The 57,174-nt window shown below is 38.4% G+C and carries 68 protein-coding genes, 1 pseudogene and 1 riboswitch (1 of these 70 only partly in view); of the genes and pseudogenes, 62 read left to right on the top strand and 7 right to left on the bottom strand.

Annotated features, from left to right (window positions below):
• From GVV22_RS10390 to GVV22_RS10360, 8 genes are all read left to right on the top strand, one after another.
• Window positions 1-499, top strand: partial view of a formate/nitrite transporter family protein gene (locus GVV22_RS10390; RefSeq protein WP_159638538.1) — the 3' portion only. 257 nt of this gene lie to the left of the window's left edge; the window shows 499 of its 756 coding nt (coding positions 258-756); the start codon falls outside the window, past its left edge; it ends in the stop codon at window positions 497-499.
• Window positions 500-594: 95 nt separating this feature from the next.
• Complete coding sequence (locus tag GVV22_RS10385) at window positions 595-1,857, top strand: UDP-N-acetylglucosamine 1-carboxyvinyltransferase (protein WP_159649983.1); 1,263 nt, start codon at window positions 595-597, stop codon at window positions 1,855-1,857.
• Between the two features lie 169 nt (window positions 1,858-2,026).
• Window positions 2,027-2,422, top strand: a complete 396-nt coding sequence (locus tag GVV22_RS10380; RefSeq protein ID WP_159649982.1) for a hypothetical protein — start codon at window positions 2,027-2,029, stop codon at window positions 2,420-2,422.
• Between the two features lie 18 nt (window positions 2,423-2,440).
• Window positions 2,441-3,256, top strand: coding sequence for a hypothetical protein (locus GVV22_RS10375; RefSeq protein WP_159649981.1), 816 nt, complete (start codon window positions 2,441-2,443; stop codon window positions 3,254-3,256).
• Entirely contained in the window at window positions 3,249-3,815 is a 567-nt protein-coding gene (locus GVV22_RS10370) for a hypothetical protein (RefSeq protein ID WP_159649980.1), read from the top strand. The genes GVV22_RS10375 and GVV22_RS10370 overlap by 8 nt, the downstream gene beginning before the upstream one ends.
• A gap of 39 nt (window positions 3,816-3,854) precedes the next feature.
• The gene (locus tag GVV22_RS11140; RefSeq protein WP_268890724.1) at window positions 3,855-4,043 is read left to right on the top strand and encodes an ATP-binding cassette domain-containing protein; all 189 of its coding nucleotides are present in this window, start codon (window positions 3,855-3,857) and stop codon (window positions 4,041-4,043) included.
• A complete protein-coding gene (locus tag GVV22_RS10365) occupies window positions 4,040-4,435 on the top strand; it encodes an ATP-binding cassette domain-containing protein (RefSeq protein WP_268890723.1) in 396 nt (131 codons plus the stop codon). The genes GVV22_RS11140 and GVV22_RS10365 overlap by 4 nt, the downstream gene beginning before the upstream one ends.
• Window positions 4,425-4,919, top strand: coding sequence for a hypothetical protein (locus GVV22_RS10360; protein WP_159649979.1), 495 nt, complete (start codon window positions 4,425-4,427; stop codon window positions 4,917-4,919). The genes GVV22_RS10365 and GVV22_RS10360 overlap by 11 nt, the downstream gene beginning before the upstream one ends.
• Before the next feature lie 31 nt (window positions 4,920-4,950).
• On the opposite strand, the gene GVV22_RS10355 is transcribed toward GVV22_RS10360, so the two are convergent.
• Window positions 4,951-5,628: a helix-turn-helix transcriptional regulator gene (locus tag GVV22_RS10355; protein WP_159649978.1), complete on the bottom strand. Its 678-nt coding sequence runs from the start codon at window positions 5,626-5,628 to the stop codon at window positions 4,951-4,953.
• A 319-nt stretch (window positions 5,629-5,947) separates the two neighbouring features.
• On the opposite strand from GVV22_RS10355, the gene pflB reads away from it, so the two are divergent.
• From pflB to GVV22_RS10295, 12 genes are all read left to right on the top strand, one after another.
• Window positions 5,948-8,173, top strand: a complete 2,226-nt coding sequence (pflB, locus tag GVV22_RS10350; RefSeq protein ID WP_159649977.1) for a formate C-acetyltransferase — start codon at window positions 5,948-5,950, stop codon at window positions 8,171-8,173.
• On the top strand, window positions 8,160-8,906 hold the full coding sequence (gene pflA, locus GVV22_RS10345; protein WP_159649976.1) for a pyruvate formate-lyase-activating protein: 747 nt from the start codon (window positions 8,160-8,162) through the stop codon (window positions 8,904-8,906). Before pflB ends, pflA begins: the two co-directional genes overlap by 14 nt.
• 133 nt (window positions 8,907-9,039) lie before the next feature.
• Complete coding sequence (locus tag GVV22_RS10340; protein WP_159649975.1) at window positions 9,040-9,420, top strand: GntR family transcriptional regulator; 381 nt, start codon at window positions 9,040-9,042, stop codon at window positions 9,418-9,420.
• Between the two features lie 2 nt (window positions 9,421-9,422).
• Window positions 9,423-9,974, top strand: coding sequence for a hypothetical protein (locus GVV22_RS10335; protein ID WP_159649974.1), 552 nt, complete (start codon window positions 9,423-9,425; stop codon window positions 9,972-9,974).
• Window positions 9,975-9,987: 13 nt separating this feature from the next.
• Window positions 9,988-10,602, top strand: a complete 615-nt coding sequence (locus GVV22_RS10330) for a hypothetical protein (protein ID WP_159649973.1) — start codon at window positions 9,988-9,990, stop codon at window positions 10,600-10,602.
• The gene (locus GVV22_RS10325) at window positions 10,595-11,341 is read left to right on the top strand and encodes an ATP-binding cassette domain-containing protein (RefSeq protein WP_159649972.1); all 747 of its coding nucleotides are present in this window, start codon (window positions 10,595-10,597) and stop codon (window positions 11,339-11,341) included. The genes GVV22_RS10330 and GVV22_RS10325 overlap by 8 nt, the downstream gene beginning before the upstream one ends.
• On the top strand, window positions 11,325-12,164 hold the full coding sequence (locus tag GVV22_RS10320; RefSeq protein ID WP_159649971.1) for an ATP-binding cassette domain-containing protein: 840 nt from the start codon (window positions 11,325-11,327) through the stop codon (window positions 12,162-12,164). Before GVV22_RS10325 ends, GVV22_RS10320 begins: the two co-directional genes overlap by 17 nt.
• A gap of 15 nt (window positions 12,165-12,179) precedes the next feature.
• The gene (locus GVV22_RS10315; RefSeq protein WP_159649970.1) at window positions 12,180-12,857 is read left to right on the top strand and encodes a hypothetical protein; all 678 of its coding nucleotides are present in this window, start codon (window positions 12,180-12,182) and stop codon (window positions 12,855-12,857) included.
• 17 nt (window positions 12,858-12,874) lie between these two features.
• Complete coding sequence (locus GVV22_RS10310) at window positions 12,875-13,555, top strand: hypothetical protein (RefSeq protein WP_159649969.1); 681 nt, start codon at window positions 12,875-12,877, stop codon at window positions 13,553-13,555.
• Between the two features lie 17 nt (window positions 13,556-13,572).
• Window positions 13,573-14,283 (top strand): hypothetical protein, encoded by a 711-nt coding sequence (locus GVV22_RS10305; protein ID WP_159649968.1) that lies wholly within the window; start codon window positions 13,573-13,575, stop codon window positions 14,281-14,283.
• 9 nt (window positions 14,284-14,292) lie between these two features.
• Window positions 14,293-14,967 carry a hypothetical protein gene (locus tag GVV22_RS10300; protein WP_159649967.1) on the top strand — a complete coding sequence of 225 codons (675 nt, stop codon included), beginning with the start codon at window positions 14,293-14,295 and terminating at the stop codon, window positions 14,965-14,967.
• 25 nt (window positions 14,968-14,992) lie between these two features.
• Window positions 14,993-15,667 carry a hypothetical protein gene (locus tag GVV22_RS10295; RefSeq protein WP_159649966.1) on the top strand — a complete coding sequence of 225 codons (675 nt, stop codon included), beginning with the start codon at window positions 14,993-14,995 and terminating at the stop codon, window positions 15,665-15,667.
• 33 nt (window positions 15,668-15,700) lie between these two features.
• Here GVV22_RS10295 and GVV22_RS10290 read toward each other — a convergent pair whose 3' ends face one another.
• The 3 genes from GVV22_RS10290 to GVV22_RS10280 are packed head-to-tail and all read right to left on the bottom strand — an operon-like array spanning window position 15,701 to window position 17,454.
• Window positions 15,701-16,567, bottom strand: a complete 867-nt coding sequence (locus GVV22_RS10290; RefSeq protein ID WP_159649965.1) for a hypothetical protein — start codon at window positions 16,565-16,567, stop codon at window positions 15,701-15,703.
• On the bottom strand, window positions 16,568-17,140 hold the full coding sequence (locus GVV22_RS10285; protein WP_159649964.1) for a DUF1700 domain-containing protein: 573 nt from the start codon (window positions 17,138-17,140) through the stop codon (window positions 16,568-16,570).
• Entirely contained in the window at window positions 17,137-17,454 is a 318-nt protein-coding gene (locus GVV22_RS10280; protein WP_159649963.1) for a PadR family transcriptional regulator, read from the bottom strand. Before GVV22_RS10280 ends, GVV22_RS10285 begins: the two co-directional genes overlap by 4 nt.
• Before the next feature lie 108 nt (window positions 17,455-17,562).
• On the opposite strand from GVV22_RS10280, the gene GVV22_RS10275 reads away from it, so the two are divergent.
• The 11 genes from GVV22_RS10275 (at window position 17,563) to upp (ending at window position 25,099) form a co-directional block, all read left to right on the top strand.
• The gene (locus tag GVV22_RS10275) at window positions 17,563-18,312 is read left to right on the top strand and encodes a threonine/serine exporter family protein (RefSeq protein ID WP_159649962.1); all 750 of its coding nucleotides are present in this window, start codon (window positions 17,563-17,565) and stop codon (window positions 18,310-18,312) included.
• Window positions 18,312-18,767: a threonine/serine exporter family protein gene (locus GVV22_RS10270; protein ID WP_159649961.1), complete on the top strand. Its 456-nt coding sequence runs from the start codon at window positions 18,312-18,314 to the stop codon at window positions 18,765-18,767. Before GVV22_RS10275 ends, GVV22_RS10270 begins: the two co-directional genes overlap by 1 nt.
• 3 nt (window positions 18,768-18,770) lie before the next feature.
• Window positions 18,771-19,217 (top strand): MepB family protein, encoded by a 447-nt coding sequence (locus GVV22_RS10265; RefSeq protein WP_159649960.1) that lies wholly within the window; start codon window positions 18,771-18,773, stop codon window positions 19,215-19,217.
• Window positions 19,218-19,318: 101 nt separating this feature from the next.
• A complete protein-coding gene (gene rpmE / locus GVV22_RS10260) occupies window positions 19,319-19,522 on the top strand; it encodes a 50S ribosomal protein L31 (protein ID WP_159638490.1) in 204 nt (67 codons plus the stop codon).
• Between the two features lie 66 nt (window positions 19,523-19,588).
• The gene (locus GVV22_RS10255) at window positions 19,589-20,200 is read left to right on the top strand and encodes a thymidine kinase (RefSeq protein ID WP_159650001.1); all 612 of its coding nucleotides are present in this window, start codon (window positions 19,589-19,591) and stop codon (window positions 20,198-20,200) included.
• A complete protein-coding gene (gene prfA, locus GVV22_RS10250) occupies window positions 20,200-21,282 on the top strand; it encodes a peptide chain release factor 1 (RefSeq protein ID WP_159649959.1) in 1,083 nt (360 codons plus the stop codon). Before GVV22_RS10255 ends, prfA begins: the two co-directional genes overlap by 1 nt.
• A 4-nt stretch (window positions 21,283-21,286) precedes the next feature.
• Window positions 21,287-22,141, top strand: coding sequence for a peptide chain release factor N(5)-glutamine methyltransferase (gene prmC, locus GVV22_RS10245; RefSeq protein ID WP_159649958.1), 855 nt, complete (start codon window positions 21,287-21,289; stop codon window positions 22,139-22,141).
• Window positions 22,142-22,186: 45 nt separating this feature from the next.
• Window positions 22,187-22,804: an L-threonylcarbamoyladenylate synthase gene (locus GVV22_RS10240; protein ID WP_159649957.1), complete on the top strand. Its 618-nt coding sequence runs from the start codon at window positions 22,187-22,189 to the stop codon at window positions 22,802-22,804.
• Complete coding sequence (locus tag GVV22_RS10235; protein ID WP_159638482.1) at window positions 22,792-23,247, top strand: RpiB/LacA/LacB family sugar-phosphate isomerase; 456 nt, start codon at window positions 22,792-22,794, stop codon at window positions 23,245-23,247. The genes GVV22_RS10240 and GVV22_RS10235 overlap by 13 nt, the downstream gene beginning before the upstream one ends.
• Entirely contained in the window at window positions 23,247-24,479 is a 1,233-nt protein-coding gene (glyA, locus tag GVV22_RS10230) for a serine hydroxymethyltransferase (RefSeq protein ID WP_159649956.1), read from the top strand. The genes GVV22_RS10235 and glyA overlap by 1 nt, the downstream gene beginning before the upstream one ends.
• Window positions 24,479-25,099: a uracil phosphoribosyltransferase gene (gene upp / locus GVV22_RS10225; protein WP_159638478.1), complete on the top strand. Its 621-nt coding sequence runs from the start codon at window positions 24,479-24,481 to the stop codon at window positions 25,097-25,099. The genes glyA and upp overlap by 1 nt, the downstream gene beginning before the upstream one ends.
• Before the next feature lie 24 nt (window positions 25,100-25,123).
• Here upp and GVV22_RS10220 read toward each other — a convergent pair whose 3' ends face one another.
• Window positions 25,124-25,729: an HAD family hydrolase gene (locus GVV22_RS10220; RefSeq protein ID WP_159649955.1), complete on the bottom strand. Its 606-nt coding sequence runs from the start codon at window positions 25,727-25,729 to the stop codon at window positions 25,124-25,126.
• Window positions 25,730-25,930: 201 nt separating this feature from the next.
• Here GVV22_RS10220 and GVV22_RS10215 point away from each other — a divergent pair, with 201 nt between their 5' ends.
• From GVV22_RS10215 to tkt, 30 genes and pseudogenes are all read left to right on the top strand, one after another.
• Window positions 25,931-27,106, top strand: coding sequence for an NAD(P)-dependent malic enzyme (locus GVV22_RS10215; protein WP_159649954.1), 1,176 nt, complete (start codon window positions 25,931-25,933; stop codon window positions 27,104-27,106).
• A 30-nt stretch (window positions 27,107-27,136) separates the two neighbouring features.
• Window positions 27,137-28,207, top strand: a complete 1,071-nt coding sequence (locus GVV22_RS10210; RefSeq protein ID WP_159649953.1) for a hypothetical protein — start codon at window positions 27,137-27,139, stop codon at window positions 28,205-28,207.
• Window positions 28,208-28,218: 11 nt separating this feature from the next.
• Entirely contained in the window at window positions 28,219-28,965 is a 747-nt protein-coding gene (locus GVV22_RS10205; protein ID WP_236261956.1) for a copper homeostasis protein CutC, read from the top strand.
• A gap of 4 nt (window positions 28,966-28,969) precedes the next feature.
• Window positions 28,970-29,299, top strand: coding sequence for a MazG nucleotide pyrophosphohydrolase domain-containing protein (locus tag GVV22_RS10200; protein ID WP_159649952.1), 330 nt, complete (start codon window positions 28,970-28,972; stop codon window positions 29,297-29,299).
• A 31-nt stretch (window positions 29,300-29,330) separates the two neighbouring features.
• Window positions 29,331-29,392: riboswitch (Fluoride riboswitch) on the top strand.
• A 38-nt stretch (window positions 29,393-29,430) separates the two neighbouring features.
• Window positions 29,431-30,531 (top strand): cation:proton antiporter, encoded by a 1,101-nt coding sequence (locus tag GVV22_RS10195; RefSeq protein WP_159649951.1) that lies wholly within the window; start codon window positions 29,431-29,433, stop codon window positions 30,529-30,531.
• Between the two features lie 84 nt (window positions 30,532-30,615).
• Complete coding sequence (locus tag GVV22_RS10190) at window positions 30,616-30,816, top strand: DUF1146 domain-containing protein (protein ID WP_159638468.1); 201 nt, start codon at window positions 30,616-30,618, stop codon at window positions 30,814-30,816.
• A gap of 21 nt (window positions 30,817-30,837) precedes the next feature.
• Window positions 30,838-31,839 carry a rod shape-determining protein gene (locus tag GVV22_RS10185; protein WP_159638466.1) on the top strand — a complete coding sequence of 334 codons (1,002 nt, stop codon included), beginning with the start codon at window positions 30,838-30,840 and terminating at the stop codon, window positions 31,837-31,839.
• Between the two features lie 175 nt (window positions 31,840-32,014).
• Complete coding sequence (locus GVV22_RS10180) at window positions 32,015-32,578, top strand: hypothetical protein (RefSeq protein WP_159649950.1); 564 nt, start codon at window positions 32,015-32,017, stop codon at window positions 32,576-32,578.
• 16 nt (window positions 32,579-32,594) lie between these two features.
• Window positions 32,595-33,797, top strand: coding sequence for a tRNA lysidine(34) synthetase TilS (tilS, locus tag GVV22_RS10175; RefSeq protein ID WP_159649949.1), 1,203 nt, complete (start codon window positions 32,595-32,597; stop codon window positions 33,795-33,797).
• A gap of 25 nt (window positions 33,798-33,822) precedes the next feature.
• On the top strand, window positions 33,823-34,362 hold the full coding sequence (gene hpt, locus GVV22_RS10170) for a hypoxanthine phosphoribosyltransferase (protein WP_159638462.1): 540 nt from the start codon (window positions 33,823-33,825) through the stop codon (window positions 34,360-34,362).
• Between the two features lie 14 nt (window positions 34,363-34,376).
• On the top strand, window positions 34,377-36,245 hold the full coding sequence (gene ftsH / locus GVV22_RS10165) for an ATP-dependent zinc metalloprotease FtsH (RefSeq protein WP_201288180.1): 1,869 nt from the start codon (window positions 34,377-34,379) through the stop codon (window positions 36,243-36,245).
• 48 nt (window positions 36,246-36,293) lie between these two features.
• On the top strand, window positions 36,294-37,163 hold the full coding sequence (hslO, locus tag GVV22_RS10160; RefSeq protein WP_159649948.1) for an Hsp33 family molecular chaperone HslO: 870 nt from the start codon (window positions 36,294-36,296) through the stop codon (window positions 37,161-37,163).
• A 134-nt stretch (window positions 37,164-37,297) separates the two neighbouring features.
• On the top strand, window positions 37,298-38,782 hold the full coding sequence (lysS, locus tag GVV22_RS10155) for a lysine--tRNA ligase (RefSeq protein WP_159649947.1): 1,485 nt from the start codon (window positions 37,298-37,300) through the stop codon (window positions 38,780-38,782).
• 126 nt (window positions 38,783-38,908) lie between these two features.
• Window positions 38,909-39,013: pseudogene (locus GVV22_RS11235) on the top strand (TetR family transcriptional regulator); the annotation flags it as partial.
• Between the two features lie 571 nt (window positions 39,014-39,584).
• Window positions 39,585-40,223, top strand: a complete 639-nt coding sequence (locus tag GVV22_RS10145; RefSeq protein ID WP_159649946.1) for an IspD/TarI family cytidylyltransferase — start codon at window positions 39,585-39,587, stop codon at window positions 40,221-40,223.
• 143 nt (window positions 40,224-40,366) lie between these two features.
• Complete coding sequence (rpsF, locus tag GVV22_RS10140) at window positions 40,367-40,654, top strand: 30S ribosomal protein S6 (RefSeq protein WP_159638452.1); 288 nt, start codon at window positions 40,367-40,369, stop codon at window positions 40,652-40,654.
• Between the two features lie 20 nt (window positions 40,655-40,674).
• Window positions 40,675-41,133, top strand: coding sequence for a single-stranded DNA-binding protein (locus GVV22_RS10135; protein ID WP_159641578.1), 459 nt, complete (start codon window positions 40,675-40,677; stop codon window positions 41,131-41,133).
• Window positions 41,134-41,151: 18 nt separating this feature from the next.
• Complete coding sequence (gene rpsR / locus GVV22_RS10130) at window positions 41,152-41,385, top strand: 30S ribosomal protein S18 (RefSeq protein WP_159638448.1); 234 nt, start codon at window positions 41,152-41,154, stop codon at window positions 41,383-41,385.
• A gap of 57 nt (window positions 41,386-41,442) precedes the next feature.
• Complete coding sequence (locus GVV22_RS10125) at window positions 41,443-41,988, top strand: DUF2232 domain-containing protein (RefSeq protein ID WP_159649945.1); 546 nt, start codon at window positions 41,443-41,445, stop codon at window positions 41,986-41,988.
• 61 nt (window positions 41,989-42,049) lie between these two features.
• Entirely contained in the window at window positions 42,050-43,993 is a 1,944-nt protein-coding gene (locus GVV22_RS10120; protein WP_159649944.1) for a DHH family phosphoesterase, read from the top strand.
• 1 nt (window position 43,994) lies between these two features.
• A complete protein-coding gene (rplI, locus tag GVV22_RS10115; RefSeq protein ID WP_159641581.1) occupies window positions 43,995-44,444 on the top strand; it encodes a 50S ribosomal protein L9 in 450 nt (149 codons plus the stop codon).
• Window positions 44,445-44,447: 3 nt separating this feature from the next.
• A complete protein-coding gene (gene dnaB / locus GVV22_RS10110) occupies window positions 44,448-45,806 on the top strand; it encodes a replicative DNA helicase (RefSeq protein ID WP_159641582.1) in 1,359 nt (452 codons plus the stop codon).
• Window positions 45,807-45,816: 10 nt separating this feature from the next.
• A complete protein-coding gene (locus GVV22_RS10105) occupies window positions 45,817-47,334 on the top strand; it encodes a M23 family metallopeptidase (RefSeq protein ID WP_159649943.1) in 1,518 nt (505 codons plus the stop codon).
• Between the two features lie 14 nt (window positions 47,335-47,348).
• On the top strand, window positions 47,349-48,860 hold the full coding sequence (locus GVV22_RS10100) for a M23 family metallopeptidase (protein WP_236261955.1): 1,512 nt from the start codon (window positions 47,349-47,351) through the stop codon (window positions 48,858-48,860).
• Window positions 48,861-48,879: 19 nt separating this feature from the next.
• A complete protein-coding gene (locus GVV22_RS10095; RefSeq protein ID WP_159649941.1) occupies window positions 48,880-49,617 on the top strand; it encodes an MBL fold metallo-hydrolase in 738 nt (245 codons plus the stop codon).
• Window positions 49,604-50,704, top strand: coding sequence for a S1C family serine protease (locus GVV22_RS10090; RefSeq protein ID WP_159649940.1), 1,101 nt, complete (start codon window positions 49,604-49,606; stop codon window positions 50,702-50,704). Before GVV22_RS10095 ends, GVV22_RS10090 begins: the two co-directional genes overlap by 14 nt.
• A complete protein-coding gene (gene rlmH, locus GVV22_RS10085) occupies window positions 50,701-51,162 on the top strand; it encodes a 23S rRNA (pseudouridine(1915)-N(3))-methyltransferase RlmH (RefSeq protein WP_159649939.1) in 462 nt (153 codons plus the stop codon). Before GVV22_RS10090 ends, rlmH begins: the two co-directional genes overlap by 4 nt.
• A gap of 91 nt (window positions 51,163-51,253) precedes the next feature.
• Window positions 51,254-51,520, top strand: coding sequence for a phosphocarrier protein HPr (locus tag GVV22_RS10080; RefSeq protein ID WP_159638428.1), 267 nt, complete (start codon window positions 51,254-51,256; stop codon window positions 51,518-51,520).
• A 68-nt stretch (window positions 51,521-51,588) separates the two neighbouring features.
• Window positions 51,589-53,253, top strand: coding sequence for a phospho-sugar mutase (locus GVV22_RS10075; protein WP_159649938.1), 1,665 nt, complete (start codon window positions 51,589-51,591; stop codon window positions 53,251-53,253).
• 147 nt (window positions 53,254-53,400) lie between these two features.
• A complete protein-coding gene (gene tkt, locus GVV22_RS10070) occupies window positions 53,401-55,380 on the top strand; it encodes a transketolase (RefSeq protein WP_159649937.1) in 1,980 nt (659 codons plus the stop codon).
• On the opposite strand, the gene GVV22_RS11230 is transcribed toward tkt, so the two are convergent.
• Window positions 55,361-55,741, bottom strand: coding sequence for a transposase (locus GVV22_RS11230; RefSeq protein WP_159649936.1), 381 nt, complete (start codon window positions 55,739-55,741; stop codon window positions 55,361-55,363). The genes tkt and GVV22_RS11230 overlap by 20 nt on opposite strands.
• A 200-nt stretch (window positions 55,742-55,941) precedes the next feature.
• Complete coding sequence (locus GVV22_RS11225; protein WP_419178511.1) at window positions 55,942-56,313, bottom strand: transposase; 372 nt, start codon at window positions 56,311-56,313, stop codon at window positions 55,942-55,944.
• A gap of 207 nt (window positions 56,314-56,520) precedes the next feature.
• Between GVV22_RS11225 and GVV22_RS10055 the strand changes: the two genes are divergently transcribed.
• The gene (locus tag GVV22_RS10055) at window positions 56,521-56,946 is read left to right on the top strand and encodes a GNAT family N-acetyltransferase (RefSeq protein ID WP_159649934.1); all 426 of its coding nucleotides are present in this window, start codon (window positions 56,521-56,523) and stop codon (window positions 56,944-56,946) included.
• Window positions 56,947-57,174: the final 228 nt, after the last annotated feature.

Below are 57,174 nucleotides of genomic sequence, written 5' to 3'. Positions count from 1 at the left end.
TTCTACTGCACTCTTTAACAAAGAAGTGTCAATCAAAGAACTCTTAGGAAACTGGGCAGTTGTAACGCTTGGTAACTTCTTGGGTTCACTGTTTGTTGTTTTAGTTGGCGTACAAATTCTAGGTATGCTTAACCCGTATGTGGATCAGCTGCATACGATTGCGGAAGGGAAAATGCATTATACGGCATTTCAAATCTTTGTCTCAGGCGTGATGTGTAACTGGTTTGTTGGGTTTGCATCGTGGATGAGTGTTGGGGTTAAAGATATGAGTGCTAAAATCTTCTGTATTTGGTTCCCGGTTATGTTGTTTGCATTACTTGGATTCCAACATAGTGTTGCGAATATTTTCTTGCTCCTTGCAAGCAATGTAATGGGTGGTGTATCAATTGGAGGATTTATCTTCAACTTTACATTCGCATATCTTGGTAATATTATCGGTGGTGGTGTCTTAGTGGGTCTCGCTTACACACTTGCGGCCCGCCATAAGCCAGTAAAATAGGAGTCTTCACAAAAGACTCTTTTTATATGCGGTGCTTAGACTATAATTGTTTGACCATTTGGGGTATAATTACTATGACTAAAGGAGTTGTACAAATGGTAGAAATTATTAAAATTGAAGGTGGAAAACGTCTAAACGGAAAAGTAACAATTGGTGGGGCAAAGAATGCAACGGTCGCTTTAATACCTGCAGCAATCTTAGCGGATAACAGTGATGTCAATATCTATGGGGTTCCAAACATTTCAGATGTTGAATCATTGACTGAAATTCTTGAATCATTGGGAGTATCAGTTGAATCTCCGGAGTCTGGCCATTATAAAATTAACACTTCTAATATGAAAAATGTCGACTTGGACATTGATGCAGTCACACGTTTACGTGCATCGTATTACTTTATGGGGGCATTGCTTGGTAAGTTTAAATCAGTGCGTATGATTATGCCAGGGGGATGCTATTTAGGTCCGCGTCCATTTGACTTACATTTAAAAGGATTTGAGGCTTTGGGAGCAACGGTTGAGTATTCTCAAGGATACTACACGATTAAAGCGGACCATCTTGTTGGTGCTAAAATCTATCTTGATTTTGCATCAGTGGGAGCAACAATTAATATTATGCTTGCGGCTGTATTAGCGGAAGGTCGAACCGTGATTGAAAATGCTGCGAAAGAACCAGAAATTATTGACCTCGCAAACTTCTTGACTAAAATGGGCGCGAACATTCGTGGTGCTGGAACAAATGAGATCACAATTGAAGGTGTTACATCATTGAGTGGAAAACCTCATGATATTATCCCTGATCGTATTGAAGCTGGGACTTACATTATTATGGCAGCTGCAATGGCTGATGATGTGACCATTGAAAACATTATCCCATTACATGTCGAAGCGTTGACGTCTAAATTAATTGAGATGGGAGTCAATATGGAAATTGGTGTTGATTCGATTCGCATCTTGAAATCAGAAGCGTTGAAGGCTGTAGATTTTACGACGCAAACGTATCCCGGCTTTGCTACAGATCTTCAACAACCAATGACAACGCTGCTGACGCGTGCGGAAGGGGCTTCAACCGTTAAAGAAACAATCTATGCGGAACGTTTCAAACATACGGCAGAACTCCAACGTATGGGTGCTACAATTAGCGTAGGGACTGCACAGGCAACCATTACAGGTGTTACACCATTATTTGGTAACAAAGTAACGGCGACTGACTTACGTGCTGGAGCATCATTGGTAATTGCCGGTCTGATGGCAGATGGTATTACTGAAATTCATGATATTTATCACATTGACCGTGGTTACGATGAAATTGATAGTAAACTCAAAGCATTGGGCGCTAAATTCTGGCGAGAAACAATCTAAAACTAATTTTAAACCCTACATTCAAGGATGAATGTGGGGTTTTTTTATGCTTGAATGGAAAGAACAATACCGATAAGGCGTGTAGTACGACCACTAAACCGTAGAAGATTGAAGACTAAAAAAACTATGCAAGGATGGTGATGTCATAATTCGGCTAGGAGGTAAAATAATGAAACGTTCTCCAAATAAGTTGTTGTTGTTTTTAATCTTACTGATACTCTGCACAAGTTCTATATGTGCGGCATGGAGTCCACTGATATGGGTTAGTGTACCACGTTTTGGGAAATGGTCGAAGACATCCCGCAGCGTACAAAAAGATAATTATGCGCGTACTGCGTGGATTCAAAAAAATACCCAATCAATTGCCATGAATATTTATGCAGACCTAGTTAGTCCTGTAACGGGAACGCGTTCGGTAACAGACTACATATTGTTAGATGGAACTAGACAAACTCTGCACTATAAAGAATCATTTGGAGGGTTGGGAAGTTACCATATGGGAAGAATATCGTCGGAAAATTGGGAGCCACTTCCAAACCAAGTTAGTTATTGCTTCTACCCTTAGATTACAAGGAGTATATAAATGAAAATGGAGATTAAGCCAATGAGATTCAAACTCATCAAGATTGGATGTATCCTTGTTCTTATAAATGCTGTTAGTTTTAATGTAAGTTTTTGGACGTCTTCGCTGAGTCCGCAACCAGGAAATGGTCCATTTCAATACGTTGTGCTGCAGGAAAGTGCGACAACTGTTTTGTACCCCTTAATTATGTGGGTCACGATTGGTATTGCTCTGTATCCTATCTATGGAATATTTCATTCTCAAGCGGTATCGAGTATGGCAATACGAATGGGGTGGGAGCATCTGTATCGACGTAGTATCGTAAAGATATTTATGAGTGCATGTATCATTCGTTTTTTAACCGAACTTCTAAACATCGCGGCAGTACATTGTTGGAACCCATTTACAGTGGAACCGTTTCAGATTGAATCCCTATGGACGATGTCAGAATTGATTAATCATGCAAATTTAGGTATTGTTTTGGCACACTGGATACTTGCGTCGGTAGGGACTGGGATTTACGCTGTATTTGTATTCCTAATGGCAGATTACATTCGCAATGCGTATATGTATATATTTGTACCAATAATCCAGAAATTCTTGAGTATATTTATATACATTGCAGCTGTTACATCTATGACTACGATTATCCCTAATATCGGTGAGAAAACACCGACGAAAGCAATATTATCGAGCATTATGCCATCTTCAATCTTATCACCAGGGACACACTATGGGTATGTGCTTCAAAGTTTCCTTTCAGCTGCGGTACTCTATGGTGTTTTGTCGTACATTCTCTATCACTTTACATTGAAACGGAGAAGCTTCTATGGGTAAATCATGGATTAAAATAAAAAAATCACGATACCTTGTTATCTACATGTGTGCAGTGTCCTATTCGATGTATACCCTCTACCCCCACATTAGTGCAATTGCGAAAGTGGAAGAAAAACTAAAAGTAGAAAGCTTTATTATGAGTTCCAATATTATTCCTATGTTAGTGACAACAACGTTTTTCATTTATCTCACCCACAACGCACGTCTGATTAAACGAATGCGAGATTCAATTCAAATTCGAATCGGTGAGGACGCGCTAAATCGGTCGTTACGGGTACAAGCAGGTGTAGATACGATGGTATATTGCGTCGTTGGATTTGGTCCACTTATCATAATTGGTTGGGATGGAATATATGAGAAAAGGCTTGTATTTATATTCTTAGGCTGGATTGCGATCAGTATGTTTTTATGGTGCCTTATCATTAACGTTTCTATATTTTTCAAAGGGATTGTATCAGGGATAGTGATTGCAATTCCTATTGTGATGAGTCTAATGCTTCATTATTCGAATATTAATGTAAAAGTTGTTGAGTTTTTGTCCGGAATAAGGTTGACATAAGGAAGGATATTCAATGAAAAAAGCGTGGCAGTTAGGTCTTTGAGAAAATCATTTAAAGGAATGATCGTATTAGATGGGTTAAGTTTAGAAGTAAAAAAAGGAGCACTGATTCATATTCGAGGTGGTAATGGGTCCGGAAAATCCACCCTTTTGAAGCTCATTGCCAAACTCAATGAGCCCGATTCAGGAAGTGTTTATGTAGATGAGACGCAAAAATTGGTGGTTTGATTGAAAATCCAATGTTCATTGAACATGAGACTGCTTTATTCAACTTACAGTTTTTGGCTGAATTAACGGGGACGTTTGATTGGGAAAAAACTAGGGATCTTATGCAACAATTCGATCTCGAAATAACAAACAAAAAACCCGTCAAGACTTACAGTTTGGGAATGCGTCAAAAACTTGGAATCATACAAGCAATCATGGAAAATCAAGACTTGATACTGTTGGATGAGCCTACTCGCGGTTTGGATCGAAAAAGCGTAGCGGTGTTTAATGAAATCATTGAGTCGCTACGAGATGCGAAAAAGACTTGTATAATTTGTGCCCATGATGGCGTATCAAATATTCATTTTGATGCCGTGTATGAGTTAGAATATGGGGAAATTCGTGAGATATAAGTTTGGTAAATATAAATCATATTTGCTCGTTCTTTCAATTAGTCTCTATACGCTATTCACGTCTGAAGTTGCACGCCAATTTCAGTTGCTTAATTTTGGTATTTCCGAATTACCAATTGACACATTTGTGATACTTTGTGCAATTTTGTTCGTAGGATTATGCTATGCGGATACGGTGTATCAGTATGTCCAAATGGAACTATCCCTAAAGATTAGATTGAATGAAGAGGCGTATTTAGCGCTAATCTTTCGAAGAAGTATAAAAACCATGGCCGTCTTAATCGTTCTCCAACTAATCTTAAATGAATTGGTGATGACAACATTAATGTTAGTGAGGACTGTTTTAATGCATACTTTGTACTACGCAACTTTCATGATATTAATACGCATGCGTAAGTATTTGGCGAATTCAATAAGTGTTATCCTGATGGTTTTTACATGCATTGTGTACATTTTTCGAATTGTAATCGTGATGATTGGATAAATGAAAAGGCACTCATTGAGTGCCTTTGTGCTTACTGGTCTTTAGCCTTAACGTTTTGTAGGTAACGATAGACTGTGGGCTCAGATATTTTAAGTATGCGTGCAATTTCTGGAACCGCACCTTTTAACAAGAAGAAGCCACTATCGTAAAGAACCTCAATAGTTTCAAATTTATCATCTTGTTTAAATTTATCAACGGGAATACCTTTTGCTACTGATAACTCAAGAACTGTGTTCTCGGCCATTTCTTCAATTGAGCGGGAGAATGATTCGGGGATTGCGGATTGTTCTTCCGGTTGGTGTTGCTTGTATGTACGAAGCAGTAACTCAATAGCGTCCATACTCTGATTTAATTGTTTGAACACAGCTTCATCAGTATTTACACATATCATACCAAACAACTCACCATCTTTACGCAAGTAATAAGATGCAGACCGTAATTGTTTGTGTTCACGGTTGCTGACTTCACGATAGTGGATCGTGTAGTCGACAGTATCATTAATACCTGCCTTCAGGGCACGCAACACATAATCTGTTGCTGGAGCACCAATTTCGCGTTTTGTAATGTAATTATTGCGAATAGCAACAACCGATGAGTCGAGGTTGGTAAGATCGTGTAATACGATTTCTGAATTTTTTCCTAATAACTCAGCTAAAAAATCGATCATTGGAATAAAAGTTTCTAAATATTTTCGGGCGTCAACAGACATCGACACTACCTCCATTCATGTGCTCTTATTATATAAGAAAACGCTATCTGTGACAACACAACCCAATATGCAGAAGTTTGTGATTTAGATATACAAGTGAATTGCATATAGGAGACAATATCCAGTTTTAAAGCGGTATTAGCGCCATTCAAAGTAAAGATTGTGAAAATATAAACCTTATTATCAAATGTGTGTAAATCGAACATAGATTTGATGTCTGATTATCAAAAATACGGAAATGATAAAAAATAATCATCAACATATAAAAAAACCATTATTCCTTTGGTAAGATAGGGGTAGAAACAGAGGAGATGTTACTATGACAAAAGCATGGAACGGATTTAAGCCAGGTTCATGGCAAGAGGAAATTAATGTTAGAGACTTCATTCAACAAAACGTTACACCGTATGAAGGCGATGACAAATTCTTAGCACCAATTAGCGATAATACAGATCGTTTATGGAATAAGAGTTTAGAACTGTTAAAAGAAGAGGTTAAAGTTCGCGTACTTGACATCGAAATGAACGAAATGTCAGGAATCGACAACTTTGGTCCTGGTTACATCATCAAAGAAGACGAAGAAATTGTCGGACTTCAAACAGATGCTCCTTTAAAACGTATTATCAACCCTTATGGTGGAATCCGTTTGGTGGACAATATCCTAGATATCTATGGCCGAAAACTTGATGATCAAACAAGCCATTTCTGGCATAATTATACCAAAACACATAATGCGGGTGTATTTGATGCATATACTCCTGAAATTCGTAAATACCGTACTACAGGATTACTTACAGGTCTTCCTGATGCATACGGACGTGGTCGTATCATTGGTGACTACCGCCGTGTAGCACTTTATGGTATTGACTTCTTAATTGCTGAGAAGAAAAAAGACTTAGCTAAGATTCGTAAAATTAATGCAGAAGGCATTCAATTACGTGAGGAAGTAAACGAACAAATTCGTGCATTAGCAGAAATCAAATCAATGGCTTCAAAATATGGTTTCGATATTAGCCAACCAGCTGTCAACGCAAAAGAAGCGATTCAATGGACTTACTTTGCATACTTAGCAGCAATCAAAGAAAACAATGGTGCTGCGATGTCACTTGGCCGTACTTCTTCATTCTTAGATATCTATATCGAACGTGATATCGCTGCAGGCGAAATTACAGAAAAGGAAGCACAAGCTTACATTGACCAGTTTATTATGAAACTACGTTTGGCTCGACACTTACGTACACCAGAATATGATGATTTATTTGCGGGTGATCCAACATGGGTTACTGAATCAATTGGTGGTATGGGTCAAGATGGGCGCACACTTGTAACTAAAAACTCATTCCGCTACTTACACACACTTACAAACTTAGGACCAGCACCTGAGCCAAATATGACTGTGCTTTGGTCAGAAGACTTACCAATCGGATTCAAACGTTACTGTGCAAAAATGTCAATCGAAACTGGAGCAATCCAATATGAAAATGATGACATTATGCGTCCAAACTTTGGCGATGATTACGGAATTGCATGCTGTGTTTCAGCAATGAAAATTGGAAAACAAATGCAATACTTTGGGGCACGAACAAACTTAGCAAAAGCTTTACTCTACTCAATGAACGGTGGACGTGACGAAGTTAAGGGCATTAAAGTTATTGATGATGTTCCTGAAATGAATGATGAAATCTTAGATTATGACAAAGTGATGGCAGTTTATGATGATGTCTTAAAAGAAGTAGCTGCTGTATATGTTGATACAATGAATATTATTCACTACATGCATGATAAATATGCATATGAAAAAGGTCAAATGGCACTTCACGATACAAACGTTGAACGCCTCATGGCATTTGGTATTGCAGGACTTTCAGTTGCAGTTGACTCACTTTCAGCAATCAAGTATGCAAGTGTTAAGCCAATCCGTAACGAAGAAGGAATTGCGGTAGACTTTGAAGTTGAGGGTGATTATCCAAAATACGGAAATGATGACGATGCAGTTGACGCAATTGCAGTCGACCTCGTTGAGCGTTTCTCAGGATACCTCAAAGAACATGCGTTAATTCGCAATGCAAAACATACACTATCAATTCTTACAATTACATCAAATGTTGTTTATGGTAAGAAAACAGGATCAACACCTGACGGACGTCAAGCTGGAGAACCATTTGCACCAGGTGCAAACCCAATGCATGGACGTGATAGTTCAGGAGCACTTGCTTCATTGAACTCTGTTGCGAAAATTCCGTATGCAGATGTTTGTGAAGATGGTGTTTCAAACACATTCTCAATCGTTCCTCAAGTATTAGGTAAGAGTGAAGACGAACGTGTAAATAACCTTGTTGGTGTTATGAACGGTTACTTTAACCAAAAAGCACACCACTTAAATGTAAACGTATTGAATCGTGAGTTATTGGAAGACGCAATGCAAAATCCAGAAAAATACCCACAATTAACAATCCGTGTCTCAGGATACGCAGTCAACTTCAACCGTCTATCGACAGAACAACAACGTGAAGTTATCAGCCGTACCTTCCATGAAACAATCTAGTCGCACAGGCTACATTCGTAAATTTGAAACAATGGGGATGGTGGATGGCCCTGGAATAAGAACGATTGCGTTCTTATCCGGCTGTCCCCTTCGTTGTCTGTTCTGCCACAACCCAGATATGTGGAAGACAGATCCGAAAGATGCAATCACAGTCGATGAGTTAGTCGATAAGCTCAAGCGTTATAAACCTTACTACGGAGAAGAAGGGGGCGTAACATTCTGTGGTGGAGAACCTCTCAATCAACCGGAGTTTCTATACGAAGCCATGAAAGCATGCAAAGCTGAAGGTATTAGCACATGCTTAGATACATCAGGATTTGGAAGACCAGATACATTTGATGATATCTTAAGTGTTACCGATACTATTCTCTATGACATAAAGGGTTTGGAAGAAAAAAAATATCGAGAAATGACGGGTGCGCCACTTCGGGTAACCCAACAATTTTTGGAAAAAGCACAGGCACACAATGTTCCTATTTGGATTCGGGTTGTGATTGTGCCAGGTTTCCATGATACCTATAAATACATGGACGAACTTGCTGATTACATTGCACCGTTGAATAATATTGAGCGTATTGAATTATTGCCATATCATACAATGGGTGTTAATAAATATGAATTGATTGATAAAGAGTACCCGCTTGATGGTGTACCTGCAATGAACAAAGATACTGCAATGGAGTTACAAGAATACTTAATTCAGAAAGTAGCGACAATTCGTAGTAATGCATAAGAAATCGAAGAACTTACAACATATGGGCTCGTCCAATGCTGTAAGTTTTTTTATTTTTGTTTCAAAGCTGTATATAGCGTGTATTGACAGTGTGTATATACTGTGTATATAATGTATATACAAGGAGGGCATCATGCAAATATATATTAAGAATAATGATAGCAGACCAATATATGAGCAAATTGTGATTCAAATTCGTGACCAGATTGCGAACGGATCGTTGACTCCAGGAACGCTGATGCCTTCAATACGGCATTTAGCGAAAGAGTTAAAAGTAAGTGTGATTACGACAAAGCGCGTATATGAAGAGTTAGAACGCGAAGGGCTAATCCGAACAGTTCCTGGAAAAGGAAGCTATGTTGCTGAACAAAACAAGGATTTTATCCAAGAAAAGTACCTATCAGAAATTCAACAAAAGTTAGAGGAAGCATTAATTCTTGCGAAGACGGCAGCGATAGATTATAAGGAAGTTTATGAAATGTTGCGGATTTTAGAGGAAGAGATAGGAGAATAGCTATGGTAGGAGAACTCAGTATTCAAATAAGAGAACGATGGGGAACAATCCTCATTCGTATCACCCTTTCAATTTTTATCTTTCTACGTACAATGAGCGGAAATAATGATGCGAGTTATTTTCCATTCTATATTGCATTCTCTGGGCTAACAACGCGTCTGTTTAGAAAAGAAGGACAACTATCCTATTTTGCACTTCCAATAACGGCACGTGATCGGACGCTGGTAACCTTGGGAATAGCGCTTGTAGAAGGCTTGTTTGTATTTTTAATACTATCCTTTACAGGAAATAGCTCAACAAGCACATTCTTTATGACCGGAATAATCTTTGCCTGGTCCTTAGTTGAAAGTTCATACATTAGTATCAAAGGTGTTAAGAAAAAGAGTAGTGAAAATGAAGTGGCATTTGGATTCGTTGCATTCTTCGTGCTTGCCTTTCTAGGAATGATTTTCAACAGTATTGAAATCTTTGGGGCAGGACTTATTATCACTGTGATACTATACGGATTCTATTACATCTATAAAAGAAATAATTTTACGAAGTTTATGCAATAGAGAGGAGACGATAATGAGCGGGCAAATACAGTATTTACTTCAAAGTAAGCATAAGTGGCGAAAAATAGTTATCATTGTGTTAGTAATCAATGTATTGCACCTAGTGCCCTTGTTCTTTAAGCAGGAAAAATCATTAATAGACTATTATACAAGTGCAGGAGAATGGTTGATCTTGTATGGAATATATATGACTCCACCGAGTGACGATTTTTATGCAGTCATGCCACTTTCACTTTGTGATCGCTTCCTAGGCACGGTTGTTTTTTCAGCGGTAATTGCATTCATAATGACATCTCTAATTGCACTACCGTGGATTTACTTCGGATTTACTTACTACTTCAATTTTTTCAATCAATTATTCATTTTCTTTGGCTATTTCTTCTTATCGATGTGTTTATATCGAACACCCGTTAAAAAGAATGATACATTAGGAAAAATATTAGAGGGAACATTTGCAATCGTAGCTATTATTGTGATTACTATGTATCTCTTCAATATGAAGACCATGAATCTCCAGATGACACGTAATTATGTAATTGGGACTTTGGCACTAATTGCTGGAGTTTATATGCAATGGAAAGAAAATCGATATCAGGTTTGGAACAAAGGGGGAACCAAATATGAATAAAGGGCTTGTAGTTCACGACATAAAAAAAGAATACCAATTTAGTCAAATTGGACCGGTATCTTTTACATTACCGCAAGGAATCCTTGGTCTCTTTGGTGGTAACGGATCTGGAAAAACTACAATCATCAAGATGCTTATGGGCAATCGAGATAATAAACAAGGTAGTGTGACGTTTGAAAGGGTCGTAGACTTTAGAGAGACCTTATCCTATATACCAGATTCGTTTCCATTTAACGATAGCTTGACGGGTAATGCAGTTCTAAAAATTATGAAATCTGTTTATAAAAATACGTGGAACGAAACAGCTTTTGAGTTTTACTCGCAGAAATATGAATTGCGATTGGACAAGAAAATTAAAACGTTGTCATATGGATTACAACAACGTTTCTTGATGGCACTTGCACTATCTCACAATGCGAAATTACTCGTATTCGATGAACCCACGACCGGGATTGATCCCGCTACACGGTTAGAAATCTTGGAGGATCTCTATGATTACGTATTCGAACATAATGCCACCGCAATTATTTCAACACACCTAGTTCGGGAATTGAGTTCAATGATTGATTTTGTTTCATATGTAGAACAAGGTCAAATGCTTATGTTTACTGATATTGAGTCATTTCAAGACCAAGCAAAAAATATCTTGGGACTAAGAAAGGTGACGTACGACAAGATAACTGTAGAAGGTTTTGTTGAACTTATGCAAGGAGGAATTCAACGTGATCAAGCTGAATGAACTAATTAAAGAAAGAGATGCCATTACAATTGGCCCACTTAACCTTGAGATACATCAGGGTGAACTTGTGTTACTTGCAGGAAAAAATGGTAAAGGAAAGTCTACGACACTGAAAGTCATGGCAGGGATACTTGAGCCAAATGGTGGAAGCATTACATATGAAGGTCTCGCTTATTCAGAATATATAAGAAATCACACCGTGGCATATATGCCGGATAAAACACCATTTCCAAGTGAATCAAATTCCTATACAATTCACGATATGTTAAGCGTGATCTATCGAACATACGATAAAAAAACTTGGTATGAGAAGTTAGCTAACTATAAGATACCAATCAGCATCAAAGTAAACGATTTATCAAAAGGTCAGTCTCGCATGCTAATGTTTGCGACTGTTCAAGCAGTCAATGCAGATGTTTGGCTTTTAGACGAACCAACGCTTGGGTTGGACACTACGTCCTTAAATGACACTATTACCGGAATTCAGGATTACCTCATTGATGAATCAAAAACAGTGGTGGTTGCTACCAATAATGTTGAAGATTTTGAGCGGATTGCAGATCGTATCATCTACTTCAAAGAAGGCCAGATTCAATTTGATGCAGCTCCAATCGAAATTATGGAGCGATTCAAGCTTTGGCAAGGAGATGCTGATGACGTACCTTCGGAAGGTGTTATTAATGTATGGCGCCAAGAATTTGGAACTCAAGCCTTAATCGATACACATATAAATAATTCTCTTGAGAACCTTGAACTTTTATCTCTAGAGAAAATAATGTACTATCTAGAACGGAAACCAACACGTCGATTTACGACGCAGTGACAGGGGTGATTTTCTATGTACTCTTATATCCGAAATCGTCATCCCTATAGTGTCTTGATCATCATCCCATTTACAGTTGTGGTTGCGATGATGACACAACTTTTGCTTTTGACAAGTATACCTTCAAGTTATGCGGGAGAACATGGCGTTTATTTTGAAATGTTTGGACAAGTTTTGGTCGCACCGTTTATTGTTTATGCGATGTGCGAAAATATACGTAAACGATCACTGACGCTAGATATGCAGAATTACATAGTAGGGGCAGGACTTTCAAAAAAAGAAATTGTAGATGAGTTTCGCAAATACATGTACGTGCTTGCAATGATATCGAGTGGATTTAACAGTATGCTCCTTTTATTCTCCTATGGCGGACCGGTGAATTTTGTGCGAATCATGCTTGCGGTGACAATGTTAATTGTGCAAGGTGCGTTTCATCTATTATTGGCGAATACAGTAATAGGTAATCTTATCAGTGCACCAAGCGATGACCAACAGAATCAGCGATATTCAGTCGTTACACTTCTAATGCTGGGTTTGATTGCAATAATTTTCCGCTATGCAAACATAGGATACCAAGACACGCTGATGATTATTTGGTTTGTAGCGATGGTATATCTCATTTACTGCATATTAAAAGGCATCAGAAGAGGAATGAGTGCAGAGCAGAACTATCTAGATACCGATATTGGTTAAGGGAAGGAGAGTACAATATGAAGAAATATTTGAGTATAATGCATCCATTCTTACTCTTTGGAAGTAGTATCGGAATAGTGGTAATAATGATGGTTTTAAGATTAGGTTCGAGTATGCCTCGTGATGGAAATTCGTTCGTAATGTTGTACATGGCGATTGTAATACCAGCGATTATTCTTATGATAACAAATGCACATGTTCTAACAAAAAGTCTAACACTAGATTTACAGGCTTATCTTATCAGTGCGGGACACTCTAAAGATGATATTTTTTCTGCACATCAGTGGCAAATGGGCCGATTAATGGGGATATCAATTGTGACTGTGGGAGTGTGTTTTGGATTACTCTATGATGTAGAACCACTGCTCAGAGTTATGGGGACGATTATTGTTGTTATCCTTTCATCACTATTGGGGTTTGCGTATCGATATTACGGCAGCAATGACTTATCTAATGGAAAGATAGCTAAAGATACAATTTCTGGTCAAGACCGATGGTCTGTGGTCGTCGCATATATTGTAACTATGTTGGTAATCTATGGCATAACATTTCTGATTGAAACATATAACCTTGATCGAAATGTGTTGGCAATTTCCATGATAATCATCATGTTGGTAGTCCTACTTGGAACAATTATTAAAAGAATGAAACGAAGTTTAAACCCGAAAGAATTATATCTTAAGTGCGATATTTCTTAACAGAAAGGAAGATTGATATGAAACAATATTTAAAGAAATACCACATTGTTTTGTTTGGTTTCACAGTAATCATGTCTGTGGTGATGTCCTTCCTATTGGGATTGGTATCATCGTTTAAAGACTATGAAATTGTCGGAAATCAAGTGGTTGAAGTCAAAGGGAACAATTTAATCATGTTTCTATCAATTGGAATTCCATTTCTATTAGTGCAAAGAGCAGCGGGTATGATTTTCTCTTCAAGTCTTCAACCCAAAATGCAAGCATACCTGTTAAGTGTTGGGATGAAAAAAGAAGATATGTACCACGCAGCCGAGGTATATTTAAAAAAACTTGCTTTAGCACTAATTCCGGCAACTTGTTTGGGTTTTCTACTATTTTACAATGTACCGATTCAACAACGGCTATTTTCAGGGGTGGTAGTCATTGTTTTATCAACGCTTTTAGTGTTTATGTCCATTCCTTACTTTATGTTTGGAATAAAAGATGGGACTAAATCTGAAGATGACAAATCACCCTTTGAAAAAATACTGCAAGCAGGGGCGGTAGTAATCCTATTCTTTGGATATGAGGTTTTGAACAATCTTGGCAAGTTTCTAAAACTGACGGATGTTCAACGACACATCATGATACCTTTAATTTATGGGGCTATTATTCTCACAATTACCGTGAAGTTAGCAATTCGAGGAAAAGTGTCGAAGGATGCGTTTGTTAGAATGGATGTAGATTAGGAGGAGATTATGGGAAAGGAATTAAGGCTATCTCATTACTTTAACACTGGAAGAATTGGTCGTACATCACTTGTTATGGGCATCATGTTTATACTTTCGTTAGTGTTTGTTGCTTCCTTTCAAGTTATAGCTCTGAATGTACCTGCGTTTCCGTCTCTGAGTATCGCGATAATTTGTGTCTTTGCGGTGGGATATAGTGTTGTTTCGTCTTCTGTTGTGAATTTTGGTAAAATACGACTGACTGAGGGCATGCAAGAGTTGCTCATCAATCAGGGGTTCACAAAAACTGAAATTTACAGACAACTAAAATTAACGATATATTGGCTTGAATGGGCGCAATTGCTCTCTTTTATCATAACTACGTTGTTATTCTATCCCGGAATAGTCACAATCATCGACATTAAAATGATTGTGATTACAGTAGGCGGCATTCTATTACTACGGTTACTGGTGTTGCGTTGGATTCTCTTGTCGGTGTTAGTGGAGGAGAAACTCATCCGTATATCCCCATTACATGTGTTGATAGTTATTTCAGGAGTACAATATATCTTAAAGTTCATAATGGTGCGACAACAAATTCTGATAGTCATGTTCTTAATTATGTTTGCATATCTTCTTTATATAATTTCAAAATTACGACTTCAATACGATATTGAAGCAAACTATATCTCTGAAAATAATTAGCTAATAAGGAGAGTGTATTGCGTCTATGGAGAAACATTTTAATCGGTACATAAAAATACATCCAGTTCGTTTTGGAGTAGGGTTCTTACTGCTCCCAGCAGTGTTCACCTCAATCTTGATCTGGCCATTTCAAATTTTTTATGATGATTTTGCACGGTTTCAGTATTCTGTGCCATATTTAGTGCTGATTGTGGTAATGATTATGTACTTTATGTTAGTGCGGGTAATGAAGAATCTCGTCGGTCCAAGGTTATCCCGCGAAATGCAGGCACTGTGGTTAAATCAGGGACTATCGAAGAAATCAATGCTCTCATTGACGATGCGCTACGTGACGCAGATAGAAACGACAGTTGCCATAAGCATCGCTGGAATAGTATGGTTTGTATTTCCTAAGAGTTTTAACCAAATCACGATTTCGTCGGTGATTGTAAGTTTGATGCTTCTGATAATTGTGAGAGGGTTCTTTCGAGGACAAATACAAATAAGATTATTTTCAGATAAGCATGCTGTCTCAGTTATCCCATTGTATTTTATATTAATTGCTGCAACAAATGTTCTAAGAGTAGAAAATGCAACAATTCGCAATAGTGTGATTGCAATGATAGGTGTTGCGTCTGTGATGTATGCAATATATATAGTGAATAACATAGAAAGCCCACAAAAAACTAAAACAAATTATTTAAATCGAGACCAACACTAAAAAAGAACGCCATATTCAAGGCGTTCTTTATTTTTAACGTACAACGACAGATTGGTTGAGTCCATCGAGTTCAAGCGTTAACAAGTTATTCGAAGTGTTTTTAATAATTGGTTGTCCTGAACTGAAGAATCGATCACGTTCTATTCTTGCTTGCTTATCTGAGAAAGAAGTCGCTAAACTCTCGAACGAGACATGATAGCCCAATTCACCGGTTGGATCAGCGATTGTTACCGTAGAGTTCATTCCATTCACGTCCATAAAGAGTGGTCGTTGAAGTTCCCTAATTTGGTTTTTGCTGTTGATACTATTTACTTCGGTACGACCAGAAACATTAGATAAAGAAACATCTAGGTTCATGGCGTTTAATTCAGTTTTAACATCAATATTTTGAAGTTCGACACGCGTGTTGAGTGTATTTATATCAAGACTTCTTAATGTCGTTAATGATTGTGAGTGGACAGACACATTCTGTGCAAGACCATTTACAGTAATTGAACCAGAATATGATTCTGGAAGATTTAATGTAATCTGATCAAAATTGGATTTGAAACATCCGGAGACAGTAATTGCGCAAATATCACGCGCGGTTTGAATCGTTGTCGTATTTGAAGATTCTGCAACCTTAAATTCGCTCAAATCACCAATCGCTTCACCACCATATGGTTTCGAATCATCGAATGTTACTCGGACATTATTGATATTATTAGTTTTTATAATAAAGTTTGAGTCTAGTGAACTAAGTTGAAATGTTTCAGTTTGGAAATTGGTATCTACAATTTCGGGTTTGAACGTAGTGTTCACGACACCAGTAATTAGTGATGTCATCCCGATTCCTGTAAATATCAGTCCAACAATAACCATGACCACAGGAATCCAAAGACGTTTCGCAGAACGTTTCATCTATAACGCCTCCAAACTAAGAGAGAGACTTGCGTATCCTTTTCGGATTAGGGCCGTAAAGCCACGGAAGGCAAACACCGAAAGCCAAGCGGTTCCGATTCCTAATAATGAGAATCCTAAAACTAGTAAAACCACATTAGCAAAAGATAATGGCATTGAGACAAATGCAGGTGCAAGAGGTGCCAAGAGAGGTGCAAGTAAGAGTAAGACTGAGGCTATAATTAAGCAAATCCCCACGAGAATAAAAGATAAAATCAAGAGATAGATGCTTAAGACCAGTGGTGCAAGAAATAAAACTGCGAAAACAGTTATTAATGTCTTCAACCAAACTGGAATCGAACTTTTTGATGGTTGGGTATAAGTGTCAGATTGTTGTTTCGGAGTTACCCCAATGAATTGGCGCGCCATATCAACCGGATCACCTAGTTGCTTTGCGACTTCCTCTTCACGCTTTCCTTCCTCCACCCCAAAGTCAAAATGACTGGCGACATCATTAATAATGTCATCAATTTCATCAATTGGGAGTGATTGTAGATTCTTTCTTAATATATATAAGTATTCATTTCGTGTCATACAATGTCTCCTTCTAATATTTCGTTAACGTGGCCCGTAAATGAAAGCCATTCGTTGATCATTGTTTCCGTATATGCTTGACCTTGCAATGTTAGTGTGTAGTATTTTCGAGAAGGTCCTTGTGTTGATTCAACAAGACGTGTCGTTACGTAACCATCATTACGTAAGCGACGCAACAAAGGATAGATTGTACCTTCTGAAACTTCAATTGTTTCCGAAACGCGACTTACGATTTCATAACCGTAATGTTCCTTTTTCGATAATAAAGCAAGGACGCATAATTCAAGAACACCCTTTTTGAACTGTGTGTTCATATCATCACCGCCTTAACAACAATGTATCACACAGTACTGTGTAACGCAAGGTAGTTATTTAAAAATAATCAAAAAGTGTTAGAATAGCGGTAAGAAGAGGTGGATAGGATGAACGCAAATGAAGAAAAAATGCTACTAGATACATGTGTCCTTGCTGGTAAGATTCTCATGGAGAATGGCGCCGAAATGCACCGTGTTGAAGATACAATGAATCGCATTCTATCTGTAGAGTATGGTACAAATGAAGCGATGAGTTTTGTAATTCCAACCGGTATTTTTGTGACGACACATAAAGGTGAAAGCACAAAAATGAAACGAATTAGTAGTCGAAAACAAGACGTCGAGAAAATTGCCCAAGTCAACGAAGCCTCCCGCCAATTCAGTAGCGGTATTTATGATGTGCCTCAGTTCTATAATCGGATGCAAGAAATAAGTACTTCTGTTACCGATTTTCCGTTGTGGCTACGGGTAATCGTTTCTGGTGTAATAAGCGCGTGCATGATGATTATTTTCCAAGGATCTGCGAAAGATTTCGGATTAACATTTCTGATTGGTGCTATTGGCTACGCTTTTTACTACGTGGCAAACCGTTACCTCAAAGTACGATTCTTACAAGAGTTTTTAGCAGCATTTTTGGTTGCAACCGTTGCGAATGTATGTGCGAAGATAGGAATAATTCATAATGTAGACACAGTAATAATTGGAAGTATCATCATTTTTGTACCGGGAATCCAAATTATGAACTCGATTCGTGACTTCCTTGTTGGAAACACAATTTCTGGAACAATTTTCTTGGTTGAAGCGATGATGATCGCTGCGATGATTGGTGCGGGTGTTATGAGTGGGGTGGTGTTCTAATGGCTTTCCTAATTCAAGTAGTAACAAGTTTCGTAAGTTCGTTGGGTTTTGGAATAATTGTAAATGCACCACGTCGTGTCCTTATCCACTGTGGGGTTACAGGAATGGTAGGGTGGATGGTGAACTGGTATTTGCTCCTTATAGGCTATAATACCTATATTTCCGTATTTGCAGGCTCTGTTGCGGTTTCAATTTGTGCGATTATGTTCGCAAGAAAATTGAGAATGCCAACAACCGTGTTTAATCTGCCAGGTATTTTTCCATTAGTTCCAGGTATTTCAGCTTACCAAGCAATCCAAAGCTTTGTAAGTGCTGAGTACATCCGCGGCGTTGAATTGCTGATGAAGACCTTCACAATCTCAATGACCATGGCCTTTGCGATCGTTATGATTGAGGTGTTCTACCGTCTTGTGATGAGAATTCTCAATGGCGAACTCAATAAGAAAGCGTCATAAATCATGATAAATCAATCGATTGACTACTTAACCAACGAAGCATTAATTCCAGGAATTAGCAATATCGAACTAGAAGCTCAAAATGCAGATTATGAAGGTTTTTGTTTCGAGGCAGATGGAGTTAGCTACCGGAGTCGTTTCGCGAAAAAGACGCCCAAAAAGAACGGTTACTTTGTAGTGTTCTGGGAGAAAAATGAATCAAACACCAATCAGGCATATGCCTATGAAACGAGTCCAGCGTTTCTTATTATAATCGTTAAAGACAAGCATCAATGTGGATACTTCAAAATCCCTAAAGATGTGTTGTTTAAACAAGGCATTCTCCGTAGTCAAGAGAAAGCCGGTAAAATGGGAATTCGTATTTACCCGGCATGGGAAAAAGAACTGAATTCTAGCGCACAGAAGACACAAAAATGGCAGGCGCCATACTTTAAACAAACATCAATATAAAGACAAGCACCAATGCTTGCGTATTTACATGCTTTATGATATTATTACTACGCACTTATCTAAGATGAGCCAATCGTCTTAGGCGGAAGGAGACAAACCAAATGAAAAAAGGAATTCATCCAGAATACCATCAAACTAAAATTGTCTGTACTTCTTGTAATACAGAAATCGAAGTCGGTTCAACAGTAGCAGATCTACGTGTAGATACATGCTCAAACTGCCATCCTTTCTATACAGGAAAACAACGTTTTGCTAACGCAGCTGGACGTATTGACAAGTTCAACAAAAAATATGGTATGAAATAAGGGGCTCTCCCCTTATTTTTTTTGGGAAAATGCGATAGAATTAGAAGCAAGAGGTGACGGAATATGATGTATCATCAATATCAAGAGGGGTATATAGAAGTAATCGTAGGATGCATGTTTGCAGGGAAAACTGAAGAACTCATTCGACGTATTAACACGTTAAAATTTGCAAATAAGAATATCGCAGTATTTAAACCGGAAATAGATAATCGCTATAGTGATAATGAAGTAGTTTCCCACGCAGGAACACGCGTTCATTCTTATGTAATTAAAGATGCACGAGAAATTTTGGACATTGTGACACCAGAGATTGATGTCGTAGCAATTGATGAAGTTCAATTCTTTGATGATGAAATACTCAAAGTGTGTGAATATCTTGCACTCAGTGGGAAGCGAGTCATGGCAGCAGGTTTAGATATGGACTTCCGAGGTGAAGCATTCGGAGTTATTCCCAAACTTATGACTACAGCAGAGTTTGTAACAAAACTAACAGCGGTCTGTACTGTATGTGGTGGTCCGGCGACACGTTCACAAAGACTTGTTAATGGAGAACCTGCGTCGTATGATGACCCAATTGTAATGGTCGGAGCAAGTGAAGCCTATGAGGCTCGTTGCCGCCACGACCATATCGTCTACAATAAACCAGGGATTAATGGATATAGTAAAGGTGGTAAATAATGATTGATAGCGCGATGCGTGAAAGGCTTGAACGGATTAAAGCCCGAGACGCTGAAATAACAGAACTTATGATGTCTCCTGAAGTATTAGGGGATCATAAATTGATGGCTAAGTATGGAAAAGAACAATCTGGACTACAACAAACAGTTCAAGCGTTTGCACAATACGAAGCTGCAGAACGTTTCTATGCAGAAGCAAAAGAAATGTATGAAACAGAATCCGAATCTGAATTAAAAGAAATGGCCGAAATGGAAATGGCCGAAAACAGTGAAAAAATTGAAAAACTAACGGAAGACCTCCGTGTACTTCTAATTCCACGCGATCCATCAGATGATTTCGATGCTATTATTGAAATTCGTGGTGCCGCAGGTGGTGACGAAGGAAATATTTTCGCAGGAGACCTCTACCGTATGTATACACGATATGCAGAAAGTCTTGGTTACAAATGTGAAGTTGTGGAAGCATCTCAATCTGAAAATGGTGGTTATACTTTGATTTCATTTATCGTTAAAGGACAAGAGCCATTCCGTCACTTTAAATTTGAATCTGGGGCACACCGTGTTCAACGGGTACCAAAAACAGAAACGCAAGGCCGTATTCATACATCAACAGCAACAGTACTTGTCCTAGCGGATGTTGAAGAAGAAGAAATTGATATTGATCCAAACGATCTTGAAATCGATACAATGCGTTCATCTGGAGCCGGTGGACAACACGTTAATAAGACGGACTCTGCTGTTCGTATTGTTCACAAGCCAACAGGAATTGCCGTTAAGGTCCAAGATGGTCGTTCTCAACATGCGAACCGTGATCAAGCGATGCGTATTATCCGTGCGCGAGTATTCGAGCACCATCAGCAACAACTTCAAGCAGAACGAAACGAAAACCGTCAATCAAAAATTGGTCGAGGCGATCGTTCAGAAAAAATTAGAACGTATAACTATCCACAAAACCGTGTGAGTGATCACCGCATTGGATTAACTTTACAAAAACTAGATATTATTATGGAAGGTAAAATGGATGAAATTATCGCTGCACTTCTCGCAGAAGAGCAACGTGAAATCCTTGAACAAGGCGTATAATTAAATGACGTATAGAGACTTAGTCAATGAAGGTATTGATATATTAGAAAAAGCAGACATTTACGCGGGATTTTCTCGCGTTTTAATGCTTGAACTCCTACGTGAACAAGATATAGATATGTACGCAGAATATGAACATGAAGCTCGAGAAGCTGTTGCTACTGACTTCAAACAAAAAATTCAAGAACTTGCAAAAGATATACCGTTAGGCTATGTTCTGGGTTATGAATGGTTCTATGGTTATAAGATTATCGTAAATGAGGGAGTACTAATTCCTCGTGGCGAAACAGAAGAATTAGTTGGCAATGTCTTAGCAGATATCGACAGTTATTTTGAAAATCCTGTGATTGCAGATGTAGCGTGTGGAAGTGGAGCAATTGGACTCGCACTCTCTAAAGATTTAGGTACGCATGTCTACGCAACCGATATAAGTGAAGAAGCATTGGTTGTTGCACGTGAAAATGCACAACAAAACGATGCCGATATGACAATCATGCAGGGCGATATGCTCCAACCGCTTATTGACCAAAATATTAAACTTGATGTTCTGGTATGTAATCCTCCATACATCAAAAATACTGAACATATTCAAACTGCGGTTCTCAATAATGAACCTCATGTTGCATTGTTTGGTGGTGAAGATGGGCTTTTCTTTTACCGTAGCGTATTGGCCAATGCGCATAAGGTATTAAATGAAAAAGCATTGATCGCATTTGAAATTGGTTTTGATATTGGGGATGCAGTTGTGGCATTAGCACAGTCTTTTTTCAGCGACGCTACTGTTATCTTACGTCAGGACATGAATGGATTAGATCGTATGGTCTTTGTGTATAAAGGTATTAATCTTATTGAAGATTAGTATCTTTTTTTATGATAAAATAGTAAAAATCGAGGTGTTAAAATGATGAAAACAAACATATATGAACTAGAAGATTTAGAGGTGGTTGCGAATACGGTTCGAGAAGGCGGCTTCGTTGCCATAAAAACGGATACCGTTTATGGTCTGGCTGCTAGCAGTCACGATGATGAACTGTACGAAAAACTCCAAAAGGTTAAAGAACGTCCTGCTGATAAACCATTTCCATTAATGGTTTCCAGTTTGGAACAAATTGAATCGGTGGCTGATGTAACAGAGTTGCAACGACACTTGATGCATACATTTATGCCGGGAGCCGTCACATTCATTTTTAAACGCAAACCAGACGTTTTCCAATTCTTAAAGGACCAAGATACCCTTGGAATTCGAATGGCAGATGACCCATGGGTACAGGCTATGATTGCGAAAGTAGGGAACCCAATTTGGCTTCCTTCAGCGAATCGATCAGGATTCCCTACAGCAACATCATCACATATGGTTTTAGAGCAACTTGATGGAAAAATTGACGGTGTCATTAATGGCGAAATAAGTGGTGGAATATCGTCAAGTGTGTTTGACCTAACAGGTGATAAAATAGTATGCTTAAGAGAAGGAATCGTCACACTTGAAGCGGTTCAAAAGGAGGCAGAGCAATGGAAAAAATAGCATTAGCAAGTGATCAAGGTGGATTTGAACAAAAAGAAGCATTGAAACCTGTAATTGAAGCATTGGGATATGAGGTGGTGGACTTCGGTGTACCATCAACTGATAGTGTGGATTATCCAGATGTTATTTATCCAGCTGCGAAAGCTGTCGCAAATGGTGAATTCAAACGTGGAATTATCCTCTGTGGAACAGGAATAGGGGCGTCAATCGTTGCGAATAAAGTTCGTGGAATCCGTGCAGCTCTCGTTACAAGTCCAGAAGTCGCAACATTAACTCGTGAACATAATGATTCAAACATCTTGGCAATGGCGGGACGCACAACACCATTCGAAACAAATAAAGACATTGTGGAAGCGTGGTTAGGAACACCATTTAGTGAAGACGATCGTCATTCACGTCGCATTAATAAAATTAAAGATATTGAAACCATGGAGGGACGCTAATGAGAGATACTTTAGTATTTGAAGCAATTCAAAACGAGCAACAACGTCAATTGGAAAATATTGAGTTAATTGCATCAGAAAACTTTGTTTCTGAAGATATACTTGCTGCACAAGGCAGCATTATGACCAATAAATATGCAGAAGGGTATCCCGGTAAACGCTATTACGGTGGATGTGAATATGTTGATGTCGTAGAAAACTTAGCGATTGAGCGATTGAAAGAACTTTACGGGGCTGAACATGCGAACGTACAACCGCACAGTGGCTCTCAAGCCAATATGGCAGTTTATATGACAATCCTAGAACATGGCGATGTTGTTTTAGGGATGGATCTTAATGCTGGTGGACACTTAACACATGGTCATCAACTAAACTTTTCAGGTGTCAATTATACATTCTTTGGTTATGGCGTCGATCGTCATACAGAAATGATTGACTACGAAACTGTTCTGCAAATTGCGAAAGAAGTCAAACCAAAGTTAATTGTTGCAGGTGCGAGTGCATACTCACGTACCATTGATTTTAAAAAATTCCGTGAAATAGCGGATGAAGTGGGCGCATATCTTATGGTAGATATGGCACACATTGCAGGACCGATTGCTGCTGGCCTTCACCCAAGCCCAGTTCCATATGCAGACTTTGTAACATCCACAACCCATAAGACATTACGTGGACCTCGTGGTGGTATTATTCTATGTAAGCAAAAATATGCGAAAGCGATTGACCGTTCGGTGTTCCCAGGAACACAAGGCGGACCACTTATGCATGTGATTGCCGCGAAAGCAATTTGTTTCCATGAAGCGCTTCAACCAGAATTCAAAGTCTATCAGGAACAAGTGCTTAAAAACGTCAAAGCAATCGCGGAAGAATTTGAAACAATGGGTTATCGTGTTGTAAGTGGTGGAACTGATAACCATTTAATCATGGTTGATGTGAAACGCAGCAAAGATTTAACGGGTGCCCATGTTGAAAAAATTCTTGAAAAAGTAAGCATTACACTTAATAAGAATGCGATTCCATTTGATAAAGAACGTCCTGCGGTTACAAGCGGTATTCGTATCGGTGCACCTGCAATGACAACACGTGGCTTCAAAGAAGAAGAATTCCGTAAAGTTGCACATTTCATAGATGATGCAATTACGAACCGTGATGATGATGCAGCGCTTGCACGTATCAATGAGACCGTTAAAGCATTCACACGTAACTTTCCAATGAGAGGGGAAAAACAATAATGATTACAGTACTTAACCACCCAATGATTACGCATAAACTCACACAAATGCGTAACATTAATACCGGAACTAAAGACTTCCGCCAAAACCTTGATGAGATTGCAGGTTTGATGGCTTACGAAATTACACGTGACATCAAACTGGAACAAGTAACCATCGAAACACATAGTGGACCATATGAGACATTTGAACTTCAAAAAGAAGTGATTCTTGTTCCAATCATCCGTGCAGGACTTGGAATGGTTGAAGGCATCTTGAATCTTATTCCAACAGCAAAAGTTGGTCATGTTGGGGTCTATCGTGATGAAGAAACGCTTTTACCTCACGAATATTTTGCGAAATTTCCTGAGCATTTAGAAGATGCAGAAATTCTTGTTCTTGATCCAATGCTCGCAACTGGTGGTAGTGCTGACGCCGCAATTGAAATTGTAAAACGTCGAGGTGCTAAAAATATCAAACTTGTATGCCTTGTTGGGGCACCAGAAGGGGTTGAATTTATTAAAAAAAATCATCCCGATGTAGATATTTTCTTAGCAGCACTTGATGAAAAATTAAATGATAACGGATATATTGAACCAGGTCTTGGAGATGCTGGAGATCGTATTTACGGTACAAAATAAAAAAACTCGCCAAGGCGAGTTTTTTTATAGTAGTTTTAGATTTGTAAGGTATTTGCGAAGGATGTCGGGGCTTCCGGTATAATGGAAACCATGCATGCCAAGTTTAGACGCTGCCTGAACATTCGCCATAGAATCATCTACAAAAATACAATCAAGCGGGCTGAGATTGTTTTCCTTTAGTACGTGCTCATAAATGCCTGGTTGTGGTTTTGAAATGTTAATATTTGCTGATATCGTGATGCTGTCAAATAATTCAAGGGCTTTAATTTTATGTTTGTAGTCGTAGAAAGTATTTGCTGCATTTGAACAAAGATGTAATGAATAACCTTGTTCTTTGAGATTTTCGATAAGACCAATCATCGCTTCGCGGCTAGGGGTATAGTCAGACCATGAATGTACGATTTCGTGAAGTGTTTCATGATAAAGCTCCGGTGCACGTGCTGCAATTTCATAGTAAGCATCATCAATAGAGATATCACCGTTATCAAGTCTTAACCAAGTATCGCCACCAAATACGTATGATTTTAGCTTTCCGAGCTCGTGAATGTCTGTTGTAAAATGGGATAAAATATAATCAGGGTTGAAATCAATCAAAACGTTGCCCATGTCAAAAATAAAATGTCTAATCATAAGAACTCCTTCTCTATATAACTTAATTATACCGAATAAAAGAAACAATATGATGTGGAATTAAGTGTTTCCATGAAACATTCATAGAACGAAGTACAAAAAATGTACTGGTGGATTGTGACCGATTCTTGAAAAGCGAAAGAAACGCAATTATCAAACTGGAGAAAGTGATAAGATTAGTGTATAGAACGGAGCGGTAATATGACACTTAAAGAAAAAGCACTGAAGATTCATAAAGATTTGCAAGGTAAAGTTGAAATTTTGAATAAGATGCCAATTGACTCTCGTGAAATATTTGGATTGTTGTATTCTCCTGGAGCAGCGGAACCAACGCGTGAAATCCAAAAGAACCCGGAGACAGTGTACGACTATACATGGAAACAAAATACGATTGCTATGGTAAGTAATGGTACTGCAGTTCTCGGTTTAGGAGATGTTGGTCCAAATGCTGCCCTTCCGGTTATCGAGGGGAAATCCATGCTTTTTAGGGCGTTCTCGAATGTTGGGTCGGTTCCACTTGTGCTGGATACTAAGGATCCAGATGAACTGATTCGAACCGTTGAAATTATTGCACCAACTTTTGGTGGAATAAATTTGGAGGACATTAAGGCACCAGAATGCGTGTATATTGAACAAGAACTCCAACGACGTTTGAATATTCCTGTCTTTCATGATGATCAGCACGGAACCGCAATTGTCGTTTTAGCGGCATTAATGAATGCATTTAAACTTATTGATAAAGACTTGAAAACGGCTAAAGTTGTTGTTTCAGGAACAGGAGCTGCCGGAAGTTCGGTTATTCGAATGCTCCATCGTTATGGTTTAAGTAATATTTATGCCTATAATATTGATGGTCCGGTGGATAATCGACGTGTAAAATTCTACGATCCTGTTGTTCAGGAAATATGCAATTATATTGAGCCCATCACTGATGAAACGACTTTGCATGACTTGATGCAAGATGCTGACATTTTCATTGGGGTATCTGCTGCGGGCGTTCTGACTCAAGAAGATGTCCGCGTGATGGCATCTGATGCTGTTGTTTTTGCAATGGCCAATCCGGTACCGGAAATTTCTTATGATGATGCGATTGCAGCAGGAGCCCGTATCGCTGGAACAGGACGTTCTGATTATCCCAATCAAGTGAATAATGTATTGGCTTTCCCAGGTATCTTCCAAGGTGCCCTTCAAGCTAAGGCAACAGAAATTAACGAAGAGATGAAAATTGCAGCTGCCTATGGCATTGCGTCGATGATCCCAAATAATGAGCTAACAGATACAAATATACTTCCGTATATCCTAGATGCAGATGTTGCGGATGTGGTTGCTAGAGCGGTAGCTGAGAAAGCTGTTGCAATGGGTGTTGTAAGAAAATAAGAAAGTTTACGGAATAGTGAGGAATTCACGATGGAAATAATAGAACTAGAAGCTACTCTGGATAGTCTGACTTCTGAGTTAGTTAAAACAGTAGAAATAATTCAGACCATTAAAAGTGAAAATCTATCAGTATCTTCAAAAGAATCCGCGTCCCAAGCAACGCTTGCCTATATTTTGGATAAAGCTGCAGAACTTGGTTTTAAAATCAAAAATATGACCCAAGGGGTAGGGTATATTCAATATGGCGAAGGTGCTGAATCGGGTGATTACATTGGAATATTTGGGAATGTTGGCACGAATGCTGAAACTGAAAATCATGTAACGAGCTCATTGCCATCGTTTACCGATAATACAAGTGCCATGATCACAAATCTCTTTGCGCTCTATGCACTCAAGCAACTTAAAATAACGTTTGATGTGCCTGTACGGATTGTTGTCACGATGGATAAAGATGGCGAATTTGAGCATATTAAAGACTATCTCAGACTTGAGGTTGTACCGCTATTTGGATGGACACCGACATCAACATGGAGTGTTACATATCCAACGTACCAACAAGCCAAGATAAGGATTCAAAGCAAATACTCGAAAGAATTTACGAATTACCTAGATAATGAATCTATAAGAGAAATCTTAGAGTTAAATATGCGAAATCATAAGAATTTGGAAAAGAATATGCCGATTTATGGCATTAATATTACGAAAATTTATGAGGCGAAAGACCACATGAATGTCGAAATTTCGTATCCGGAAACAATCAATAGCAGTGATCTTAAATCATTCATTGAGACAAACTTGTTAGAAAATCAAGTAGATACATTTCGTCCAATGCCACAGCACGTTGTGGCGTCCATGCATAGCCATTACATTGAACCACTAACACAGAGTTATGCTCAGGTTACTGGCGAACGTATTGAGCCGAGAAAAGCCGACATGTTAACCTACGCATCATTGATTCAGAATACTGTGGGTTTTGGACCAAGATTAATTCAATGTAGCGAACATATTGATACAAAAGATACACGAAAGTTGCTACGCCGTAATATGGAGATTTATACTCGTTCGCTGTTGATGCTTAGCGGTATAGTAGAAAGTACATAGAGGGATTTAAAATGAAGATTAAAGTTGAAGTGTGTGCAGGTTCGGTACAAGACTGTATCACCGCTCAAGCGCAAGGTGCCGATCGTATCGAGTTAAACAATGCACTGTTTCTTGGGGGGTTGACCCCAAGTGTAGCGACACTAACCGAAGCGAAAAAGCATGTCGCAATTCCAATTATCACAATGGTTCGCGCCCGTGCTGGTGGTTTTCATTACACTGATGTTGAAATGAAAACGATGTTTGAAGATGCGAAAATACTTATTGAGTATGGCACAGATGGGATTGTATTTGGTTTTTTAAATGCAGACAATACAATAGATGAGATTTGGACTAAAGTATTTGTCGATCTTGCGCATGAACATGGTATCGAAGCAATCTATCATCGTGCGTTTGATCGAACCTCTGATGCACAAGCGGCAATTGAAGCATTAATTCGGTGCGGCGTTGATCGGGTGCTGACAAGTGGATTAGAAACCACAGCGGATAAAGGGATTCCAACATTGAAAATGCTACAAAAAAACTACGGTACGCAAATTGAAATTTGTGTTGGTGCGGGAGTGAATGAAGAGAATATCAATGAAATTCTTGATGAAACAAAAGCGACCCAAGTTCATTCATCATTCAAAGGATGGTTTAGTGACCCAACAACATCGAGTTCAAAAGTATCGTACCGATACGATCAATCCGGAGATTACGAAGGTGTTGATGCGAAGAAACTTCAAACATTTATGGAAGTTCTCATGAAACGTGAGGGGTAAAGATATGATGAAGAAAAGTGTAAGTATTCATGACTATCAAAACTACCTTAAACAAAAGTATGAAGATGCCATCCATACCCAAGCACTCTTTATGAAGTTGGTCGAAGAAATAGGCGAAGTTGCAGAAGCAATAAATAAAAAAGTGGGAAGAAAACATGATGATGGCGAAAGTTCACTTGCAGAAGAACTTGTAGATGTTGTTCATTATGCGATAGCAATCGCAGCTGTAAACGATATCGATTTTGAAAAGACACTCCTTGAAAAGGATAAACAAGCTTCCCAAAAATATAAGCAAACTCCGGACTTACAATCATATATCAAATCTGCTATTTGAACTTGCACAGCATGAGATAACTTGATAAAATGAATGAAATGGCGATGGAGTTCGCCCAAACCGCAAGAAATTGCTGATGACTCCTACAAGTCTTTTTGACTTGTAGGAGTTTTTTTATGGAGGAACTATAAATGGCTTACATACTTGCAATTGGAATTGGTCTATTACTTAGAAAGATAGCAATGAAACTCGAAATTCCACAGTTATTATTCTATATGCTTGTCGGATTTGTTTTCTCATACTTTACGACATTACCGTATGGTGATTATATACGTCATGTTGCTTTGGTGCTAGTTCTGCTGCGATCAGGATTAGGGATTAATTTAAGCACATTGAAGCAAGTTGGGAAAGAAACGGCACTCTTAAGTTTTGTTCCGGCATTATTTGAAGGGTTGGCTGTGCTGGTAATGGCGTTATTGCTAACACAAATGAGTGTAGCAGAAGCGGGAATGATGGGATTTATGCTAGGAGCCGTGTCGCCTGCTGTTGTAATTCCGATGATGATTTGGCTCCAACAACGAAATTTTGGAACCAAGAAACACATTCCGACCATGATCATGAGTGCGGCATCGCTTGATGATATTGCGGCAATAACCATCTTTTCGATATTCTCTGGTATGGCAGCACAATCGAATGAAATTCTCCAAACACTAATCATGATTCCAATCGAGATTATCTTGGGCGGTCTACTTGGTATCGTAGTTGCGAAAATCGTACGACCAAGACAGACGATTTTGATTACATTAATTGCGTTGTTACTTGGCTATAGCGATTTGTTGTTGCCGGTATCGGCACTTATCAGTGTTATGACATTTGGAATAACATTGAGTAAACAACAAGATACATTACAGGTTCAAAAAGACGCTGGGACTTTGTGGATTATCGCCGAAATATTACTATTTTCAGTTGTGGGTTCGATGATTTCAATTGAGACATTTGCTGCAGAAAATTTATGGATAATCCTTGTGATTTTATCAATAGGTATTATGTCACGTATTGTTGGAATTAGGGTGTCGATTAAAGATGGTGGTTTTAATGCAAACGAAAAAAGATACATCTCTATCGCTTATTTACCCAAAGCTACAGTTCAAGCAGCATTGGCATCGGTTCCCCTTGCGATGGGGATGCCATACGGAAACTTAATTTTTGTAACTGGCGTAACAGCAATCATTTTATCCACACCACTAACAACATTATATATGCGAAAAAGAACCGTAGATTTAATGGATTAAGGGTATGTGTGTGAAGTTCATGATAATAAAAGGAAATATTGGAAATTAATCATGACATTTGGTATAGTAATATAGGTGAAGAAAATGAGTGATTATCCAAGAATAATACTATATTTAATGTCTTTCTTTATATCAGCGTACGCATTATACGGTGTGGATTTTCGTAAGTTTACCCGTAAGGGAAAAGAAATGCATATGCAAGTGCTCTATATTCTATTGGCATTGGCATTAGGATATGCCGTAGCACAGTTTTTACTCGGATTATCAACTAACTATCTCATATAAAAAAATACCGGAGGAATACTTATGTTTTCAAAAGCAGTTGGAATTGACTTGGGTACTGCAAACATCCTCATCTATGTTAAAGGTGAGGGCGTAGTTCTTGACGAACCATCAGTAGTATCTATTGACGCAAATACAAAAAAATGCCTAGCAGTTGGCCAGTCGGCTAAAGATATGTTAGGTCGTACACCGGGACGTGTTCTTGCAATTCGTCCATTAAAAGATGGTGTTATCGCTGACTTTGAAGTGACGGAAATGATGCTTCAATATTTTGTACGTAAATTAAAACTAAAAGGCGTATTTTCACGTCCTACAATCCTTATTTGCTGCCCATCAAATATTACATCAGTAGAGCGTAAAGCGATTAGTGATGCTGCATACCGTGCAGGGGCAAAGCGTGTTTATATCGAAGAAGAACCTAAAGTTGCAGCTATTGGCGCAAACTTGGACATTTCGAAGCCTACGGGTTCAATGGTTCTTGACATAGGTGGAGGAACAACAGACGTTGCAATTCTATCATTAGGTGAAATCGTTACAAGCACTTCATTAAAAGTTGCGGGTGACCGTTTGGATCACGATATCATCAAGTATGTTAAAGATACATATAAACTCTTGATTGGTGATCGTACTGCTGAGGAAATTAAAACTCATATTGGAGCAGCGAGTGTTGAAGCTGTTGACACAATGGAAACAAAAACGTTTGCAGTGAGTGGTCGTGACTTAGTCACAGGACTTCCAAATACAATTACGCTACGTGCAGATGAAACAGCAAATGCAATGCATGAAAGTCTTCAGGACATTGTACGTGCATGCCGTACAGTGCTCGAGCAAACGCCTCCTGAATTATCAGCTGATATCGTGACACGCGGTATTGTGTTGACAGGTGGTGGAGCATTACTTCATGGATTGGATTCACTAATCTCACATGAATTAAGTATTCCGGTATATGTTGCAGAAAATGCGTTAACTTGTGTTGCTGAGGGAACAGGTATTATGCTTGAAAACCTTGAAGCAATGGGTCTTTAATTAAAAGAATATCAAATACAAACGGGCTTTATTGTGACTCACAATAAAGCCCGTTTTTTTTTCGTGTTTTATGTATAAGCGGTAAAAAAACGACGAAAATCAGCTTTTTTTACGAAAAGTGTTAGGATTATTAAGAAAAATATCGTAATTTACAGGTAGGAGGTTGAAAAACACTATGAAATACAAAGAGTCGCTAACGAAACATCTTGAATGTCGGGAGGCACCTACCAATGAATTAATTCAAGAGTATCTCAAGGAATATGAAGCGTTTATATTAAGTATGCCATTGTCACAGCAGAATCGAGAATGCGTCAGCGGATACAATCGGTTTAAACGCATGAAATTTTGGTCATCCACATCTCTAGGTATCGATGTTAATGTCGGTGATATTTGTTATATCGATTATGGACAAGCATATATCAATGAAGCAGGTTATCAGCATTTTGGACTTGTGATTGCTACATACAATCATAAATTACTGGTAGTTCCAATGACATCCAACACTAATACAATCAGTCAATCCGTTAACAAACACGATCCTACCAAAGGTCACCTGTATTATATTGGTAAGGTTGAAGGCCTAAATAAACCTTCGGTGTTATTTTTGAACGATTGTAAGTTTATTAATTCAGGCAGGATAATATCTATTAATGGCCATATTTGTCCAAAAGGTCCTACTTTTGATAAAATACGTACATGTGTAAAGGAAATAATCTTTGGACCACATATGATAGAATAATACGTGGGTGAGTAGCATGGATAAAAAGAAACAATGGATAGTGGCTGTTTCAGGTGGCCCAGACTCAATGGTTTTATTAGATACACTGAGAACTAAAAAATATAAATTAGTGGTTGCACATGTCAACTACAAGAAACGATTAACAAGCGATCGTGACGAAGAAATTGTGGCGGAATACTGTGAGACATACGGTATTCCCTTTGAAACAATCAACTATAGTGATGATTCGAATGATAATAATAATTTCCAACATAATGCACGAGTCTTTCGTTACGCATTCTTTAAAATGCTTGTAAGTAAGTATAATGCGAACGGAGTTGTGGTCGGTCATCATCTTGACGATGATGTCGAGACATATGTTATGCAGAAATCCCGAAACATGAAAAGTGCTTTTGTCGGGCTTGCTCCAAATGCTGTTGTTTTGGGAGTCTACGTGTGGCGACCACTTTTATCGTGGCGTAAAAAGGACATTCTAGCATATGCATCACAAAACTCAATAAAGTATGGAATTGATGAAAGTAATTTCGAGGATACATATACTCGAAATCGTGTTCGAAAAAATTTACAACATAGTGATGCGACACAGTGGAACCGATTAATTGAAGAACTCAATTATGAGCGCTCTTTAAATAATGATAAACAAGAAAAAATTAAGGAAACAGTTATGGCGTTGGGAAGTACGGTTGATACAACCCAAATTTTGGAACATCAGTATCCCAAAGATGTATTGCGCTATTGGCTAAATGCTCAAGGTGTTGATGTCCACGCGATGAGTAAGAAACATGTTGGTGCCATATTGCAAGGTATAGAAAAAGGAACCTATGAAGCAACTTTTGATAACTTAGAATTGTCAGTGAGTCATGGATATATGAACGTGAGTCCCCATGAAGAATTCAAAATGCAAATCGATAAGCTTGAGTTTAAAACCTATGATAAATTTAAGATATCAAAGTCCGGAGAACGAGTTGAAGCAGTTTGCTTGAAAGATGATGATTTTCCCATAACAGTGCGTTATGCACTGCCTGAAGATGAAATAATGATGAAATATGGCACCAAAAAACTCAACCGATTCTTCATAGATCGTAAAATTCCGCGATTTCAGCGAAAAAAATGGCTTGTAGTTGAAAATTCTGCGAAACATATTGTATTTGTCGTGGGATTGGGTTGTGATGTTCATCATTACGCTAACAATAACAATATTTTTGTGATAGAATTATAGTTATCGCAGGAGGATAGTTTTTAGGATGCATAAGGACGTAAAAGAAATATTAATTAGTGAAGAACAAATCAATGAAAAATGTGTGGAAATGGGCCAAATAGTCACTGACCACTACAAAGATGCACAAGAACCAATTGTACTTGTTGCACTACTAAAAGGATCAGTACCTTTCTTGGCAAGACTCATTAACCATGTGGATTTAGACATGGAATATGATTTCATGGATGTGTCAAGTTATGCAGGAACTGAATCATCACGCGATATTAAGATTTTAAAAGATTTAGATCGCTCAATTAAGGGCGTGAATATTCTTTTAGTCGAAGACATAGTCGATACAGGACATACAATTAAAGCGATTATTCAATTACTTAAAAACAAAGGGGCTAATGACGTCAAAGTAATTTCATTACTAGACAAGCCTTCACGTCGTGAGGTAGATGTTTACGCGGACTTCATCGGATTTGAAATCCCTAATGAATTTGTAATCGGTTTTGGCTTAGACTTTAACGAAAAATATAGACAATTACCTTACATTGGAATCCTTAAGGATGAAGTCTATCAGTAAGAGGAGTGGACAGATTGAAAAAAAATAATAAAAATAATATTATTCTGACATTAATTACATTGTTTATGGCAATTATGCTTATAAGATTTTTCACATTTCAAGGATCTGCACCGATTTCAAATGCTGAATTCTACGATGTAATCGAAAAAAATACCGTAACAGATTCATCAATGACAGTTCGTCAGTTTGTTATCGATATTAATGGTAAGTATAAAGATGAGAATGGACGTACGAAGACGTTTGAAACACGCTTCCCACGAACAGAACAAAATGTTAATGAATTACAAAAAATTATCGAAGCAGAAGATCCAAAGGTTACATATCCAGACATTACGGAATCAAACCTCTTTAGTGACCTTCTAGTTGTAGTTTTACCTTATGTACTGCTAATTGGTGGTATGGTCTTTATCTTCTCTAAAATGGGAGGCGGTGGAAATAACAAAGCCTTCGAGTTTAGTAAATCACGTGCAAAAATCCAATCAAACGTAAAAGTTCGATTTAAGGATGTTGCGGGTGCTGACGAAGAAAAAGAAGAAATGAAAGAGTTAATTGACTACTTGAAAAACCCTAAAAAATACGAAGAAATGGGTGCCCGAATTCCTAAAGGTATGTTATTAGTTGGTCCTCCGGGAACAGGGAAAACATTACTTGCTAAGGCAGCGGCTGGTGAAGCTGATGTGCCATTCTTTGCAATCTCAGGTTCTGACTTTGTTGAGATGTTTGTCGGGGTCGGTGCAAGCCGTGTTCGTGATATGTTTAAAGAAGCTAAGAAAAATGCACCAAGTGTCATCTTCATTGATGAAATTGATGCTGTTGGTCGCCAACGTGGTGCCGGTCTTGGTGGTGGTCATGATGAACGCGAACAGACATTGAACCAAATGCTTGTTGAGATGGATGGAATTGAAGAAAATTCAGGTGTTGTTATTCTAGCGGCTACGAACCGTTCTGATGTTCTTGACCCTGCTTTGCTACGACCAGGCCGTTTTGACCGAACAATAACTGTTGGGTTACCAGACGTTAAAGGCCGTACAGCTATTCTTGGTGTTCACGCTCGTAATAAGCAACTTGCACAAGATGTCGAGCTTGAAAATATTGCGCGTCGTACACCTGGATTCTCAGGTGCTGACTTAGAAAACGTTCTAAACGAAGCAGCAATTCTCGCGGTTCGAGAGAAACAACCTAAAATTACAATGGAACTACTTGATGAGGCGATTGACCGAGTCATGATGGGTCCAGCTAAAAAATCACGTAAGTATGGTGAAAAAGAACGTCATATGGTCGCAGTCCATGAAACAGGACATGCAATTATTGGATTGAAACTTGCTGCAGCTGATAAAGTTCAAAAAGTTACAATTATCCCTCGTGGCGAAGCTGGTGGATATAACTTAATGACACCTGAAGAAGAAACATTTACACAAAGTGCAACAGATCTTAAAGCTAAGATTACTGGATTGCTTGGTGGACGTGTTGCGGAAGAAGTATTCTTTGATGAAATTTCAACGGGTGCATATAGTGATATTCAACGTGCTACACGTATAGCTCGTGCAATGGTTACAACATATGGAATGAGTAATTTAGGACCTATTCAATATGATGATGGCCAAGGTGACAACGTCTTCTTAGGTCGTGATTATTCATCACGTTCAAGCTACTCTGGCGAAATTGCCTTTGAGATTGATAAAGAAGTACGTCGCATTATTGACGAAGCTAAAGAAGAAGCAAGAGTTATTATTGAGGCACAACGCCCATTAATGGAACGCATTGTTGCTGCTCTTCTTGAATTTGAAACAATTACTGCAGAACAAATCAACAATATTGTTGAAGGACGCGATGCAAATGATGCGGGGAATGAACCCGTAGAAGTAGAAATAGTAGAAGCATAATCAATGCCCCATTTCGATGGGGCATTTTAAACCAAATAGGAGATAAATATGACAGATCAAATCGTACGAGGGCTCGCACGTGGTGGCCGTGTTCGGTTCTTTGTGACTAAAACAACAAACTCAGTAGAAAAGGCAAGAGTAATTCATGATACCTATCCAGCAGCATCCGCTGCATTAGGTCGGGTTATGAGTGTTGCTGTGATTATGGGATCAACCTTAAAAAGTGATAACGAAAAAATTGTTACGGAAATCAAAAGTAATGGTGTTCTTAACCATATTCTCGTAAATGCAGATAATGCAGGAAATGTACGTGGATTGGTTTCAAACCCTCACGCACATCAGGTAAATGAAGCAACGGGCAAACTTGATGTCGGAGGCATTGTAGGTCAAGGGTCACTTCATGTCACTTATAAGTCTGGAAACTCAGCAACATTTAGTTCCCAAGTAGAGCTTCGCACTGGTGAAATTGGCGAAGACTTTGCATATTACTATGCTCAAAGTGAACAGATTCCATCAGCTTTATCCGTTGGGGTGTTAGTAAATGAAGACCTCAGCATTATGTCTGCGGGAGGAATTTTAATCCAGGTTCTACCAGAGGCGACAGAAGAAGATATTGTGGCAATCGAAACTGTGTTTTTACAGTTGCCGCCAGTTTCCAATATTATGATTGATAAAGAGGCAATAGATGTTGCAACATCCCTTTTTGATGATAGTGTTATCTTAGGGAGCCAAGATGTTCAATATTACTGTGGATGCAATCGTGAGCAAATGCTTGATGTGCTGCGCACATTGTCGAGTGATGATTTAACTGAAATTATCGAAGAAGATAAAGGCGCAACGTTGAAGTGTCATTATTGCAATGAAGAATATCATTTCGAAGAAAACGAACTTCAATCAATTATCAATGAGCGAAGTTAAATGAGTGAGCGCGCTGCGTTCGCTCTTTGCATATTCAGTAAAAAATATCTAAGAAACGATATAAGATGAATTAAATCAAAGAATTTGATAGAATAGTAAGTGATAAATTAATGACAAGGAAGAAGAGTGAAATTATGTCGCATGAATTAACAGAACAAGAACTTGTTCGTCGAGAAAAAATGGAAGCCTTACGCGAAAAGGGAATTGATCCTTACGCAAGTGGTTTCAAGCCGAAGGAACGCTCAAAAGAAATCTTGGATGCATACGACCTGAAATCAAAAGAAGAACTCGCAGAATTAGCTGTAATTACATCCGTCGCTGGGCGCGTCATGACCAAACGACTTATGGGAAAAGCTGGATTCATCCATCTTCAAGACCGTGATGGACAAATCCAAGTATATATCCGTAAAGATACAGTAGGTGATGAACAATTTGAATATTTCCAAGATTTAGATCTAGGCGATATCATTGGCGTCGAAGGTATTATTTTCCGTACAAACCATGGGGAATTATCCGTAAAGGCAACAAATGTAGTCCACTTAACAAAAGCACTACGTCCATTACCAGATAAATTCCATGGCTTGCAAGATATTGAAGAACGTTACCGTCGTCGTTATCTAGACCTCATTATGAATGAAGAGTCACGAAACACAGCATTTATGCGTCCTAAAATTATGCGAGCAATCCGTAATTTCTTTGATGATCGTGGATTAGCGGAAGTTGAAACACCTGTGCTAACACCGATACTTTCAGGAGCAGCTGCACGTCCTTTCGTAACACATCACAATACGCTAGATATGGATTTCTATCTACGAATCGCTACGGAGTTACCATTGAAACGATTAATCGTTGGTGGAATGGAAGGGGTCTACGAAATTGGCCGTCTATTCCGTAACGAAGGAATGAGTCCAAAACATAATCCGGAGTTCACAACTGTAGAGGCATATGTAGCATATGCAGATATGAATGATATGATGGATTTGACAGAAGACTTAATGCTATATCTAGCTGACAACGTCTTGGGTACAACAGAGATTAATTATCAAGGAAAAGATATCTCCTTGAAGGGACCTTACCGACGCGTTCATATGGTAGAACTAATTAACGAAGTTAAAGGTGTTAATTTCTTCGATGTAAAATCAGATGCTGAAGCACTTGAGATCGCAAAAGCACATGGACTTCATATTGCTAAACACCAACAAACATTCGGTCATATTGTGAATGAATTCTTTGAAACATTCTGTGAAGAAACAATTGTTCAACCGACATTTGTTTATGGTCACCCTGTTGAGGTTTCTCCACTCGCGAAGAAAAATGCAGCGGACCCTCGTTTTACCGACCGTTTTGAATTCTTCGTTGACGCGCGTGAATATGCAAATGCATTTAGCGAACTTAATGATCCTATTGATCAACGCGAGCGTTTTGAAAATCAACTTAAAGAAAAAGACCTTGGGAATGATGAAGCAACAGACATGGATACTGATTTTGTTGAGGCACTTGAATATGGGATGCCGCCAACAGGTGGAATTGGAATTGGTTTAGATCGACTTATTATGCTACTCACAGATAGTGCAAGCATTCGCGATGTACTCTTATTCCCACACATGAAAAATAGATAAAATGTATTTTACTTAATCCATAACAATCACTTGTTATGGATTTTTTGTCGTTACACAGCAAAAGAGGTTAAAGTTTTGATTCTTGAAAGTGCAGTCAAGTAATTCACGAGTTGAGGATTCGCGACAACTCGAGTACAAGATATTATTGATCCACTAGATGGCTTAACTAAAAGTGCGTTTTACCATCACTTCAAGTCTAAACAAGAAATCGCTGATAAAGTTGTTGAATGAATGCTGCCTGACCGTAATGTGTTTGATTCAATACTCAAGGATCCTTCTTTGAATGGATTGAGAAAAATACAAGAATTGTTTCTTGTAGATATGTTCGATAAATCAACATATCAATATGTAAGTACTTCTTATGAATTGTTGAATAGCCTAAGATTCTTTCTTAAGTACATTGAGTATGTAAATGAACTCTTAGTTCCATATCTCGAGCGTTGTCTAGAAGAGGGTGAAATTGACGGTTCGCTTAGTGTTACTCATATCATGTAGTCGACCGAAATCGTGAAACAAATACATGCGTTTAAGGGTGAGGTAAGTGGCGATAACTAACCAAGAACGAAGCTTTCATGATTGTGACTCACTCACTTAAATCGTAGTATTAGTTTCTAATCATGTGCTTGATTTAGTGAGTCTTCATGCTCTTATTTGAGATAATGAACAATAGGTTATAATCCTATATAAAGCGTCACAAGAACCAAAACCCGAGTATTCGGGTTTTTCTACGAAATTACCCGATAAACTTTATCTCGCAAATACAATATGTTAGAATAACTCAAAGGGAAATAAGAGGTGTATTATGAATTATTCAGTACTGTTAGTTGCGGCAGGTAAGGGTGCTGCAGAGGGTGAAAGCTATGAAAAGGCAATTGCATCATTTGATGACTCCAAAAGTGTTCTCGGAAAAACCATATCAATTTTTCAACGCGATGAAAATTGCCGCCAAATTGTAATCGTTACAAGTGCAGCAGATATGCAAAAATTTGTGCAAACTACAGGTAGTGGTAAGATCGTCTACGTAAAAGGTGGAAAAACACGTACCGATAGTGTGAAAATTGGGTTGATGGCGATATCGGAAGATGTTGTCTTGATTCATGATGGTGTTCGTCCGTGGTTAACCCAAAGTCTCATTGATAAACTTATTCATCGAATGGGATCCGAAAAGGCATGTGTTCTTGCGATTGAACCACGTGCTGCAGTACATAGAGTTGTGAATGGATACATTGTGGAAACGGTAGATACATCAACACTCATGGTGTCTCAGACACCACAAGCATTCAATACATCATTTATCATTAACTGCTATAATAAAGCGCGAAATATTGATCATGAATTTACAGATGATGCGTCCGTTGTACGTGCTGTAAGTGAAGTGAAAATTGCGGTAGAACACGGAGATGTTCGTAACGCACGCTTTATTTTAAAAAACAATCATTAATAATTATGAAAAGAATGAATCCTTGCGTATTTAACATTGATGGAATGTATTTACACGCAAGGATTCATTTGCTATAATGAATAAACGGATAAACGCAATTATCCTTGCTCATTATGAGCCATAGACCAAAAGGAGGTGTACACATGCGTAAATATGAATTAATGTACATCGTAAAACCTTCATTAGACGAAGAAGCACGTACTGCAGTGATTGAAAAGTCACATGCAATCTTAACAGATAACGGAGCAACTCTTGATAACGTCAATGAGTGGGGATTACGTGAGCTAGCATACGAAATCGAAGACTTTAAAAAAGGTTACTATGTTGTTACTACATTTACATCAGAAGACACAGCAATAAACGAATTCAATCGTTTAACACGTATCAATAAAGATGTATTACGTCATATGATTGTTCGTTTAGAAGACTAATCTAAAGGAGTGATTTAACTATGATTAACCGCGCAATATTAGTGGGTCGTTTGACTCGAGACCCAGAACTTCGTAAAACACAAACAGGTAAATCTGTTGTTTCATTCACTGTCGCAGTAAACCGTCGCTTTTCTCAACAAGAGCAAGCTGACTTTATTAACTGTGTCGCGTGGAATCAAACAGCTGACTTTATCTCAAACTACCTTACAAAAGGTGCTTTGATTAGTGTCGAAGGTTCAATTCAATCGAGATCGTATGAAGATGCTACTGGTAAACGTGTATATGTACAAGAAATTAATGCTGAAAGTGTTAATTCATTGGAATCACGTACACAACGTCAAGAGCGTGAGCAACAAACTCAACCGTATCAGTCATCAGGTGCACAGTCTACACCTGCATATCAAGCTGATCCGGAACCATCATTCTCAATGGATGATGAACCAGTTCTAGATATTACTAGTGACGATCTTCCATTCTAACCAGAAAGGAGCTAGACTATGTCATTCAAAAAATTCCGTGGACCACGTCGTAAAGTTTGCTACTTTACAAAAAATAACATCGATACAATCGATTACAAAGATGTGGAACTCTTAAAACGCTTTATCTCAGCAAACGGTAAAATTATTCCAAGACGTGTAACAGGAACAAAAGCTAAATTCCAACGTCCATTAGCAACAGCTATCAAACGTGCACGCCAAATGGCTTTATTACCATACGTATCAGACAACTAAGATACATATGAATCCTCTCACGCAAGTGAGAGGTTTTTTATATAAAGGGGTATACTTATGAAAACTACTAAACATCTAACATCCGGTGCAATGACCGTAGCACTTACAACGCTTATAATGCTTTTTGATCGCGCAACTGTTGGCGTATTTATGTCTTTTTTACCCGTTCCACTCATTGTGTATGGGTTCTATTTTGGGCTTAAATCTAGTTTTCCGGTGTATATTGCATGTGTTGTATCAGCACTCATTTTCACTGGATATCTACCTACAGTTCTCCTTATGACAGGTTATGGTCTTATCGGGCTTGTTTGTATTTTTGCGAACTCCAAGAGGTTGAAAACGAGGCAAACTTATGCACTCTTGGTGGTATCCGCAATACCCGTTTACGTGTTGATGATTACACAATTTGGGGCGTTTTTTGGATTTGAGTATTCCCTTGCGTATTCGGCAACACAAAATATGATGCCGTACATTGCGAATCCTGCGATTTACCATATAATAATTATTATAGGAATCTTAATATTGATTCTCATGGAAACCTTCATTATCAAAACAAGCTCGACGGTCCTTATTAATGTTATGCAGCGACGCTATAAAAAATGAGTCAATAGTCAGAAAGTCCTATTTGTGATAAAATTATAGACGAAACCTTAGGGGGAATTTTATGATAAAAAAATTCGAGACGCTTAAAACGCAGCTCTTGATTATTGCGTTTGTGGAAGTCGCACTAATCGTTGTCTTTCAATTGGCATTTCCAGATAATCTCTATATCTTGCAATATATCATTATTCTCGTAAATCTTATCATCATTGGTGTAATGTTTTACACGACTGTAAGCAGCACTCAAAGTCGTGTTCTTAAAGTATCCGACTTATTAGGATATGAGGCACAAGATGCGTTTGAGTACGGGAAAATTTCTGTCGTCACCATTACAGATGATGGAACCATAACATGGGTGAGTGAAAATTTTGAAGAATCGGATATTGGAAAAAACATTCGAACTGCATACCCTGAAGTTATGAAATTGATAAATGGCAAAGAAGAATTTGTGAGATTAACAATAAAGAATAAAGAATATGAGGCGACCATTAGAAATAATGACAATATCATATTTTTTAAAGATGTTTCACGACTTACTGAGTTGGAACGGAATAACCGTAACAATTCCGTTGTTTTAGGAATTGCGTATTTAGATAACTATGAAGAAACGACACAGTATGAAGAGGAACAAGTTATCGCGTTAATTGATATGAATATTCGGCAAGCAGTTGTACGTTGGGCGGATCGTCATAAAATGTATATCCGACGTATTCGATCAGACCGTTATCTGATGGTGCTAAATGAAGAAATTTTACAAGAAATTACCCAAGAACGATTTACAATTCTCCATGAAATTCGCAAAGAAGCGGCAAAAATGGATGCAAGTATTACATTATCATTGGCGTTTGCCCGCCAAGCAGAGAGTTTTAGAGAGTTAGAAGACATGTCGAACCGTGCTCTTGAACTTGCTCAAGGTCGTGGTGGAGATCAAGTCGTTATTAACACTAAAGATGGGGAAATGACATACTTCGGTGGGTCAACCGAAGCGGTTGAAAAACGAAGTAAGGTTCGTGTTCGTGTCATGGCCCAAAATCTCGGAGATGTCATCAATAATTCGACAGAAGTCATCATTGTTGGACATAGAATGATGGATTTCGATTGCTTTGGGAGTGCACTAGGGGTAGCGGCAATTGCAGAAGTTTATGGCAAACGTGCTTCAATAGTCCTGAATCCAGATGATATCGAAGCAAATTTGTCCGATGCAATACGAAAAAATCGTGAAGAATTTGAAAAAAATCATAATTTCATAAGTCATTCACAAGCACTCAGTATAATTACAGACAAGACATTAGTGATCATGGTTGACCACCACAGTCTTGAACAGACACAATTCTTAGATATTATCGGAATGGCAAAACGGATTGCTGTAATCGATCATCATCGCCGAACTGGAGAATTTAAATTTAAACCGCTCCTTACCTATATTGAGTCATCGGCGTCATCAGCGAGTGAATTAATAATCGAACTCTTCCCGTACCATCGTAAGAACGTTGTGATTAGTAAGTTAGTTGCAACATATATGTATACAGGAATGATTATTGACACTAACAGATTTAGACACCGCAGTGGAAGCCGAACATTCCAGGCGGCAGCGGAATTGCGCAAATATGGTGCGGATTTAGCTGAAGTTGAAAATATGCTTCGTGATGATTATGGTGACTTTGAAACGAAAACTAAAATTCTTGCGACAAGTAAACTCTATGATGATTACGTTATCGCAGCATATAAACATGGAATATTACAACGAACAATGCTTTCGCAAGCAGCAGATGAAATTCTATCTGTAAGGGAAGTGGAGGCGTCCTTTGTGATTGCGCCAGTCGATGAAGAATCAATTGCAATCTCAGCGCGCTCTAAAGGGGAACTCAATGTTCAGGTTGTGATGGAAAAATTAGGTGGTGGTGGACACTTTACAGGTGCCGCTACCGTAATTCGAAATCAATCAATGAATGAAATCGTTGAAGCTTTACAAGAAGCGATTAAAACAGTAAGAGAGGAACGTGACTAATATGAAAGTAATACTATTAAAAGATGTAAAAAAATTAGGAAAAAAAGACGAAATTGTAGAGGTTGCAGATGGCTATGCACGTAACTTTTTATTTCCTGGGAAATTAGCGGTTATCGCAAGTGGTGGAAGTCGTGAAGTTCTCAAAGATCAAAAAGATGCTCGCGCCGAAGAACATGCAATTGAAGTTGAAAAAGCAAAAGAAATAGCAAAACGTTTAGAAGATATTACATTAGAATTTACAGTTAAAGTTGGAAAAGGTGGTCGTACATTTGGTTCGGTATCGACAAAACATGTGGAAGAAGCATTGCGTAAAGACTACGATATCCGTGTGGATAAACGTAAATTCAAACCTAATGGTCCCGTATCCCATTTAGGTATGAACCGTATTACGGCAACAATCTTCGATCATGTAACAGGTGAAATCAAAGTTCGACTAATAGGGGAAGAATAATCCATGCGTCAATTACCGTATAGTCATGATGCGGAGGTTGCGATTCTTGGTACGTTACTGGTCTATCCAGATTCAGTCAATCGTATTAATGAACATAACCTTGTAGTAGATGACTTCTACAACACTGAACATCAAAAAATATTCCGTCATATGTTAGACATAATTGAAGCTGGGAATTTTTTAGATGCAACGACATTAATTTCAAGACTTAGAGATCATCATGAACTTGATAGTATTGGTGGTGTTGACTTTCTATTCTATTTAACAGCGAATGCTGCAGCCCCTGCTACATTGAAGCATTATGTTGATGTCGTTCAAGAAAAGGCACAAATTAGACGTCTCATTAGTGTTGCGCAATTAATTGTGGACCAAGGATTTGATTCAACAACAGAAGTTAAAAATCTTCTCGATTTTGCGGAAAAGGGTGTATTAGAAGTTACGCAAGATCGTCAGGTTTCAGATATGCTGTCAAGCCAGGAAGTTGTTGCGGAATTCTTGGCGAATCTGGCAAAAATTCAAGAAAATAGAGATCGTATCACCGGTTTAAAGACAGGATTTGAAAGTTTAAACCGCGTTACAAATGGACTTCAACGTGGAGATTTAATTATTCTGGCTGCCCGCCCGTCGGTTGGTAAAACAGCGTTTGCACTGAATCTTGCACTTAATGTGGCAAGACATAACGATAACGGTAAAGGAAGTGTTGCAGTTTTCTCTTTAGAGATGCCAGCCACACATTTAATGAGTCGTATGTTAGCTGCGCAATCTTCGATTAAAAGTGAATTTTTAAGATCGGGGAATTTGACGGATGAAATGTCCAATGATTTAAGTATGGCGGCAAGCGTGCTGTCAAACACGAATATTTATATCGATGATAGTTCGACAGTAACGATGGCGGAAATTTTCTCGAAATGTCGAAAACTAAAAGCAGAAGTTGGTTTGGATATGGTTGTTATTGACTATATTCAGTTGATTACAGGACGTGGAAATTCCGATAGTCGCCAACAAGAAGTTTCTGAAATATCCCGTGGTCTGAAACAATTAGCTAGGGAAATGGAAGTTCCGGTTATTGCGCTCTCACAATTATCGCGTAACGTGGAAAAGCGTGAAGTCAAAATCCCGCAATTGAGTGATCTCCGTGAGTCGGGGTCGATTGAGCAAGACGCGGATATCGTAATGTTCCTTTATCGTGAAGAATACTATACACAGCACGAAGAAAATGATGATGTACCGAAAGGGCCAAAACCCGATTTGCAAGAAGTTTTGGTCAAAATTAGTAAACACCGTAACGGTGCTCTTGCAGATATAACGATGCAATTCAATGCGTCAATAACTAAATTTTACGATGTAGCAACAGGAAGGTAGGTGATGATCGATGAAGAAAAATTTTATTGTGATAGGAGTTGCGCTGGGACTGAGTGTAATTCTTGGATTGCTCGGTAAATATCAATCAGACCAACAAAGCATTGAAGCAGCTATGCAAGTCATTGATACATCGAAAGCAAACTTCCCTCAAGAGGTTGTAGCGGTAAATGATCGACCAGTTGAGATTACAAAACTTTATCATTCAGGAAAACTTGTCGGAATCATTCGCGATACATCGCGATTGGATACCATGTTCAATGACGTTTATGCTAATGAATATGCAGAAGAGTTTCCAGATTCAAAACTGAGTTTCATCGATGATATTTACCAAACCAAAGAATTGAGTTATAACATTTACGAAGATCGTGATGTAGAAATCTTTGGCTATATTCACGAGAAGAATTTATTTGCGATTGAAAGTAACAAAGTAACGTTCTCAAACGGTGCAGTTATCTATGTTAAAAACAGAGAAGACTTTAACACTGCGCGGGAAATGTTTATAAAAAACTTTGTGACAGAAGCAGGTTACGAGGCATTTGTTAATCAAAAGAAACCGACAACTCCCGATAGTTCAGGAATGCTTGAAAAATCTCTGGAAATTAACGAAACAGTAAAAATCGAAAAAGGACTTGCAAGTAAAGAAGATATTCTCATGAATGAAGACCAGGTATTAACGTTCTTAAACTACGGCTATGAACCTAAACTTGAGAATTATACAGTCCAAAAATACGATACCGTTGCTGGGGTGGGGTCACAAAATGGGATGTCCGCATCACAAATTGTATCCATCAATAGCGACAAGATTTCGTCAGAACAACAAATTTTACAAGAAGGTATGGAATTGAATGTCAGTAAATTTGACTCACCATTTACCGTTCTTGTAACAAAAGAAATGAAAACTACCGAACCAATCTATCCAGAAGATATCGAATACATTGAAGATCCAACAGTCGATGAGGGAACAGAGATTGTAGATGTGGTGGCACAAGAAGGAATTGCGGATGTTTCCTATAACATTTTATTTGTGAACGGGGAACAACAACGGTCTGATGAAACATCTCGAAAAACAACCACTGAAGCGGTTCGCGGGAAAGTGCGAATTGGAACCAAAGAAGAACCAAAAGTATCAAATATTGGTGTTGCTGGAACTGGACGATGGCCGCTGGCGGATGGACGTGTTATTTGTGAGTTTGGATGTTACGGTGGACACCGTGGGGTTGATATGCAACCGTGGGGTGTCTATGGATCAATCTTCTCAATTGACCGCGGGGTTGTAAATGGTAAAGGATATGATCAATCTGGATGGGGTCATTGGGTGCGGATCAACCATGGTAATGGTTACCAATCACTTTATGCCCATATGCCAGGACCTGCAGCAGTATCGCAAGGTGAAACGGTTGCAGCTGGACAGTATCTCGGTCAAGTTGGGGATACAGGTTTTGCGACTACACCTCACTTACATTTAGAAATTTGGGATTCTGGGGGGAATCGACTTAATGCATGCAACGGCTTTGTTACATGTAGATAGAAAGGATGTTTGATTTGAAAAAGCAGCTACCCATTATTTTAGGAGCAGCTCTACTAAGCGTTATTTTGGGATATTTGCTCAATCAGAGTGACTCCAAAATGATAAATAGTGAGACTTATCAAATTACAGATGTTGCCTCAGCAATTATTCCGCAAAATGTTGTTGCAACCAGTGATAAACCCCATGAGGTCGTTAAAATATACCAAAAAGATACCTTGATCGGAATCTTAAACAATACAGAATTGTTTGAAAGCAACTTTGATCGCGTTTATGAGGCAGAGTACAAAGACAAATTTAAAAATTCAAAACTTGGACCATCGGAAGATGTCTATACAACAAAGGCACTTAGCTATAACTCATATGAGAACAAAGACACAGAAATTTTTAATTACCTTTACGACCAAGGATTATTAGCTATTGAAGCACATAAAATTGAGTTTTCGAACGGTGCGATTATTTACGTGAAAAACATTGAAGATTTCGAACGAGCACGTGAAGGATTTATTAAAAACTTTGTATCATCAGATGATGTTTACAATGTACTAAAAAAAGGTGACAAATTACCGCCGATGACTGGTTATGGTGAACGAGAGATTGCGCTGAGTGTTAAAGAGACAATTCAAGTTACACCAGGCTTTGCGCCGGTTGAAAAAATTATGCAAGACGAAGCAACTGTACTTAAGTTTCTAAGTTATGGATACGATCCAAGTATTGAAACTTATGAAGTCGAACGCTTTGATACCGTTGATGGTATTGGTTGGAAGCATGGGATGACAGGATCTCAAATTCTTTCGCTGAACCGAGATAAAATTGTTAGTAGAGAACAACTCTTACAGCCAGGAATAGTCCTGAATGTTAGCAAGTTTAACTCGCCACTGACAGTTGAAGTCGTTCGAGAACGACGTATTGAGGAGATAGTTTATCCTGAAGACATTGAATATGTGGAAGATCCAGAACTAAAAGAAGGTGTCGAAATAATTGATGTCGTCGAACGTAATGGGTTGCGTGATGTTACATATAACGATACAACGGTCAACATGCAGTCAGTTTCTTCCAAGAGAGTATCGGAGCATACTACAGTCGAACCAATACGCGGAAAAGTACGTGTTGGTACAAAAATTGAACCTCGCATTGGGAGTGGGAAGTTCCGTTGGCCTGTTACCAATGGGTTCATTACCTGTGCTTATGGAAATAGTTGTTATCAAGGACATAATGGAACTGATTTTGTTTACTTTGGAAATGGTGGTTTGGGTGAAATTTATGCCTCTGACCGTGGTGTCGTAATTGAAGCGACATACAAAGACGACTGGGGTAATTATGTATTAATAGACCATGGAAACGGATATCAAACACGTTACGCTCATATGCGTAATCCGGGATCATACGTCCAAGTTGGAGAGGTTGTTACTGCAGGCCAGGCGATTGGGTATATTGGTAATACGGGTCGAAGTTTTGGAGCCCATGTTCACTTTGAAGTTTACCAATCCGGAACACGGATTGATCCATGTTCTGTGTTAGGTTGTTAGTAGGAGGTGGTGTAAAGAAATGAATTATGCAATACTGGCAAGTGGTTCGAAAGGAAATGCATGTATTATAGAAACAAACGGTACACGCATCCTTATTGACTGTGGTACAACCAAAAGATACCTTAGTCAAAGTTTTGAATCTCTTGGCTTGGGATTTGATGATATCGATCATGTTTTGATAACCCATGACCACTCAGACCACACAAGCCAATTAAAGCATTTCAAGAACAAATCAGTATTTACATCGTCTCCTGATATGGAAGACTTTACAACAGTCATTCCATATGAACCCTTTGAGATTGACGGGATTCACATCATGCCGATTAAAACATCGCACGATGATGCATATTCTGTAGGCTATGTTCTTGATGACGGAAAACGCAAACTGGTTTATATGACCGATACAGGCTATGTTAAGGAAACAGATCTCGTCTATTTACGAAATGCAGATTACTATATTTTAGAAAGTAATCATGATCCGGAAATGTTGATGAAAACGATGAGGCCATACTATATCAAACAGCGCATACTGTCAGATGTTGGACATTTGTCAAATTCTGATGCCGGATTAGTGTTATCAAAAGTTGTTACAGAGAATACGAAACAAATAGTACTCGCTCACTTGAGCGCCGAAGCAAATACCGAAGCACTGGCAATTGAAACCGTGTCGGATATTGTTTCAAACCCTAGGATAGAAATAAGCGTCGCAAAACAATATGAGATTGTAATGGGAGGCATAAACAATGAAAAACAATGATGGATTTAAACGAACTTTTTTAGGAATACTTGTAATTTTACTTGCTTGGAATGGTTTTTTAACATACCAGCTCTATGAGGTAAATAACAAGCCGACAACAACACAAACTGAGTCAGGAAAACCATCTCAGGAAGTTGTTACGAATTTTGATATTGATACAACACGCGTTGTTGAAAAAGTTGAGGACAAAGTAGTAAGTGTCGTTAATTACCAAGGCGATCGTGCCATGGGGAGTGGTTCAGGTGTTATCTACAAGAATACTGGTGATACGCTTCAAATAATTACGAACGAACATGTCGTCAATGGTGGAAACAAATTCAGCGTACGTTTGTCAAACGGTGAAGATAAAGAAGCGACATTAATTGGCTCTGATCCACTGTCAGACCTTGCTCTGCTTGAGGTTAAAGAAAAAACAGATATTGAACCCATTGTATTAGGAGATTCATCGGGATTGAAAGTTGGTGAATTTGTATTAGCAATCGGAAGTCCGATCGATCTTGAATTCGCAAACTCAGTTACATTCGGAGTTGTTTCTGGAAAAGACCGAAAAATTCCTGTTGACATAAATGGAGACGGCCAACCGGATTGGGATAGAGTTGCAATCCAAACAGATGCAGCAATTAACCCTGGGAACAGTGGTGGTGCACTTGTCAACTTAAATGGTGAACTCATCGGAATTAACTCGATGAAATTGAACCCACAACAAGTTGAAGGAATGGGATTTGCGATTCCAGCAAATGAAGTTCAACGCGTCATCGACGAAATCGCGGCAACTGGAAAAGTACAATATCCTGTACTCGGAGTATCATCAACATCGGTAGATGCGTTAAATCCATTCCAAAGAAGTTACTACAACATTCCGGATGATTTAAAAGGCGGTGTCTTTGTAGTTGAAGTTGTCGAAAAGAGTCCAGCAGCATTAGGTGGTATAGAGAAAAATGATGTCATTACAAGTTTTGACGGTAAAGAGATTACAGATTACAAGACTTTTAGAAATCAACTTTACACCAAAAAGTCAGGCGACACGGTATCGATGCAAGTACTCCGTGCTGGGAAAACGATTGATTTGGAAGTAACTCTCAAGTGATAAAAATAATCGCAATTGGAAAAATTAAAGAAAAAGAGATGCAAGCACTCATTGCAGAATTTCAAAAACGCCTTAAACCAATTCATATGATAGAGATGATTGAATTACCAAATAGTAATAAAAAAGAAAATGATATTAATGGCATTATTCAAGATGAGTCGCAACGCGTTCTTGACAAAATAGATCCACGGGACCATGTTGTTCTCTTGGATTTGCAAGGAAAAGATTTTACCTCTCCACAAATGTCCGAGAAGCTGGTAGATTTGATAGATCATGGAAAAACGGTGATATTCATTATCGGAGGTTCACATGGAGTGAGTGATGAAATACGACAGCGAGCAAATATACGTTGGCGAATCTCGAACCTAACATTCCCCCATCAACTTGTCCGATTAATGCTTTATGAACAAGTGTACCGAATGTTTATGATAGCTAAGAATCACCCATACCATAAGTAGTTTGAAATGGTTTGCATTAAAAAGTGCATTAGATTGTATTATTCTTACGAATAGTATAAAATTAAAGGGAAAAAACTAGGAGGAAAAAATAATGAAAGAAATCACAGTAACAGTTATCGATCCAGTTGGATTACACGCACGTCCAGCAACAGTAGCAGTTAACGCAGCAAGTAAATTTAAAAGCGAAATTAAAATTAGCTACAAAGGTAAAGCTGTAAACATGAAATCAATCATGGGTGTTATGTCATTGGGAATCCCAACTCAGTCAGAAATCGTAATTTCAGCTGAAGGCGAAGATCAAGACGAAGCAATTGCAACTATTGAAGAAGTATTAAAAGCTCAAAAAGTCATTGCTTAATATCATAATTGCATTAAAATAGAAGGTGTAAATCTTCTATTTTTTTTATTTCATCGTGGAGGGACAAAATGACAATTAAAAAATGGTCAGCATTGCAAGAAAAATACGACTGGGTAAAATCTGGGTTTGATAATTTATCAGATAGTGATCAACAAGATGCATTTTACAAATCGCTCGAGTTTGGGACTGCAGGAATGCGCGGACTTATTGGAGTAGGTCCCAATCGAATGAATGAGCTCACAGTTGCGAAAGCAAATGAGGGTTTTGGTAAGTATTTAGTTGAAACATTTCCTAATCAACCTCTGAAGGTTGCGATTGCTTATGATAATCGCCACAAATCTAGAGAGTTTTCTGAAGTCAGTGCACGGATTCTTTCGAGATATGGTATTGAGAGCTATATTTTTGAGGCGTTAAGACCAACACCGGAGCTTTCATTTGCGGTACGCGAATTGGGGTGTATTGGTGGAATTGTTGTGACCGCGAGTCATAATCCTAAAGAATATAATGGCTATAAGGTTTATGACGAGACAGGATGTCAGCTTGTTGACGATAAAATCGCACGAGTTATTGCGCTAATTAATGAAGTTAAGGATGAAACTGATATTGATTTGGAAACCTTTGACTCAACAAAGATACACGCAATCGATGACACCTTCGATAATCTCTATCTCGATGCAATTAAAACGATACAACTTCGACGCGAAGAACCAAAGAATATTAAAATTGTGTTTACTTCGCAACATGGAACCTCTTATCCAATGGTCCCCACCTTGTTATCATCGCTTGGATATGATGTAACGGTTGTTAAGGAGCAAAGCACCTTTGATCCTGATTTTAGTAATACAAAAACACCAAATCCAGAAGATCGTGAAAGTTACGAACTTGCAGTTGAATATGGAAAACGACTGGACGCAGATTTAATCCTTAGCTGTGATCCAGATGCCGATCGCATGGGAATTGTAGTTAAGCATAAAGGCATGTATCAATACCTTACAGGAAATCAAGGGGGTTCAATTCTGCAAGAGTACATCTACTCAAGCAAAATTGAACTAGACACAATGCCAACCAATCCAATTATGTTCAATACCGTAGTTACGTCAGATTTAGGGGAAAAGATAGCTTCTAAATATGGTGTAACCGTAGAAAAGACCTTAACCGGTTTTAAATATATTGGAAACAAGATTCAACAACATAATGAAGCGAATGATTACGATTTTGTCTTTGGGTATGAAGAAAGTTACGGATACTTAATTGCAGATTTCGTACGAGATAAAGATGCGATTCAGGCATGTTTAATGGTTGCTGAAGCTACAAACTACTACTTGAATCAGAATAAGACGCTCGTTGATGTTCTAGATGCGCTTTACGATGAACATGGTGCACATGTTGAGGCTCAAGTAGCAATTACTAGAGCTGGTGCAACTGGTTTAGAAGAAATTCAAGAAATCTTAAATACGTTTAGAACTGGTGTGTTTAAATCCCTTGCGAATATTGGGGTAAAGTACTTTGACGATTTCCAAACATCAATGCGCTCAAATGGCGAACAACTTGATTTTCCAAAATCGAACGTCTTAAAGTTTTATCTTGAAGATGGCTCTTGGATTGCGATAAGACCATCAGGGACTGAACCGAAATGTAAGTTCTATTATTGCATTGTTGATGAAACCATCGAGAAGGCGCAAGCTAAATTCGAACTATTAAAAGCAAGCATTAATTCAATTGCAAAAATTTAGACGGGAAACCGTCTTTTTTAGTTAATAATGACTTGGAATAGGTATTGTAAAATAGAACCTTTCGTGCTTCTTACGACCTAGCTTTTTAGTGTAATACATTGAAACAAAAGGTAAAATGAGGTACTCTAATACCAAAGGAGCGAAATTATGAAACAGATTGATAACTTAGCAGTAAATGCGCTTCGTGTACTTTCAGTAGACGCGGTACAAAAAGCAAACTCAGGACACCCAGGGATGCCGTTAGGGGCAGCCCCAATGGCATATACAGTGTGGGCTAACCACATGAATTTTGATCCTAAAGATAGTAAGTGGATAAATAGAGATAGATTTGTCCTTTCAGCAGGACACGGTTCTGCGTTGTTATATTCAATATTACATATGTTTGGATATGATGTGACACTTGAAGATCTTAAGTCATTCAGACAACTCAACTCAAAGACACCAGGACACCCAGAATATGGACATACAGATGGTGTTGAAGCAACGACTGGACCACTTGGAGCAGGACTTTCGACTGCTGTAGGGATGGCGATGGCTCAAGAGCACCTTGCTGCAAAATACAATAAACCAGGTTATGATTTAATTGATAACTACACATTTGTCGTGGCTGGTGATGGATGTATGATGGAAGGAATTACCAGTGAAGCATCTTCCTTAGCTGGAACACTTGAACTAGGCCGGCTCATCGTTCTTTATGATTCAAATGAGATTACTATCGAAGGACGCACCGATTTAGCATTCAAAGAAAATGTCCGCGCGCGTTATGAAGCATACGGATTCGAAACTTTCCTTGTCGAAGACGGAAATGATCTCGAATCAATTGATGCAGCAATTGCAAAAGCAAAAGAAAATACAAAACAACCTTCGCTCATCGAAATTCGCACCAAAATTGGTTATGGTAGTGACAAGGAAGACTCTTCAGCGTCACACGGATCTCCACTAGGAGATGCATCAATAGAAGCACTAAAAACATTCTTAGAATATCCTAGCCTTGAACCGTTCTATGTTCCGGAAGAAGTTTATGCACACTACAAAGAAATCGCAGACGAAGGAACTAAAGTTCATGACATGTGGATAGCTCTATTTGAGGATTATGAAAAAGAATATCCTGAATTAGCACAACAATGGAACAAAGACTTTTCGGAAATTTCATTAGAGTCTCTCTTGGAAAATAAAGCATTGTTTGAGTTTGAAGACAAACCACAAGCAACTCGCAATGTTTCAGGAGAAATGATTAACCGTCTTAAAGATACATATTCAAATATGTTTGGTGGTGCAGCTGACCTTGCGTCATCAAACATGACTGCAATGAAAGGTGAAACCTCATTTAGTTCGGAGAACTATCTCGGAAGAAACATACATTTTGGAGTCAGGGAACATGCTATGGCTGCGGCGGGTAATGGTATATCATTGTACGGTGGCTTGAAGCCATATGTAGCAACGTTCTTTGGTTTTACGGATTTCTTAAAACCAATGGCTCGCCTAAGTTCTCTTATGAATGTGCCGTTAACATACGTACTAACGCACGATAGTATCGGTTTGGGTGAGGATGGGCCAACACATGAGCCAGTAGAACAATTGTCGATTTTACGATCACAACCTAACTTCATCACCTTTAGACCGGCGGATGCACGCGAAACAGCATATGGATGGGCTTTAGCGTTGTCATCAAAAACTACTCCAGTTGGACTTGTGCTTTCTCGTCAAAATCTTCCGCAACTCGAAATGTCTGGAGAGAATGCGTTGAAAGGTGGATATATTGTATATGAGCCCAAGACAGTAGATGCAATTGCAATTGCGACAGGTTCGGAAGTAGCAATTACACTAGAAGCAGCGAAGAAACTTTCCGAAACTGGCGTCGGTGTTCGAGTTGTAAGTATGCCGTCAACAGAGCTTTTCGAAATGCAAGATGAAGCATACAGAGAGTCTATTATTCCTTCAACAATTCGATCCCGAGTTGCTGTTGAAGCTGGAACTTCGTTACCATGGGGTAAATATGTTGGACTTGATGGTGCAACAGTTTCCCTTGATACATTTGGCGCTTCGGCTCCAGGAAATGTTCTGTTTGAACACTTTGGATTTACAGTCGATAATATTGTCGAAGTTATCAAGTCAACGCTGAAATAATAATCGTTATATAGAAACAACCACTCCACGTGGTTGTTTTTTGGCTCGTTATAATCCAGTGTTGGTGAGATAGTCCGACACATTTAGAGTCAGTACCATCGTCATAGAAATACGATGATGTTTTTTTAATTTCTAAGTGTATCATTGTGTTTGATATTAGTAAAATTCTTGATCTAAAGTTATAGAAATCTCGGTATCCAAAAGCGATTCGTTTTATAACTCTGAAAAGGTTATTTGTTCTTTCTAGTTTCCTGTTTGAGTATGGATATGTTAATGCATTTATAATAGGGTTCTTTTGTTTTTTAAAGGTCTTTAAGACATCTTTCATTGATTCGGCGACATGAGAATTTGGTGGGTTCATCAAATCTGATAATAGCCTCGTGTTCTTATGCTAATGGCTTGTTTTAAATGTTGGCAAAGCCAGTAGGTGCTTTCAAACTCCTGCGAAAGTCTTAATAAATCGTCAATAACCTGTGATTCTGTCATGAGGTACTTATAACCCGTAAATTTTCGATAGTGATGATTATCCAAACTCGAAGCGTCTTTGAGAATGAGTTTCCATTATCGTTTAAGGCGAGCATAGTATTTCGGATTGTGTTTCATGACGTGCATTCGAGTGGAATTTAAAGTGCTATTAATATGCTGTACGATATGGAAACGATCTGTAATGATTTTTGCGTTGGGAAAACAGGACCGAATGAGTTGGATGTAGGGTTCGTATATATCGATGCAAACTGTTTCCACCTGCCCTCTAACGTCGAGTGAGAATCGAAAGAAGTAACTCTTGAGCAAGCTTAAGTGTCTGTCTTGAAGGATATCAAGTACTTTTCCGTTGGCGACATTCATATAAATGAAGGACATTTTATGATGAACGAACTTAACGGATGAAAAATCATCAAAAGAAAGATGTTTCGGTAAAGTCTTATGATTCACCTTGAAGTGTTGGTTCAATTAAAAAGTGTTGAGGATTTCTCGCCTACACTAGAATATGTAGAACCTTTTTTCTTTGTAAGCACTTGTGCAGCTTCTGTTTATAAAATTATTTTCAAATTATTCAGTGAGGTTTTCAACTCGACTAGTATTCTATAGCGAGCGTCTAACACAAAGTGATTGTGATACAATGATATAGAGAGGTGAATTATGATTAGATACATGAAAATCAGTGAAATAGACAAAGTTATTGATATATGGGAAACGGTCAATGTTGAAGCACACGACTATATATCGGAACAATACTGGCGTGAAAATAAAGAAGTGGTTAAGGAAGCGATGGAAAATAGCAATATGTATGTTTATATTGACAACAATGAGATTCTTGGTTTTTCCGGTATAACTGGAGGAAGCTATCTTGCAGGGATTTTTATATTGTCGTCACATCGTGGTAAAGGAATTGGTAAACAAATGATGGATTTCTTGAAAGATAAATATGATGATATTCAACTCAGTGTTTATGAAAAAAATAAAGGTGCGATTTCGTTCTATCTAAGGGAAGGTTTTAAAATTGACGAAAGTTCCATCGATGAGGAAACCGGAGAGATGGAATCCTTGATGAGTTGGTCAAAATAGAGTTAATAAGTGCACAAAACCACCCATACTCACATTGGGAAAAATGTATATTTAAAAAGATTAAATTAGTCTCTAAAATGCGTTGACACAAGTGATATAGGGTGGTATTATGTACAAGCGTTCAAGGGAACTTGGGTGCAAAATGGTCTTTGAAAACTAAACAGGAAACGTCAATTTCAAAAGAAATACAAGAAATAAACAAAACTCGTCAGAGTATAAAAATGAGAA

The sequence above is a fragment of the Erysipelothrix aquatica genome, from assembly GCF_009828825.1.
Lineage (GTDB): Bacteria > Bacillota_I > Bacilli_A > Erysipelotrichales > Erysipelotrichaceae > Erysipelothrix > Erysipelothrix aquatica_A.
The sequence above is the reverse complement of the archived record's forward strand: the minus strand, read 5'-3'. Positions and strand labels throughout refer to the sequence as shown.

Excerpts from the sequence above, each read along its gene's own strand:
- GVV22_RS10385 (WP_159649983.1), top strand. The coding sequence starts at position 595 with ATGGTAGAAATTATTAAAATTGAAGGTGGAAAACGTCTAAACGGAAAA.
- GVV22_RS10380 (WP_159649982.1), top strand. The coding sequence starts at position 2,027 with ATGAAACGTTCTCCAAATAAGTTGTTGTTGTTTTTAATCTTACTGATA.
- GVV22_RS10375 (WP_159649981.1), top strand. The coding sequence starts at position 2,441 with ATGAAAATGGAGATTAAGCCAATGAGATTCAAACTCATCAAGATTGGA.
- GVV22_RS10370 (WP_159649980.1), top strand. The coding sequence starts at position 3,249 with ATGGGTAAATCATGGATTAAAATAAAAAAATCACGATACCTTGTTATC.
- GVV22_RS10355 (WP_159649978.1), bottom strand. The coding sequence starts at position 5,628 with ATGTCTGTTGACGCCCGAAAATATTTAGAAACTTTTATTCCAATGATC.
- pflB (WP_159649977.1), top strand. The coding sequence starts at position 5,948 with ATGACAAAAGCATGGAACGGATTTAAGCCAGGTTCATGGCAAGAGGAA.
- pflA (WP_159649976.1), top strand. The coding sequence starts at position 8,160 with ATGAAACAATCTAGTCGCACAGGCTACATTCGTAAATTTGAAACAATG.
- GVV22_RS10340 (WP_159649975.1), top strand. The coding sequence starts at position 9,040 with ATGCAAATATATATTAAGAATAATGATAGCAGACCAATATATGAGCAA.
- GVV22_RS10335 (WP_159649974.1), top strand. The coding sequence starts at position 9,423 with ATGGTAGGAGAACTCAGTATTCAAATAAGAGAACGATGGGGAACAATC.
- GVV22_RS10330 (WP_159649973.1), top strand. The coding sequence starts at position 9,988 with ATGAGCGGGCAAATACAGTATTTACTTCAAAGTAAGCATAAGTGGCGA.
- GVV22_RS10325 (WP_159649972.1), top strand. The coding sequence starts at position 10,595 with ATGAATAAAGGGCTTGTAGTTCACGACATAAAAAAAGAATACCAATTT.
- GVV22_RS10315 (WP_159649970.1), top strand. The coding sequence starts at position 12,180 with ATGTACTCTTATATCCGAAATCGTCATCCCTATAGTGTCTTGATCATC.
- GVV22_RS10310 (WP_159649969.1), top strand. The coding sequence starts at position 12,875 with ATGAAGAAATATTTGAGTATAATGCATCCATTCTTACTCTTTGGAAGT.
- GVV22_RS10305 (WP_159649968.1), top strand. The coding sequence starts at position 13,573 with ATGAAACAATATTTAAAGAAATACCACATTGTTTTGTTTGGTTTCACA.
- GVV22_RS10300 (WP_159649967.1), top strand. The coding sequence starts at position 14,293 with ATGGGAAAGGAATTAAGGCTATCTCATTACTTTAACACTGGAAGAATT.
- GVV22_RS10295 (WP_159649966.1), top strand. The coding sequence starts at position 14,993 with ATGGAGAAACATTTTAATCGGTACATAAAAATACATCCAGTTCGTTTT.
- GVV22_RS10290 (WP_159649965.1), bottom strand. The coding sequence starts at position 16,567 with ATGAAACGTTCTGCGAAACGTCTTTGGATTCCTGTGGTCATGGTTATT.
- GVV22_RS10285 (WP_159649964.1), bottom strand. The coding sequence starts at position 17,140 with ATGACACGAAATGAATACTTATATATATTAAGAAAGAATCTACAATCA.
- GVV22_RS10280 (WP_159649963.1), bottom strand. The coding sequence starts at position 17,454 with ATGAACACACAGTTCAAAAAGGGTGTTCTTGAATTATGCGTCCTTGCT.
- GVV22_RS10275 (WP_159649962.1), top strand. The coding sequence starts at position 17,563 with ATGAACGCAAATGAAGAAAAAATGCTACTAGATACATGTGTCCTTGCT.
- GVV22_RS10270 (WP_159649961.1), top strand. The coding sequence starts at position 18,312 with ATGGCTTTCCTAATTCAAGTAGTAACAAGTTTCGTAAGTTCGTTGGGT.
- GVV22_RS10265 (WP_159649960.1), top strand. The coding sequence starts at position 18,771 with ATGATAAATCAATCGATTGACTACTTAACCAACGAAGCATTAATTCCA.
- rpmE (WP_159638490.1), top strand. The coding sequence starts at position 19,319 with ATGAAAAAAGGAATTCATCCAGAATACCATCAAACTAAAATTGTCTGT.
- GVV22_RS10255 (WP_159650001.1), top strand. The coding sequence starts at position 19,589 with ATGTATCATCAATATCAAGAGGGGTATATAGAAGTAATCGTAGGATGC.
- prfA (WP_159649959.1), top strand. The coding sequence starts at position 20,200 with ATGATTGATAGCGCGATGCGTGAAAGGCTTGAACGGATTAAAGCCCGA.
- prmC (WP_159649958.1), top strand. The coding sequence starts at position 21,287 with ATGACGTATAGAGACTTAGTCAATGAAGGTATTGATATATTAGAAAAA.
- GVV22_RS10240 (WP_159649957.1), top strand. The coding sequence starts at position 22,187 with ATGAAAACAAACATATATGAACTAGAAGATTTAGAGGTGGTTGCGAAT.
- GVV22_RS10235 (WP_159638482.1), top strand. The coding sequence starts at position 22,792 with ATGGAAAAAATAGCATTAGCAAGTGATCAAGGTGGATTTGAACAAAAA.
- glyA (WP_159649956.1), top strand. The coding sequence starts at position 23,247 with ATGAGAGATACTTTAGTATTTGAAGCAATTCAAAACGAGCAACAACGT.
- upp (WP_159638478.1), top strand. The coding sequence starts at position 24,479 with ATGATTACAGTACTTAACCACCCAATGATTACGCATAAACTCACACAA.
- GVV22_RS10220 (WP_159649955.1), bottom strand. The coding sequence starts at position 25,729 with ATGATTAGACATTTTATTTTTGACATGGGCAACGTTTTGATTGATTTC.
- GVV22_RS10215 (WP_159649954.1), top strand. The coding sequence starts at position 25,931 with ATGACACTTAAAGAAAAAGCACTGAAGATTCATAAAGATTTGCAAGGT.
- GVV22_RS10210 (WP_159649953.1), top strand. The coding sequence starts at position 27,137 with ATGGAAATAATAGAACTAGAAGCTACTCTGGATAGTCTGACTTCTGAG.
- GVV22_RS10205 (WP_236261956.1), top strand. The coding sequence starts at position 28,219 with ATGAAGATTAAAGTTGAAGTGTGTGCAGGTTCGGTACAAGACTGTATC.
- GVV22_RS10200 (WP_159649952.1), top strand. The coding sequence starts at position 28,970 with ATGATGAAGAAAAGTGTAAGTATTCATGACTATCAAAACTACCTTAAA.
- GVV22_RS10195 (WP_159649951.1), top strand. The coding sequence starts at position 29,431 with ATGGCTTACATACTTGCAATTGGAATTGGTCTATTACTTAGAAAGATA.
- GVV22_RS10190 (WP_159638468.1), top strand. The coding sequence starts at position 30,616 with ATGAGTGATTATCCAAGAATAATACTATATTTAATGTCTTTCTTTATA.
- GVV22_RS10185 (WP_159638466.1), top strand. The coding sequence starts at position 30,838 with ATGTTTTCAAAAGCAGTTGGAATTGACTTGGGTACTGCAAACATCCTC.
- GVV22_RS10180 (WP_159649950.1), top strand. The coding sequence starts at position 32,015 with ATGAAATACAAAGAGTCGCTAACGAAACATCTTGAATGTCGGGAGGCA.
- tilS (WP_159649949.1), top strand. The coding sequence starts at position 32,595 with ATGGATAAAAAGAAACAATGGATAGTGGCTGTTTCAGGTGGCCCAGAC.
- hpt (WP_159638462.1), top strand. The coding sequence starts at position 33,823 with ATGCATAAGGACGTAAAAGAAATATTAATTAGTGAAGAACAAATCAAT.
- hslO (WP_159649948.1), top strand. The coding sequence starts at position 36,294 with ATGACAGATCAAATCGTACGAGGGCTCGCACGTGGTGGCCGTGTTCGG.
- lysS (WP_159649947.1), top strand. The coding sequence starts at position 37,298 with ATGTCGCATGAATTAACAGAACAAGAACTTGTTCGTCGAGAAAAAATG.
- GVV22_RS10145 (WP_159649946.1), top strand. The coding sequence starts at position 39,585 with ATGAATTATTCAGTACTGTTAGTTGCGGCAGGTAAGGGTGCTGCAGAG.
- rpsF (WP_159638452.1), top strand. The coding sequence starts at position 40,367 with ATGCGTAAATATGAATTAATGTACATCGTAAAACCTTCATTAGACGAA.
- GVV22_RS10135 (WP_159641578.1), top strand. The coding sequence starts at position 40,675 with ATGATTAACCGCGCAATATTAGTGGGTCGTTTGACTCGAGACCCAGAA.
- rpsR (WP_159638448.1), top strand. The coding sequence starts at position 41,152 with ATGTCATTCAAAAAATTCCGTGGACCACGTCGTAAAGTTTGCTACTTT.
- GVV22_RS10125 (WP_159649945.1), top strand. The coding sequence starts at position 41,443 with ATGAAAACTACTAAACATCTAACATCCGGTGCAATGACCGTAGCACTT.
- GVV22_RS10120 (WP_159649944.1), top strand. The coding sequence starts at position 42,050 with ATGATAAAAAAATTCGAGACGCTTAAAACGCAGCTCTTGATTATTGCG.
- rplI (WP_159641581.1), top strand. The coding sequence starts at position 43,995 with ATGAAAGTAATACTATTAAAAGATGTAAAAAAATTAGGAAAAAAAGAC.
- dnaB (WP_159641582.1), top strand. The coding sequence starts at position 44,448 with ATGCGTCAATTACCGTATAGTCATGATGCGGAGGTTGCGATTCTTGGT.
- GVV22_RS10105 (WP_159649943.1), top strand. The coding sequence starts at position 45,817 with ATGAAGAAAAATTTTATTGTGATAGGAGTTGCGCTGGGACTGAGTGTA.
- GVV22_RS10095 (WP_159649941.1), top strand. The coding sequence starts at position 48,880 with ATGAATTATGCAATACTGGCAAGTGGTTCGAAAGGAAATGCATGTATT.
- GVV22_RS10090 (WP_159649940.1), top strand. The coding sequence starts at position 49,604 with ATGAAAAACAATGATGGATTTAAACGAACTTTTTTAGGAATACTTGTA.
- GVV22_RS10080 (WP_159638428.1), top strand. The coding sequence starts at position 51,254 with ATGAAAGAAATCACAGTAACAGTTATCGATCCAGTTGGATTACACGCA.
- GVV22_RS10075 (WP_159649938.1), top strand. The coding sequence starts at position 51,589 with ATGACAATTAAAAAATGGTCAGCATTGCAAGAAAAATACGACTGGGTA.
- tkt (WP_159649937.1), top strand. The coding sequence starts at position 53,401 with ATGAAACAGATTGATAACTTAGCAGTAAATGCGCTTCGTGTACTTTCA.
- GVV22_RS11230 (WP_159649936.1), bottom strand. The coding sequence starts at position 55,741 with ATGAACCCACCAAATTCTCATGTCGCCGAATCAATGAAAGATGTCTTA.
- GVV22_RS10055 (WP_159649934.1), top strand. The coding sequence starts at position 56,521 with ATGATTAGATACATGAAAATCAGTGAAATAGACAAAGTTATTGATATA.